Here is a 45,132-nt window from a genome sequence, read left to right as displayed (position 1 = left end):
CGCCTGATTGGGTTGTAAAACATCTCGATATAATCAAACACATCGCTGCGGGCTTCGTCTCTTGTCGCGTAAATCCTGCGCTTGATCCGCTCCCGTTTGAGCAACTGGAAGAAACTCTCGGCGACAGCATTGTCGTGACAGTTGCCACGTCGGCTCATGCTGCAACTCAGGTTGTGGGCCTTCAGAAAGTCCTGCCATTCAGCACCGGTAAACTGGCTGCCCTATCCGAATGCACCAGTACCGGCTGCTTGGGCTTGCGCCGCCAGACGGCCATCAATAACGCATCAACCGCCAAGTCTGCCGTCATGCGTGACTTCATCGCCCAGCCGACGATCTGGCGAGAGAACAGGTCGAGCACCACCGCCAAGTACAGCCACCCTTCTTGAGTACGGATGTAGGTAATGTCAGTCACCCAGGAGAGGTTGGGGGCTGGCACCTTAAACTGACGTGCCAGCGTGTTTGGGGCAGCCTGCGGGCTCTTGCCTCCATAATGCCCCTTGCGGCGTTGATAGCCCGTTTGCGAACGCAGCCCTTCCCGCCTCATTAATTTGGCCACACGGTGCTTGCCGCAGGCTTCCCCTGCGTCACGAAGGTCGCGATGGATCTTGCGATAACCGTAGACAGCACCACTTTCCAGCCAGGATTGCTTGACCAATCCGGTCAGTCGTTCGTCCTCCTGCTGTCGTGGCGATGTAGGCTGTTTCAGCCACGCGTAGAAGCCACTTCGGTGAACCCCCAGGGTCTGGCACAGGGTAACGACACTGTACCGGTCGAGTCGGGAGGTTATGAACGCGTACCTTTCCTTGACTCGCTGGCAAAGTACGCGGCGGCCTCCTTTAGGATATTGCGCTCCTCGGTGACTTGGCGCAGTTCGGTTTTCAGACGGCGGATTTCGGCTTGCAAGGCAGACTCTTCTATCTGCTGGTCAGCAGGCTTACCGTACTGCTTGAGCCATGCATACAGGCTGTGGCTGGATACCCCGATGGCACGAGCAACGTCAGCCACCGGCCGCCCACGCTCGGTGATTTGTTTAACGGCTTCGATTTTGAATGTTTCTGGATAACGCTGACGGGTCATAACACCTCCAATAGTTGCCTCATTTTAAGGCTGTGAGGTGTCTAGGGAACTGGGGGCGATTCACATAGTTCAGGCGATGCCCAAGTACTCTTTCCCATCTCGTAGCATTCTATCGTCCATGCTCTCGCGTTTATTGGCTAAACCAAGAACCCTGAGCAACCTGAACTTTGACTATAAATGAACCAAATCTCAGACATATGTTATCTCCATGAACCTACCTCAGGGACTGCTTCGGCAGTCCCTTTTTCATTGGAGATCTTTATGGCTCATTTGATTGATTCCATGGCCTACACTGGCCAAACACCCTGGCATGGCCTCGGCAATGTCTTACCCCCACAGCAATCCCTGGACATCTGGCTGCAAGCTGCCGGGATGGACTGGACCATCGAGCAAAGCGATGTGCTGTATCAGGGCTCGCCTGACAATCCCATCCTGCACACCTACCCCGACAGCAAAGTGCTCTACCGCTCCGATACCTTGGCACCACTGTCGGTGGTCTCACAGCGCTACAACGTGGTACAGCCCCATGAGGTGCTGCACTTCTATCAAGATTTGGTGGAAGTAGGTGGTTTTGAGCTGGAGACCGCAGGCTCACTCAAAGGTGGGCGCAAACTCTGGGCTTTGGCCAAGACAGGCCAGGACCTGATGCTCAAAGGCGGTGATCTGGTGAAGTCCTATCTGCTGCTGGCGACCAGCTGTGATGGCACGCTCTGCACCACGGCTCAGTTCACCTCGGTGCGGGTAGTCTGCAACAACACCCTGCAAGTAGCTGTAGGTAACCAGTCCGCCGCCATCAAGGTACCGCACTCAACCCAGTTTGACGCAAATGCCGTGAAACAGGCGCTAGGGCTGGGGGTAAGTCAGTGGGATCATTTCGGCCTGCATGCTAAAGCGCTCAGCCAACGTCCAGTGGCACCTCAAGAGGCACTGCGCTTTTTCAGTGATCTGCTGGCACAGCCTTTAGATGAAGAGAGCATTGTACTCACCCGGCCTGTGCAGCGTTTGCATGAGCTCTACCAAGGGGCGGGAATGGGAGCAGAGTTGGCCAGTTCACACAACACCGCATGGGGATTGGTCAATGCGGTGACCGAGTATGTCGACCACCATCGCCGTACCCGCAGCCAGGATCATCGGCTGGATTCCGCCTGGTTTGGCCAAGGCGCCCTGCTCAAATCCCGTGCCCTGGCACAAGCCATCACCTTGCTGCAGTAGGAGAGCGCAACATGTCCGCATTGAACTATGGCGACCACCTTATCTCTCCACGCATCGGGTATGAGCACCACGGGATCTACGTGGGTAACAATATGGTGATCCACTACCAAGGCCCCTTTTCGGGACACGATGCCTGCCAGATTGTCCGCTCCAGGCTCAGCCAGTTTTCCCATGGAAATGACGTCCGGGTCAAGCAGCACCCCTATCGTCACTTCAGCAGGGAAGAGGCGGTTAATCGTGCCCGCCGTCGTCTGGGAGAGCGCAGCTACAATCTGCTGTTCAACAACTGCGAGCACTTTGTGCAGTGGTGTATTGAAGACCGGCATCACTCACCACAGGTCACCCGTGCCGCCCAAACGGTAATCGCCTCCCAGGTGGTGAAAACCTCGGTCGGCAAGCTGGCCTCCACGGCTGGAGCCGGGCTGACTGGCGCCTATGTCAGTAGCACTGCAGCGACGTCCACGGCGGCCTCACTGGTTGCGCTAGGGAGCGCGCCTGCCTGGGCACCAGTAGCCGTGGGTGTGGTCGCGGCTTACGGTGTTCACAAGCTGTGGGATTGGCTAACGGACTAACCGGCCAATCAGCGTCGTCATCATCTCCATCACCAGTTGCCGGTCATCATTACTCAGCGCTGCCAACTGCTGGCTGAGGATGATGGCCTGCTCTTGAGGGCGGGGGCTGGTTTCACGCAGCAAGTCCACCAGCTCACAGTCAAATATGTGAGCCAGTTCAGCCAATCGCACAATGGTGGGGACCACGACCCCACGCTCCATCCGCGATACCGCTTCTATCCCTATCTCTAACCGTTCAGCCACCGCCTCCTGGGTCAATCCACGCAGTTGGCGTTGGTGAGCAATCGCTTTACCCACCAGCTTGGCTAACACCTTTTGATTGATCTTTGTCATACGTCCTCCAAACCAACGGAAAGGTTGATAGCTAGAGCCATTGACATGAAGGACTCAAAAAGATGAGGATCGCCTTTTATGGTCGCATTCGGTTGGGTGTGGACGTTTTAAGTTGGATTAATCGAAACAAATAACAAGGAAATAAATATGAAAAAGTCACTGTTACTGCTTGCCATGCTGGCAGCCACTCAGCAGGCATATGCCCTCAGTGAGCCAGATAAGTATGGTGTATGGCGTGTTAATGATTACCCCATTCAAGGAGCCCAAAATTACAACATTTCGTTACAGGATGCTGTCACATTACCGGGAGGAGGAGACCGGCGGTTTGACCTCCAATTTACTATCGCCTGCAAACCAGGCACACCTGTCGTTGTGACATCAGATATCGATAACTCATCCACACCTGGGCTAATCATTGATGGCAAACGCTATGAAGACATTCAGAACCTTGGAGATAGCTTCAACACATTTTGGAATTCACTGCGTCAAGCCAAAACACTGAAGATGATCACTGGCAATGAGGAATTACCTTTACCAATCACAGGATTGGCAAAGGTGCTGCCGCCTATCGATAGCGCCAGTAATGTGTGCGTGACTAAAGAGAAGCCTGAGCCGGAGCAACCCACACCGACAAAAAATGAGTGGGGGAAATATGGTAACCCTTCCGAAGGCTATCACTATTTTGTCTACAACAGGGGAGACAGTTTCAGCATCGCGTGCCAACCGAACAAGCCAGCGGCGATCACCGCAAATGTTGGTGGCTACAGCAATCTCGGCAGTGCTCCTTACCTCAGCGACTTTGTATTCACTGTCGATGGCAAAGTGTTCATTGCGCACCAAGCCTTGAAGGAGAAAAAAGCTCTCGACACGCTTTGGAATGAGCTAAGAAAGGCAAAAGAACTTGATGTGTATCCAAATGGGAAGGGGGGACGTAAGTATTCATTTCCAACTGACCAGATCGCTGATGTCTTACCGGCCCCTGGCTCTGCAGGGTTCATCTGTCTGTCGGAAGCAGAACACAATGCCGCCGTACTTGATGATGACCTCGCCAACATCGAACCGTTGAAGGATGGGGATGTGCACCTGCGTAAACGCATCAATCCCTACTATCGCAAAACAACCTGGAACAAATACCTGCTCGATATCACCAGCCGCAGTAACCGGATGGTGATCACCGACCTCAAGATCAACCGGGGCAGTTGCACTATCGATCCGAAAGCCAAGCTGCCATTTCGAATGGGCTTTGGCGGCAAAGTGACGCTCTCTCTGCTGCCGGAAGACTGCAACCCCTTGGAGGTCACGGTGACCACACTCGGTGGCGAGCAGACGCTGTCGTTTGACCAATAACCCAACCCAGGGAGGCAACAGCCTCCCTGTTATTTTTAAAAGGTAACCACAATGAACCGACTTATCGCGCTGCTGGTGGCACTTGCCACCAGTGGTGTCGGGGCGGCAGAGGGAAATGGCTGGTCTCGCAGTTGGGGGCCGGGTACGCAGGCCAATTACACCGTCACCCTCGCAGGCACCACACTGCTCACCATCATCTGCCGTGATGATGCGCAGCTCACCATGTTGGCGACGGTGAACGGTCGTGATTATGGCAGCGACAGCAAACGTCAGTTTGCCTTGCTAGTGGACGGGCAACGCTACGACGCCCCTTACCGGCAAGGAGACTTCCCCACGCTCTGGGAAGCGCTTCGCAACGCAACGTCGGTGGCGCTATTGCTGCCGTCAAATCCGCCCATCGATTTGCCCACCAGCCACCTTGCAGAGGTACTGCCCGCCATCGGCACCCCGGATAACATCTGTATTGCGCCTGGGTCATTACAGGACTTCGGCACACCGTGACGATGGCTTACACCAACCATTGCAACCACACCCAGAGGGAGGCTGATGCCTCCCTCGTTTTATTGGATATGACAAGGAACGCTTATGACTATTCCCTTTTTCCGGGACGGCTTTGCCCTGCCCGTTGCACAAGCGCTGCTCGCGTTACTCAATCAGGAGGTCGCCCATATCGGCCTCAACCTCGAGCGCCTGACCCAACTCACCTTCAACTTTCGCAGCCCCACCTACAGCCCCGAGCAAGGAGGTGCTCACCCCGTTGAGATACGCCTGATACGTGGTCTAGATGGCTGGCTGTTCGATTACGTCACCGACTTCAGCTACCAGGGACTAGGTCAGGATGCAGAGCTCTGCAAGGAGCTCGATTTCAACTTCCTAGATGACGAACACTATTTGCAAGGATGGGGGCCTATCCAGCGCTCAGAGGCCCATGAGTTATTCACCCTGTGGCAGACCAACTTTGTTGCCTACTGCCGGATGGCGTACTTCACCGTTGAGGTCAGCGGGGATTAGGAGGTGTGCGATGACTAACGAACTGCCGCTCTCCCAGACCTCGCGCCAGTGGCTGGGGCTGGTCGCAGGCAAGGCCAAGATACAACCGAGCCACAGTGGCCAGCGCTGGTTACTACACCTCACTCCTGATAGCTCCCATGCCCGCACCGTTACGCTGCATCTGTGCTGGTCTGGCGTGCAGTGGCAACTGCTCTCCCTCACCAATGCCGAGGACTGGCGCACCATGAGCCAGCCCGTGGATGAAATCTGTGTGGACCCCACGCGTCGTTGTTTCTGGCGCAGCCAAGCAGGACCGGTTTCTCTCAGCGAGCAATCCCGTGTGTTGGCAAGTTTCCTGGCTGACCTGCAGCGTACCTGCACTCATCACGGTTATCGCGTGGAAAGTGACCCCTTACCCCAAGAGGAGGCTCACGATGCCCAAACATCCGATAGCCGTTGAGCTTGAAGCGATTAATCGAGAGGGAGAAACGCAGGTGGTACGTGACAGTGGCCTATCCGTGCAGGGCTACAGTGTCTACCTGCGAGCAGTGGAAGCCAGCGGTCTTGCCTTGGCCACCTGGGTGGCAGACTACGACACAATCGGCCCTGCCTATGAACTGGGAGAACGGCTGAGTTTGGCACTCGCTATCCCGTTCAACGTACTGGTCCCCGGACCACTGATACCGGTGCAGAGAGAAGCCATTGCTGTAGCAGGAAACTCAGCAGACCACTCCACGGCAAACTGAACACCACCACGGTTTCACCCCGACATGCTCCATGTGTGCCGGGGTTTTGTTTATTTGGAGACCCCATGCGTTACCACAAACTCAAAGCCGGGGAATGCCCCGGCACGTATGTCGTCACCGAACCGGTGACAGAGCAAGACCTGCTGCGTATCGCCAACCAGATTGCCCGTAAACGCCTGGCCAAAGGCACCGCCATTACCAGCACCACCGAGGCCGCAGAGCGACTGCAAACCCTGCTGCAAGACCGGGAGCATGAAGTGTTTGGCGCACTGTTCCTTGACTCCCAGCATCGCGTGCTGGCTTTTGAGGAGCTGTTTCGCGGCACCCTCGACAGCGCCAGCATCTACCCACGGGAGGTGGTCAAAAGGGCCTTACTGCTTTGCAGTGCCTCGATTATCGCGGTGCACAATCACCCCAGTGGTGACCCAGAACCCAGTCACTCTGACCGGGTCTTTACCCAAGCCCTCAAAGAGGCCTTGGCCCTGGTCGATGTGCGATTGCTCGACCATCTGGTGGTCGGTGCTGAGGGCGTGGTGTCATTGGCCGAAAGAGGCCAACTATGAACCAGACCCCAGGCAAAACCCACCTCACTGCCCTCGATATCCTCTTCGAGCTGCGCTGCTGGCTTGAAGATAACATTCAGATGCAAGCCGAGCCCGCTATCGTCGCTCATCTGCCCAATGGCTACCTGCTCACCCAAGCTGACTGTATCGAGGCTATCGATACGTTGCTGCATCAGCTGCGGCACTAATCAGGTCCAGAAGAGACAAGTACGATGCGATTACCTAATCCTTATTCTCTGGAGGAAACCCTCGAGAAGCTGCGCCATCGTCTGGCTGCCGCCTACAACGAAGATGCGCTGACGTTGCAGGAGAAGGCCGTCACCAAGGCCCGTGACGACGAGGGATATGCCAAGCAGATTGAAGAGACCTTGCAGCAGGGCTCCACCGTAGAGATACGCGAGTGCCTCAGCTGCTTTGGCGACTACTTCGAGCGCTCCCGAGACGCACCGCCCTATTACCCTCATCACGATGCCGTCAACGACATTGATTGTGCGCTCTACACCATCCTGTTTGATGTGGCTCTCCCCGACACACGCCAGGATCACCAATAACGAACCGTCGGTCGCCAAATAACAATAAGGCGGATCACGTTTCCACCCGATCACCCGGATCATCCGCACCAACACCATGATCCGGATATCCCGATATCACACAGCAAGGCCACCTCACTACAGGTGGCCTTTTGCATTTCAAGGAGTCATCCCCATGTCTGCTTTCATGATCGATCGCAAGGATTACCTAGCCTTTGCCGTTCAGTTACACCGCTTTTGCAATGCCCCGATGCCACCGCACTACACCCTTGAGTTACTACGCACCCGCTGGTGGTCCCCGCCAGCGGATGTCACCAGCACCTGGGCATGGCGGGTTGACAGATTGGTACGGCTGATGATGCTCGCCAACAGGCGGGCAGTCTGGCATCGCTATCAGCTGGGGCGCCAGCAAGAGCACAAGGGACCACGCCAGCATGGCTCGACCAAGCGGAACCCGTTTAAACCTGCCTATCGTTATCACCAGGCACCACTTACCGATGCCGAGCTGGTGGCGCTGTACAAATTCACCTGCTGCGCCCTGTACCAATCGAGCGAATGGAGTGGGAGTCCTGAGCAGGCACCTCGGTTAGTGAAGGTAATACAGCAGTTGCAACAGGCTCTCGCGCAAGACGTGCTGACCCGGCTTTCACTGTGGGACCAAGCCCCTTGGGGAGAGATGTGATGAATATATCCATCCCCCTGACCATGACGACTTCACCACCGGACGGTACAGCCCAGATAGCTCAACGTATCGCCGATGACATGGCACACCTGCATCACCGTCTAGGGGATGGGGTGAGCGATGAACTGGGCATCAGTATCAGCTATCTGGTCGAACAGTTTGCGCTGCTGGCAGCGGCTTACCGAGCACCTGCAGAAAGGGAGAAACAACAATGATTGAGTTCAACGACAGCTTTAGCCAAGCCGCCGTAGCGGAGGCCATGTGTGCCCATCTAGCACTTGCCAAGCTCATCAGTCAGCAGTTGATGCTGCCGGGCTTTGCCTATGCCCACGATGTGGAGGGGCGACGTATTGGCGGGCCACTGGTTGCCCCCAACCCGGTACTGCACAAGACCATGCTCTTTGTCAGCCCAAGGGATATGCGTGAACACCTGCCACGTGAGATTAACTTCGCCCGCTTTCGCTGCTCCTGTAATGCAGCGGGTCAACCGGTCGGCGAGTGGCAACGGGTGATTGTCGGAGCCTACGTCAACCACGGCAGTAACGACACGCCGGATTGGAGTAGTCACACCTGAGCCACGACCACCAGCACACACAAGACCTCTAACAGCCCCTAACACCGAGGGGCTGTTTGCATTTGAAGGAAACCCCATCATGCATGACTTACGTGATTACAAGACTCTATCCACCCGGCAGATAACCGCCGCTATTGGTCAGCTCAACCACAACACCGCGCCGAAGATAATGACCCACCTGGGATTGCGGGCTAGACAGCAGTACCCGCTCGGTAATGGCCGCAGCAGAGCCAAGGCCCTCAAGCTGCTGCGCCGGGTCAAGAAAACCCACAAGGCGGGCTGTATCCCGTTTGAGCTCACTGTGACGGGTTGCCGCATCGACCGGGGGAGCCATCAGGCTGACCGTTACTACTACGACCGGACGCTGCTGGCCCAGGGCTGGCAGCAATACGACACCGAGGAAGACGCCTGGTACTTCGGTATCTGGATTCACACCGAAAATCTGGAGACCTTTACCTACGCCGAGGGGGATACCAGTCATGTAATTGCACCGAACGTCGAGGCGTTTCGTGCTGAATTAGCGCGGCTCTACCAGTACCACCCGCAAGCCCCGGCGTTTATCAGTATCGACCCGGAAGCGGGCGTTGTAACCCGCCACTTTGAAGCCAAGCCGGAGGTGTGAAATGGCGAAAAACATCACCATCAGAGTGCCTGGTAAACATCCGCAAACTGGCGAGCTCACCACCTTCGAGCTCAAGGGCCAGCGCATGGATATCAACATCGGCGGGCAGGCCGTGCCCTTCCTCATTCACGGGAGGGGTATAGGGACGTCGCTCACCCATATCCCGAGCGGCTATCGCATCGCGCTGCTCGGTGGCTGGCTGACCGCTCGTTACGCAATCCCTGAGAATAAGCCCAGCAGAACGGCCTGCGCCCGGATGGCCATCGACCGACTGGTAGCCCAGTACGGCTCGCGACACCTGCTGGACCGACTCAACTGCAAGCCGGTTATCAATGAGACGGCTGACTGCGCTCGTTGACGCCCCACAGTCTCGCTCATCCACAAACAACATAAAGGGCCAGCCCTCACAGGCTGGCCCTTTGCATTATTGGAGTCACCGAACATGACCCGTCTTATCACCGGACTCGAGGTGCATCGCTATGCCCCCGAGCTCAACAAGCTACACCTGCGCAACCGCCAGACGTTACCCGCTCCCGGCATCACCACCATCAAAGAGGCCAAAGCGCGCCTTTTTGGTCGCTGGCAGCCGGGGCATCAGGTGACTATCACCGTGAGCCATCCCGACTACGTCAATCTCTCCCGGCTCTACCGAGGACGACTGACAAACCTGACCGAACTCCCTGAGTATCTGACCAGATTGCGACAGCGCCACAACGTGCCAGGCTCTCGTATCGACATTCAAATGAGGTATCGCTAATCATGACCACGACCCTCCCCACATGCTCTGCCACACACCATCCAGAACTCCAGACTCTCACACCGCTCCCCAGCATTTGCTGGGGTCTGCCGCGTGATATCTCCCCACGCTTTGGCGCTCGTCTGATACAGAGCCGCTACCAACTCGATTTTCTACCCGATCGAGCCAGTCTGATAGGTGACTGGAGTGTGGTGCTGATAGCCAAACTCGACCGGGCTTTCCCGGAGATCATCAAAGCTCTGGAAGCCAAGCTGCTGACCGGCGAACTAGATGCCCAACGCCAGCACTGCATCACTATCCAGCACGGCGGCTTTACCTGCGAAGCCGATACCCTTGGCAGCTACGGCTATGTATACTTGGCCATTTACCCAACGACGATCATGGACGCCAATCCTGACCGCAAGGCGTGACCACCGATCCGCTTGTGGTAACATTTCTCAACCTACTCGTCCGTGATAAGTGGGTCGGTCGTGGGGAAGGCCAATTCATGGCCTTCCCTTTGTTTTGGTGACTCTGTTTGTTTTGGTGACTCTGTTTTTTTGAGGTTGCTCCCAGTGACCTCGATACCAACTGGCTCCAGCAGTGGTGCTGTGGCAAGATACCCACCCATTTTGTCTCGCTCCGGTTACCCAATGAAAGAACCTCTGCCCAGCTACGAAGCCATGATGCCTGCTGTGCTCAAGGTATTGGCCGATGGTGCTGCCCGCTCTTTGCGCGAGGTATTCGAACGGGTTTGCCAGCACTATGCTTTTACCCCTGAGCAGTTGGCTGATACCTTGCCAAGTGGCCGCCAAACCACGCTGCGTAGCCGGGTCGGCTGGGCCAAGACCTATCTGGTCAAGGCTGGGCTCATCGAGCAACCCAAGCGGGGCGTCTGCCTTATTACCGAACGGGGTAAGGCAGCTTTGGCATCGGGCCAGACCATCGACAACCACTATCTGGCTCAGTTCAGGGAGTTCGTGACCTTTACTCTGGCGTCCAGTGAAAGCACAGGTAAGCTGCCACAAGGCACAACCGATGCCGCGGACGAGCCACATAACGTGCAAGCCAGTACACCACAAGAGCAAATTGAGCAAGCGCTGGCCGCCATCAATCAATCCCTTGCCGATGACCTGCTTGCCGAGATCCTTGGCCTTTCCCCTCGCTTCTTCGAACAGCTGGTCGTCGATCTGATGGTGGCCATGGGCTATGGCGGCAACCAGCAAGATGCTGCCCGCACCACTCGCTACAGCAGCGATGGCGGGATTGACGGCATCATCAAGGAAGACCGATTGGGGCTCGACTCCATCTACCTGCAAGCCAAGCGCTACACCGACAAAACCGTCGGGCGTCCCGAGCTCCAATCCTTCGCAGGAGCCCTGGATCTGCACAAGGCCCGCAAGGGAGTCTTTATAACCACCTCCTGCTTTAGCCGTGAGGCGCATGAATATGTGGGGTGGATTGAGAAACGTATCGTGCTGATTGACGGCGCGCATCTGGCCGCCCTGATGATTGAATATGGGGTTGGCGTCACCATTCGCCAGACCCTTACCATTAAAACCCTGGATTCAGATTACTTTTTGGAAGACTAAATCGTGGCTAAAACACCCGCCAAGAAAGCCGGCAAAGGCTTTGAAGAAACCCTCTGGGATACCGCCAACCAACTGCGTGGCAACGTGGAATCCTCTGAATACAAGCACGTGGTGCTGAGCCTGGTGTTCCTCAAATTTATCAGCGACAAGTTCGAGGCCAAGCGCAAGCAGCTGATCGCCAGCGGTCAGGAAGCCTTTGTCGAGATGGATGTCTTCTATCAGCAAGACAACGTCTTCTTCCTGCCCGAAGTGGCCCGCTGGAGCTATGTGAAGGCCCGCGCCAAGCAAGATGACCTGGCGGTACTGATCGACACGGCGCTGGCCACCATCGAGAAGCGCAACCCGGCACTGGCCGGCGCTCTGCCCGATAACTACTTCTCCCGTCTCGGGCTCGAGGCCACCCTCCTTTCGTCGCTGATCGATACCATCGAAAATATCGACACCCTGGCCAATGAGTGCCACCTCACCGAAGAGGATCTGGTAGGCCGGGTCTATGAGTACTTCCTCGGCCGCTTTGCCGCTACCGAGGGCAAGGGCGGCGGTGAGTTTTATACCCCAAAATCCGTTGTCACCCTGCTGGCCGAGATGCTCGAGCCCTATCAGGGCAAGATCTACGACCCCTGCTGCGGCTCAGGCGGCATGTTTGTGCAGTCCCTCAAGTTTGTCGAAAGCCATCAGGGCAAGAGCAAGGATATCGCCATCTACGGGCAGGAGCTCACCTCCACCACCTACAAGCTGGCCAAGATGAACCTGGCCATTAGGGGCCTGATCGGCAATCTGGGCGAGCGTGCCGCCGATACCTTCTTTCACGACCAGCACCCGGACCTCAAGGCCGACTACATCATGGCCAACCCGCCGTTCAACCTGAAAGGGTGGCGTGGCGAGTCGGAGCTCACCGACGATCCGCGCTTTGATGGCTTTAAAACCCCGCCCACTAGCAATGCCAACTATGGCTGGATCCTCCATATGCTTGCCAAGCTGTCGGAAGACGGCACCGCCGGCTTTGTGCTGGCTAACGGCTCCATGAGCTCCAACACCAGCGGCGAAGGAGAGATCCGCCAAAAGCTGATTGAAGATGACCGCATCGAATGCATGATCGCCCTGCCAGGACAGCTCTTCTTCACCACCCAGATCCCCGTCTGCCTCTGGTTTATGAGCAAGAACAAGGGGGCCAGCATCAAGCACGGCTATCGGGATCGCCGAGGTGAAACCCTGTTTATCGATGCCCGCGAGCTTGGCACCATGGTGAGCCGTACCAACAAGGAGCTGACCGCCGCCGATATTGCCCGTATCAGCGATACCTTCCACGCCTGGCGCAGCAGCGACGACGAATTGGCTCGTCGGGTCAAAGAGTGGGCGATCAGCATCGAACGCTATGAAGATCAGGCTGGCTTTTGCAAGGTGGCGACCTTGGCCGATATTGCCGCCAACGACTATGTGCTGACCCCTGGCCGCTATGTGGGCGCTGCCGAGGTGGAAGACGATGGCATCGCCTTTGAGACCAAGATGCAGGAGCTCACCCAAACCCTCTATCGCCAGCTGGATGAGGCGGCAGCTCTGGATCAGGCAATCCGTGCCAATATGGAGGCGCTAGGTTATGGCGAGTAAGTGGCCTTTAAAAAGCCTGAAGGAGTTAGGCGTCACGCTGATCGACTGCGTACATAAAACACCCACAGCTGTAGAGAAGGGCATTCCATATATTGGAATTCCACAGATGAAGAACGGCATCATCGACTTTTCAGCAAATCCCAGACTGATTTCCGAAGAGGATTATCAGCTTTGGACCGCCAAAGCTAAACCCACTCATGGGGATATTGTTCTTTCAAGACGATGCAATCCTGGCGAGACCGCTTATGTGCCTATGGGAAGTAAGTTCGCTTTAGGGCAGAACTTGGTTCTGTTACGTCCAGACCCAAAAAAGATCCACCCTGGATATTTACGATGGGTTGTAAACAGTCCCATCTGGTGGGATGAAGTTAGCAAGTACAAAAATCCTGGTGCAGTATTCGATAGTTTAAAATGCGCAGATATACCTAACTTTGAAGTACCAGAACCAACGCGTTCAGCTCAAATTTTAATCGACAAATGTCTTTTAGACATAAGCGACAAAATTGAACTAAACCATCAAATGAACCAAACCTTGGAACAGATGGCGCAGGCGCTGTTTAAGTCGTGGTTTGTGGACTTCGATCCCGTAGTGGATAACGCGCTGGATGCGGGTTTCTTTGAGCAGGGATTGGACCTCCCCGACGAGCTGCTGCGTCGCGCCGAGGCGCGCAAAGCCGTGCGTGCGCAAGCGGGCTTTAAACCCTTGCCTGCGGCTACTCGCCAGCTCTTCCCCACCGCCTTTGAACAGTGTGCTGATCTCACCCTTGGCCTCGGCGGCTGGGTGCCGCGAGGTTGGCATATATCCACGATCGGTGATGAGCTTACTGTTAAAGGTGGCTCAACCCCCAGCACTGCCCATCCCGACTTCTGGGAGGGTGGCGATATTCACTGGACATCACCTAAAGATCTATCTGGTAATCTTAATAAGATTTTGCTCACAACCGAACGCAAAATAACCTCCATCGGATTGGAGAAAATTTCATCAGGTTTGCTACCACCAGAAACTGTACTAATGTCATCTCGCGCCCCAGTTGGATATTTAGCTATAACAAAAATACCTACAGCTATAAACCAAGGATATATAGCTATAACCAAGACTAAGCGTCTATCGCAAGAGTTTACGCTATATTGGCTAGATTCAAATATAGATGTGATAAAAAGTATGTCTGGTGGTACAACATTTGCTGAAATTAGCAAAAAGACATTTCGAGCTATACCTATAGTTATTCCTGGAATGCAACTGGTTGATTTTGCATCAAGTATTATTCGCTCACAACTAGACAAAATAAGTGCAAATGCTGAGGAGTGTAGGCAGCTAGAAAAACTTAGAGATTATTTACTTCCTAGGCTAATTAGTGGCGAGCTTGAGGTTGATTTATGAATGATAACTCATTTCGCCTAAGATTGAGCACTGAGGCGATAGCCGAGACTAAAGAGGCTGTCAAACTAATAGAACAGAAAGAACGCTTGGAAGCGGCAATCAAGGATAGGGACGCAGCCCTATCTATTGATCTATCCAAAGCATTTCTTGAATCCATATTCAAAACTATTATTGCTGATAAATCTAAAAAACCTGAACTGCCCCATCAATTTGATAAGCTTTATCACAAAGCAAAAGATAATTTAGTGTTTAGTGATAATGAATACATCAACAAAAGACTAAATAATCTGGCGGATACAATTGCCACAGTAACTGGTCAACTAAGGAATAATTTTGGCGTTGCTTCCCATGGTAAGGATGGTTATCAGAAAAATGAACTTAAAATAAGTGAGGTGGAGTTTGTCGTGTCATCTGTCGATGGCTTGGCTGCATTTCTTTATAAGAGACACCGCGAGACTCTTGAGCCAGACAACCATCATAGAGTCCAATATGACGACTACCCGGACTTCAATGATTGGTATGATGGTCAATACGATGGTTACTCAATAAAGATTTCCGAACTAATTAGGTTTGAATATACAGCTAGCCAACTTCTTTTTATGCACGATCCAGAGGCGTATAGAGAAGTATTGCTTCAATATAAAGCGATTGAAGATGAGGGAGATGACGATGATGACTAACCTCTCATATTTCAATGAAGCAAAATTGGAGCAGGCCATTATTTCTCTGCTGGGGCAGCATCTCACCCCTGATGGGCAGCCCTGCTACCCCCACTTCCTTGGCAGCAGTTTGCCACGCAAGGACAAGAGCGAGGTGCTGCTCACGGGGGATCTGCGCGCCTATCTGGCTGCGCGCTATCGGGATGAGGGGATCACGGCGGGGGAGATCGCCGACATTGTGCGCAAGCTCGAGACTCTGCCCGCCAGTGACCTGTACCAGAGCAACAAGACCTTCTGCCATTGGCTCGGCAACGGCTTTTTGTTAAAGCGCGAAGACCGCACCCAAAAAGATCTCTATATCGAGCTGTTCGACAGTCGCACCTTGCCGGCTCAGCTGGCTGCGCTGTTTGCCAATGCAGACCAGCATGCCTGCAATAGCACCGCACGGATGGCCGGTGAAGCAGAGCTGCACGATCTGAGTGACTGCAACCGCTTGCGGCTGGTCAATCAATTGGAGATAGAAGGGCAAACCAAAGATGGCGGCCTGCAACTGCGCATCCCGGATGCCATCTTGTACCTCAACGGCCTGCCAGTGGTGGTGTTCGAGTTTAAATCGGCGGTGCGAGAAGAGGCGGCCACCCTCCATGATGCCTGGCGCCAGCTTTGCGTGCGCTACAAACGCGATATCCCCAAACTCTTTGTCTACAACGCGCTTTGCATCATCAGCGACGGGGTGAACAACAAGCTCGGCAACCTGTTCGCCCCTTACGAGTTTTACTACGCCTGGCGCAAGGTGAGCGGTTGTGAGTCCACCGAAAAGGAGAACGAAGCCCAGGGGATCAAGGGGCTCTACACCCTGGTGCAGGGGCTGTTTCACCCGCTACGGCTGCTCGATGTGCTGAAGAACTTCGTCTTCTTCCCCGACAACGCCAAACATGAGGTGAAGATCTGCTGCCGCTATCCCCAGTACTACGCAGCGCGCAAGCTCTACTACAACATCAAAAAAGAGCGCAGACAGCTGGTGAGCCGCCCGGATAGCACCGGGGTGATGGTGGTCGAAAACCAAGGGGGCAGCGGTAAGGGCGGCACCTACTTTGGTGCCACCGGCTGTGGCAAGAGCTACACCATGCAGTTTTTGGCGCGCCTGCTGATGAAGAGCGTCGATTTCGAGAGCCCGACCATAGTGCTGATCACCGACCGGACCGATCTCGACGAGCAGCTCGCCAAGCAGTTTTGCAGCGCCACCGCCTTTATCGGCGATGCGGTGATTGAGCCGGTCGCCAGCCGCCAGGATCTGCGCGACAAATTGGCAGGCCGCGCCAGTGGCGGGGTATTTCTCACCACCATTCACAAGTTCACCGAAGATATCCAACAGCTCTCGGAGCGCAGCAACATCATCTGTATCTCGGATGAGGCGCACCGCAGCCAGGTCAATCTGGATCAGAAGCTGGTGATGGATCTTGATCGCGGCACCATCAAGAAGACCTACGGATTTGCCAAGTACCTGCACGATTCCCTGCCCAACGCCACCTATGTCGGCTTTACCGGCACGCCGATCGACGCCACGCTGGATGTATTTGGCCCGGCCATCGACAGCTACACCATGAGCGAGGCGGTCAACGACGAGATCACGGTGCGCATCGTCTACGAGGGGCGCGCCGCCAGGGTGGTGCTCGATAACGGCAAGCTGGACGAGATAGAGAAGTACTACCAGGAGTGCGAGGCGCAAGGGGCGAGCGAATACCAGATTGAAGAGAGCAAGAAAGCCAGCGCCAATATGAACGCAATCCTGGGCGATCCGGACAGGCTAGCCGAGCTTGCTAAAGACTTTGTCGCCCACTACGACGAGCGGGTGAGTGAGGGCGCAAGCGTCAAGGGCAAGGCGATGTTTGTCTGTGCCAGCCGCGAGATTGCCTATGACTTCTATTGCTGCATCAAGGCGCTTCGCCCCGAGTGGTTTGAGGCCAAGCAGGCCATCGACGGGGTGGATCTTAGCGACAAGGATAAAAAGGAGCTGATGGCGCTGCCGATGGTCAATCTGGTGATGACCCGCGGCAAGGATGACGAGCAGGAGATGTATGATCTGCTGGGCAACAAGGAGTACCGCAAGGAGCTCGACAAGCAGTTCAAGAATCCCAAATCCAACTTCAAGATTGCCATCGTGGTGGACATGTGGCTGACCGGCTTCGATGTGCCCGAGCTCGACACCATTTACATCGACAAGCCGCTGCAAAAGCACAACCTGATCCAGACCATCTCGCGGGTGAACCGCAAGTTTGAGGGCAAGGAGAAGGGACTGGTGGTCGATTACATCGGCATCAAGAGTCGGATGAACATGGCGCTGGCCATGTACTCCAAGAGCGATGAGGTCAACTTCGAAGACATCCGCCAGTCACTCACCGAGGTACGCAACCACCTGGATCTGCTGCGCACCCTGTTCCACAAATTCGACAGCCGTGATTACTTCTCTGGCGAGCCGACCAAGCAGCTGGAGTGCCTGCGCCGGGGTGCCGAGTTTGCCCTGCAGACCAAGAAGATGGAGCTGCGTTTTATGGGGCTGGTCAAGCGCCTCAAGGCCGCTTATGACGTCTGTGTGGGCAACGAAGAACTGACCAATGATGAGCGCGAATGGGTTCACTTCTATCTGGCGGTGCGCTCCATCGTCTACAAGCTCACCAAGGGGGATGCCCCCGATACGGCTCAGATGAACCAGCGGGTGCGCGAGATGATCGCCGAGGCGCTCAAGGCTGACGGGGTGGAAGAGATATTTGCCTTGGGCGATGAGAAGGCCGAAACCATCGACATCTTCGACGATGAATATCTGGCGCGGGTCAACAAGATCAAACTGCCCAACACCCGGATGCAACTGCTGCAGAAGATGCTGGAAAAAGCCATCAGCGACTTTCAGAAGGTGAACCAGCTGCAGGGGATCAACTTCTCCAAGCGTTTTCGGGCCCTGGTGGAGCAGTACAACGAGCGAAAAGAGAACGATGTACTCAATGGCGAGGAGTTCGACGCTTTTACCGAGCAGATGGCCGACATGATCCTCGATATCAAGGGGGAGATGATGTCGTTTGCCAACCTAGGCATCGATATGGAGGAGAAGGCGTTTCTCGATATCCTCGAGCATATGTGCGTGAAGTACCAGTTCACCTACGACCAGGAGAGGATGCTGGAGCTAGCCAAGGCGATGAAGGTGACGGTGGATGACTCCACCCAGTACCCGGACTGGAGCAATCGCGACGATATCAAGGCCAAGCTGAAGGTTGACCTGATCCTGCTGCTACACCGCTACGGTTTTCCGCCTGTGGCCAACGATGAGGTCTACAAGAGCGTCCTGGAGCAGGCGGAGAATTTCAAGCAATTCTCACCCACAATCAATACCATATCTGGTCGTGGTGCTCGCCTTAGAGGTAAAGGAAACGGACGCAGTTATATCGATATTGGAGAGAAGAGGCTCTACCTTGCTCAACGTATAGAGCAAGCTGAAGATATGCATCATCTTGGGGTTCTCAACATAAAGCTCGATATCCCCTACAGTGAAAATTTTGCCGCAATGAGCTTGATGAACGATGTTCAAGACTTGATGCATTCCGGCATTAAATCACCAGAAACGCTGGATACTGTGATGACGTGTTTAGCATATCTTGACTCCATACTGAAACCCGAGAAAGACCTTGCCACAGAGAATGGCCTGGATCTTATTTTCGCGCTCGAAAAAGCCAAAGCTGGTAGTACCGAGTTGTGGTTACAGGTCTGTCTGATGGCGGGAAGTTTCAGCTCCATAGCTATGCCCATATTGAAGTTTATTGAAAAATATCCAGCATATTCTGATGGTTTTGACAGATTAAAGGCCGATTTGACCAAGCGCTGGAAGAGCCCAAAAGAGAATCCAAACGCTACCACCGAATCAGTGATCATTCTGGATGTTTCATTTCGTCAAGCGCTCAATGAAAAAGAAAGAAGAAGATTACAGTAATGCTTCAAGTGGATGAACTCGATGAAATATAACGAGGAAACCTGTACATACAGAACCTTATGAAAACTCAAGCCTGTATGTCCCATTCATTGCCGGTGACCACTTAGGTGGTCACCAAATTTATCAAATCACCAATCCCTTTTCTCTCCTATCGAGAAGCCAAAAACAAGTTGGATGGACATTGATAGAATGTCTATCACTTGCTAAATGTGGTACCCTACGTGGTACCCAAAGCCAAAAAGCACAAAGTGTTAGCTTCATGGTGAAGCTAACACTTTGTTTTATATGGTGCCGATAAGGGGAATCGAACTCCTGACCTTCGCATTACGAATGCGCTGCTCTACCAACTGAGCTATACCGGCTTGTTGCTCTCCACATTCATGAAAAATGACCGGCAAGTCAATTGAGCCAGCTCGATTTTATGAGTTGGCTCATGGTGTTAGAGCCCGATTTACAGATCGACAAACTCGGGGATATGGGCCCGGCCGCGGCTTTCGAGGAAATCGAGCAGAGCACGGGGGGAGCGCACCAGGATCCGCTCTTGCGGGAAGCCCGCTTCGGTCACCAGACGGTGGCAGTGGTCAAAATCGCCAAGAGTAAATGCCACGTGGGAATCGGAGCCGAAAGTGAGATAGGCCCCCAGATCTCGCGCTGCTTCAACGATGGCGCGGCAGTTGCCTTCACTACCCGGGCGCGAGTGAATGAAAGAGGAGTTGTTGATCTCCAGCGCTACCCGATAGTCAGCGGCCGCCTTGACCACTGCCTGAATGTCGATGGGAAATGAGGGGTTGCCCGGGTGGCTGATCATATCGACCCGGCCGCTCTTGATGGCGTTGATCATCGCCTGGGTATGGGTTGCCTGATCGCAGGGAGGGAATACCTGCTCATGAAAACCCGCCATGATCATGTCGAGGCGCGACTCATAGCGCTCGGGAAAATCGATCTCCCCCTCCAGGTTTTTGATGTTGGCCTCGATACCCCGCAGGATCCCTACCCCATCCACCACTCTTGGCAGTATTGGCAAGTTGGCAAAGTGCCAGACATGAGGAGCATCGGCCATCTCGGGGCCGTGATCCGTGGTGGCAAACAGCTTGATCCCCTTTGCCCTGGCTATCGGCAGATAGTCGTGGATGGTGCTGTAGGCATGGGTGCTGGCAATGGTGTGAGTGTGGGTATCGACCGGGTACTTCATCTTATCTCCCCTCATATTTTGAAGGGGCAGCATAACAAAGAGCGGCTGCTTGGGCCACGCCAGTGCTTGCCACACTTTGTCACAAAATACCGCGAAGCTGACATAGTCTGAAGGACCCTGGCTGGCATACTTCCCCCGTCGATACATGCCTGAACTCGCATCGACAGTTTGCTGTCAGGATGACGCGAACTCACTTTCCCCACCGTCGCGCCCTGCGGCGGTTTTTTTTGCCTGCAAACCGGTAACAAACGCGCAAAAAAAGGCCCAACTAGCATGGAGCAGGTTGGGCGAGACTTAATGTTTAATTGCAGTGGCATAGATATAGAGTCCTGCTTTTTGACTAAGTTCCGCCCACTTTGCTTTTTTCATCGAAAAACATTCCGCTAACACTAATTCACATTCTCTTGACACTTCACGTTATGAAACGTACTTTTTAAACATTCGTTTAAGTGAGGTGTCCAGTGAGTAAAATCGATACCAAAAACCGTATTCTCGACGCCGCTGAAGTGCTGTTTGCCGAGCGGGGATTCGCCGATACCTCTTTGCGTCTGATCACCAGCGAGGCCGACGTCAATCTGGCGTCGGTGAACTATCACTTCGGCTCCAAGAAGGAGCTGATCCAGGCAGTACTCGACCGTTACCTGAGCCTGTTTATGCCGGATCTCGATGCCCGCCTGCGGGTACTGATGGAGCAGGATCAGCTGACCCTGCTGCAACTGTTTGAAAGTTTTGTCGAGCCGCTGATGAAACTCTCGGCGGTGCGGGCCAATGGCCCGGCCATCTTCATGCAGCTGCTGGGGCGCGGCTATATCGACAGCCAGGGCCACCTGCGCCGCTTTATCACCGCCCACTATGGCCCCATTTTGCAGCGGATCACCCAGGCCATCTCCAAGGCCAATCCGGCCCTGTCGCCAGCGGATCTCTTCTGGCGCCTGCACTTCACTCTGGGCACCGTCGTATTCACCATGGCCTCCGCCGATGCCCTGCGCGACATCGCCCTGGCCGACTTTGGCCAGCAGCTCGATGTGGAAGGGCTGGTGCGCAACGTTATTCCTTATCTGGCGTCCGGAGTCGGGGCGCCCGTGGAGTCGACCAGGCTCTCCCTGGCCGTGTAACAACCAACAATAAATCAACGGAAACAGTGAAATAGAAGGAACTTCGGTATGATCACATTGCTTGTCCTGCTGGTGCTGGCGATAGCCGTTGTGCTCGGCGTACCCTCCATCCGTAAAAAGGTGGTAACCCGTCCGGTGTTCGGCATCTTCAAAAAGATATTGCCGCCCTTGTCAGCTACCGAGCGGGAGGCCATGGAAGCCGGCTCCGTCTGGTGGGATGGCGAGTTGTTTCGCGGCAACCCCGACTGGAAAAAACTGCACGGCTACGGCAAGGCCGATCTGACCGCAGAGGAGCAGGCCTTTATCGACAATCAGGTCGAAACCCTGCTCGCCATGGTTGATGACTTCAAGATCGTCAACGAAACCAAAGACCTGCCAGAGCCGGTGTGGGACTATCTGAAGAAGGAAGGCTTCTTCTCCCTGATCATCCCGAAATCCTACGGCGGCCGCGAGTTCTCGGCGATTGCCAACTCCACCATCGTCACCCGCATCGCCACCAAGAGTCTGAGTGTCGCGGTCACCGTCATGGTGCCGAACTCCCTTGGCCCGGGCGAGCTGCTGATGCACTATGGCACCCAGGCCCAGAAAGATTTCTGGCTGCCGGGGCTGGCCAATGGCAAAGAGGTGCCCTGCTTCGCCCTGACCGGGCCGGAAGCGGGCTCCGATGCAGGTGCCATTCCTGACAAGGGAATCGTCTGCAAAGGGATGCACAAGGGTGAAGAGGTGCTGGGTATTCGCCTCAACTGGAACAAGCGCTACATCACCCTGGCGCCCCGTGCCACCGTGCTGGGGCTGGCGTTCAAACTCTATGACCCGGAAAAACTGCTGGGTGACAAGGAGGAGCTCGGCATCACCTGCGCACTCATCCCCACCAGCCACCCCGGCGTGCGCGTCGGCGATCGCCACTACCCTATGGGTCTGGCGTTCATGAACGGCCCGACCTTCGGCAAGGATGTGTTCATTCCGCTCGACTGGATCATCGGCGGCCCGGATTACGCCGGTCGCGGCTGGCGTATGCTGGTAGAGTGTCTCTCCGCCGGTCGCGGTATCTCGCTGCCTGCGCTGGGCACCGCTTGCGGTCACATGGCGAGCCGCACCGTGGGCGCCTACTCCTACGTGCGCAAGCAGTTCGGCATGTCCATCGGCAAGTTTGAAGGGGTGCAGGAAGCGCTGGCCCGCATCGGCGGCCTCACCTATCAGCTGGAAGGGGCCCGTCGCATGACCGCAGGTTCGCTGGATTTGGGTCAGGCACCGGCCATCGTCACCGCGATTTCCAAGTACCACATGACCGAAATGGCGCGCCAGATCATGGATGACTCCATGGATATCCACGCCGGTCGTGCCATCCAGCTGGGCCCGAAAAACTACACCGGCTACGCCTACATGGGTATTCCGGTCGCCATCACGGTGGAAGGGGCCAACATCCTGACCCGCAACCTGATGATCTTCGGGCAAGGGGCTACCCGCTGCCACCCGTACGTGTTTGCCGAGCTGGAAGCGGCAGCCGATACCGACGTGGAACGCGGTCTCGAGAAGTTTGACGCCCTGCTGATGAAGCACATCGCCTTCGGCGCCGGCAACTTCTTCGGTTCCCTGTTCCAGGGGCTGACCCTGGGTCAGTTCAACAGCGCGCCGGTAGCCGGTGAAACCGCTCGCTACTACAAACAGCTCTCCCGCATGAGTAAAGGGCTGGCCCTGTGCGCCGACGTCTCCATGCTGATGCTGGGTGGCGATCTCAAGCGCAAGGAGATGATCTCCGCCCGTCTGGGTGACGTGCTGAGCCACCTCTATCTGGCCTCCGCCACCCTCAAGCACTACGAGGATCAGGGCCGCATGGTCTCCGATCTGCCGTTCGTGCAGTACGCGGTGGAGCGCAACCTCTACCTGATTGGCAAGGCGTTCGAGGGCTTCTTCCAGAACTTCCCGAACAAGGTGGTGGGTGCCGTACTCAAGCGGGTGGTGTTCCCGTTCGGCGTGGGTTACAAGATGCCGGCCGACGATCGCTGCCACGCCATCTGTCTGGCCATGATGAAACCGGGCGAGTTCCGCGACCGTCTGACCGCCCTCTGCTATGTGGGCAAGGACGAGGCGGATCCGGTCGGTCTGATGGAGCGTGCCTTCCAGGCCATGGTCGCTGTGCAGCCCTACGAGAAGAAGCTGGTGCAGGCCCAGAAAGAGGGCAAACTGCCCCGCAAACTGGCGCTGCCGGAGCTGGTTGCCGCCGCGCTGGCCGGTTCTATCCTGAGCAAGGACGAAGCGGACAAACTGCTGGCCGCCGATGCCCTGCGCTACGAAGCGATCCAGGTAGACAACTTCGCCCCGGGCGAGCTGGAAGGCTTCTCCCAGCAAGCAAACAAGCAGCCAAACAAGGTCGAGCACGCTGCCTGATCCCTTGGCAAACCTCTACCAAACCGGCCCTCGTGGCCGGTTTTTTTGTTTGTTAACCATGCATTTACAAGCCGGGAGAATTCCAGTTAAATGCTTGAGTCCCTGTTGCAGGGGCTTTGGAAGCAAGGCCAGCGGAATGGCCGATAACAACAACTCAGGAAGAGTGAATGAACCTCGCCAAAACGGCGATCGAACGCCCCATCTGGGTGGCGGTCTCGATCGTGCTTATTTTCCTGCTGGGCCTGCTCAGCATCCGGGGACTGCCGATCCAGCTGTTCCCCGACATCGACCGTCCACACCTCAACATCTCGGTGAGCTGGCGTTCAGCCTCGCCCCAAGAGATGGAGTCGGAGATCACCGACCCCATCGAGCAGGAAATGCAGGGGGTGCAGGGGCTCAAGAGCCTTGTCAGCAACAGCTATCCCGGCTTTACCGAAATCGACATGGAGTTTGCCCTCGGCACCGACATGCAGCGGGCCCAACTCGACGTGATTTCGCGACTGAACCGGGTCTCGGGATTGCCGGACAAGATCGGCGGCCCCTACGTCAACAACTACAGCAGCAACGATACCCTCACCTTCTTCTTCATCCAGCAGCTGCCCGGCGCCAAAGGGGTGATCGATGATCATCAGGCGTTGATCGAGGCGCGGGTCAAACCCGAGCTGGAGCGCATTGAAGGGGTCTCGACGGTCGCAGTCGAGGGGATCAACGAGCGCCAGATCCAGATCCGCTTCGACCCCTACCGAGCCGCCGAGCTGGGAGTTGAGATCCCGGTGCTGGCCAGCCGCGCCACCACCGGCTGGGACGTGTCGGCCGGTACCCTCGACATCGGTCGCTGGGAGTACAAGCTGCGCTTCGCCGGTCGCTATGATGTCGAGACGCTGGGGGACAAGGTGGTGGACTGGCGCGATGGCCTGCCCATCTATCTGCGGGATGTAGCAGAAGTAAGGGTGGCCAGGGAAGAGAACCCGGTGCTGCGGATCCAGAACGGCAATACCGCCATCGCCGCCCAGATCTTCAAGGAGAGCGGTGCCAATGCCCTGGCCTCCCTTGAGGCGATCAAGGCCCGGGTGAACGAGCTCAACCGCGAGGTGCTGGAGCCGGTCGGGCTGCACATGGAGCAGTCGTTCGATGCCTCCCTCTACATCAATCGCGCCGTCAGCATGGTCACTGCCAACCTGGGGCTCGGGGTGCTGCTCTCCTGTGCCATCCTCTGGCTCTTCCTGCGCCAGCTCAAGGCGACCCTGATGATTGCCCTCGCCATTCCCATCAGCATCATGCTCACCTTCTGCCTGCTCAAGGTGATGGATCGCACCCTCAACATCATCTCGCTGGCGGGCATCGCCTTTGCCGTCGGCATGGTGCTCGACGCCGCCATCGTGGTGCTGGAGAGTATCTACCGGCGCCACGAGCGGGGGGATTTGAGCAAGGCGGAGGCGGCGCTTAAAGGCACCCGTCAGGTGTGGACGGCGCTGGTCGCCTCCACCCTCACCACTGTCGCCATCTTCCTGCCGGTGCTGCTGCTCAACGATGTGGAGGGTCAGCTGTTTGCCGATCTGGCGCTCACCATCGCCTGCGCCGTGACAGTCTCCATGCTGGTCGCCGTCACCGTGCTGCCTGCGGTGGCGGCGCGCTGGATGGGACATGAAACGCTGACCGATCCCTATGAGTCGCTGTGGCAGCGCACCACTCGTCATGTGATCCGCTGGACCTCGACCTCACGCCAGCGCTGGACGGTCATCACCCTGATGATGAGCCTGCCGGCCCTGGCCACCTGGGCGCTGCTGCCCAAGATGGACTATCTGCCGGACGTGAAACGGGACGCGGTGGATGTCTGGATGAACTTCACCCCCGGGGTCAACCTCAAGGCCCAGCGCGAAGAGGTGATCGATACCCTGATCGCCCGCCTCGCCCCCTACATGAAGGGGGAGAAAGAGCCTGCTCTCAAGAACTACTACATCTTGCGCTACCCGGGGGGCGCCCAGATTGGCGTGCGCCCCAAGGACGAGACCCGCATCAAGGAGCTGGAGAGCCTGTTGATGAAACAGCTGCTGGTAGGCATTCCCGACACCCGGGTGTTCGGCGGTCAGGGATCGCTGTTTGGCGGCTTTGACAGCGAGAACGGCGTCTCCCTGCTGCTGCAGGGGGGCAACCTGCCCGAGCTCTATCAGGCGGCCCGAGCCAGCATGGGGATCCTCAGCAAGGACCTGCCGGGAGCACAAATCCGGCCCGAGCCGAGTCTCGACTTCACCGCCCCCGAGCTCAAACTGGTGCCGCAAGATCGGCGCCTCGCCGAAGTGGGTTGGGATCGCACGCCTCTGCCCACCATCATCCAGACCTTTGGCGACGGCTTGCGGGTTGGCGAGTATTTCGACGGCGAGGATCGGCTCGACATCATGCTGATGGGGCAGAGCTCCGCCAATCCGGACGAACTGAAGGCAGTGCCGCTGGCCACCCCCTCCGGACGCATCGTCCCCCTTGGCGAGCTGCTGCGGGTGGAGCACGACATGGGCCCGGCCAGCATCTTCCGGGCCGATGGGCGGCGCAGCATCATCCTGCAGATAGCGCCCCCGGCGGGCATGACCATGGAGCAGGTGATCGACACCCTGAAAAACCGCAGTTTTGCCGCCATCCGCCCCCTGCTGCCCGCTGGTGGCGAGCTGCGCATTGCCGGCAACGCCGACAGCCTGCAACAGGCGCTCGACAATCTGGGGACCATCTTCCTGTTTGCCGTGGTGATCCTGCTGGTGCTGCTGTGGGGGGTGTTTGCCTCCATCAAGGATGCCCTGCTGGTGCTGCTCACCCTGCCCCTTGCCTCGGTTGGCGGCGTGCTGGCGCTGCAACTGAGCGGGCTGCTGGTGCCGCTGCCGATGGACCTGCTCACCATCATCGGCTTTGTCATCCTGCTGGGACTGGTGGTCAACAACGCCATCCTGCTGGTGCATCAGACCCGCACCGCCGAGCGGGACGGTATGAGCCGTCAACTGGCGGTAGCTGATGCCTTGCAAAGCCGGATGCGCCCCATCGCCATGACCAGCCTCACCAGCATCTTCGGCATGCTGCCGCTGATGCTGAGCCCGAGCGAAGGGAGCGAAATTTACCGTGGGCTCGCCACCGTCATTGTCGGCGGCATGAGTTGCAGCACCCTGTTTACCCTGATCCTGTTGCCTGCCTTCCTGCGTCTCGGGGAGCAGGTGGCGATCCCACAACCCCTGCGCCAGCGGGCCTGAGCAAGGAGCTCATCGATGACACATATGATTACCCGAATGTTGGCTGGCGCTGCGCTGATTGCAGGCAGTGCGCTACCGGTATTGGCCGATCAGGGCAAGATGGTGACCCTGGCGGATGTGACCCAAGGGGATGCGGCCGCCAATATCTGGGTCAGCGGCACGGTGGCGAGTCGCCAGCAGGCGGCGCTCAGTGCCGAAGTGAGCGGCCGGGTGGAATGGATCGCCGAATTTGGCAGCCGGGTCAAAAAAGGGGACGAGCTGCTGCGCCTCGACAGCGCGGCGCTGCGCCTCTCGCTGGAGCAGGCCCGCGCCGAGCAGGCGAAATGGCAGAGCAACTTGCGCTTCGCTCGCGCCGAATCCCAGCGGATCACCCGACTACACCAGCAAAAGAGCGCCTCCCAAAGCCAGTACGACAAGGCCAGCTACGATGTGGAGCAGGCCGCGCTGGCCGAGCGGCTGGCCGCCATACAGGTGAACCAGATTGAGGAACAGCTGCGCCGCAGCCACATCTATGCCCCGTTCGACGGCGTGGTGAACAACCACTTCATCCAGCCCGGCGAGCATGTGGACGCGGGCGAACAGGCGCTGGAGCTGGTCAACCCGGATCAGCCGGATATCCGCCTGCAGGCCCCCATACTCTGGGCCCAGCAGCTGGCACCGCAAACCCGGCTGCGGGTGGAGGGGGAGCAGCTGAGTGGTCACGGCGTCTATTACCAGCGGGCCGCCAGCGCCGATCCCAAGTCGCGCCTCATCGAGCTGCGCCTCAAACCGGAAGCGGGCACCTTCATCATCGGCTCGCCAGTACGGGTTGCCCTGCCACTGGGGGATCAGCAGAGCATGCTGCTGCCCCGGGACGCCCTGGTGCTCGGCACCGATGGCAGCGTGGTCTATCAGGTGGCGAGAAGCGGCAAGGCGCTCAAGGTGAATCGGGTGCCGGTCACCGTGCTGTTTGGCGACAGCCAGCAGGTGGCGGTGAGCGGCGCCCTCAAGCAGGGGGATCGGGTGGTGGTGCGTGGCGCAGGCAGCCTGCAGGATGGCGACACCATAGCGCTGTTCAAGGGGTAGCCACGCCCGGGTCAAGCTGGCCAATCTTTGCCCGCTTGACCCGGGACATACAGCCAAACGGGCCACAGTTTGCTATCTTGGCGGCCATCACTCGCGTTTAGAGCAATCAACACCCATGAGCATTATTTTGGGCATCGATCCGGGTTCGCGGATCACCGGATACGGGGTTATCCGGGTCGTGGGCGGCAAGGCCGAATACTTGGGCTCTGGCTGCATCCGCACCGATTGCGGCGAGCTGCCGGAGCGCCTCAAGCAGGTTTATGACGGGGTATGCGAGATCATCACCCAGTTCAAGCCCACCGAGTTTGCCATCGAGCGGGTCTTTATGGCCCGCAACGCCGACTCGGCCCTGAAACTGGGGCAGGCCCGGGGCAGCGCCATCGTCGCCGCGGTCAATGCCTACCTGCCGGTGAGCGAATACTCCGCCACCCAGATCAAGCAGGCAGTGGTGGGCACCGGCGGCGCTGCCAAGGAGCAGGTGCAGCATATGGTGACCCATCTGCTGAAACTCTCCGCCACCCCGCAGGCGGATGCAGCAGATGCCCTCGGCGTCGCGCTCTGCCACCTGCACACCCGCCAGAGCCTGATCAAGATGGCCGGCCGCGCCAGCAGCTCGGTACGTGGCCGCTATCGCTGAGCCCTTGTGTTGACCGCGGCTCATCTCGGTATCGCTAAATAAAAAACCGCCCCGGCTATCCGGGGCGGTTTTGTTTTGGGCAGGTAACAACCAGCGGGACTTGTCAGATGAATGTTCTCTAACGTTACCGGCCATATATTCAGCCGCCTTATTCAACCGCAGCATTCACCCCGGCGAGTCGGACCTGCTGTTCACCACGCTTTTCCAGCGCCGAGCTCATGGCGAGGGAGAGCGCCTCCAGCTGGCCATCGAGGCTGGCATCGATGATCCCCACCTCGGTCTCGAGGATGCAGCCCCCCTGATCGAGGCGGGCATCGGCGGAGATCTCGAGATAACCGATTTCGGGGAAATCCTTGTGCACCCGGGCGATCTGGTCGCGCACCGCCTGCACTTGCTCGGGATGAACCCGTATCGTCACCTGCTTCTGGTTGCTCACCAGCGAGAGCGCCTCTCGTACCACCTTGAGGGTGAGCGCTACCTGATCGTAATCGTGCAGGATCTTGCGCACCGCCTGCAGCACCACCTCGCTCATCTGCTGCTCCACGGTGCGATAGTACCCCTGACACTGCAACTGGGTCTGGTGGATCAGCACCGCCTGTTCGCGCCGGGCCTCGTCAATCCCGGCTTGCCAGCCAAGGCTCTTCTGCTCTTCATAGACGGCGCGGGCCTCGGCCACGATATCGGCCGCCTGGGCCCGGGCGGCCTCTACCAGCTCCTGTGCACTCAGGTAGGAGAGGTAATCCTGGCTACGCAAAATACGCTGGCTTGGCGCCAGTTGCAGATGGTTAGTCTTTATTTCAACAAATGGCAGCATTGGGGGGTTACCTGTTTGGCAATCTTGAGACAAAGCGCCCGGGCCAGTGGCAGCTGGTCAGCCGCCAAAGGCCATGATGGCCCGGGTGGCGCAGGGGGAAGTCGCAGGGTGAGACGGCGAGCCCAGTCGGGGTAGCCTTCCCCGGCCGCCGCCAGCCAGAACTGCAAACCAGCCTCTTCCAGCACCCCCTCATCGAGCTGAGCGGGCAGAGGCTGCTGCCAGCCAGCGGGCCAGGGGCCGATCAACAAGTCGAGCTGGGAGAGTACGGCTCTGTGCCCCTCCTCCCCCAGCAAGGCGATGATCTGGCGCAGCGTCGGTGCCAGCAGGCAGCGACGGATCGCCTCACCGTGCAGCACGGCCCCCAGACGGCGCAACAACAGCACCAACTCACTTTGGGGAAAGAGCGCCAATCCCCCCAGAGGCGCGGGCATCTCATAGCCAATCCCCAGCGCCAGCGCCTCGAGCAGGGCGCCGTTACTGGCTGGCAACTTTCGCCACTCCGGCAAAAATATGGGCACCTGCGCCCAGGATGAGGGCAGGTGCGCCTCATGCAGATAACTGGCCGGGCAAAAGCGCAGCTGATAGGGGGTCAAACCGACCGTCATCCGCGACTCCGGCTCCGGTGCCACATGTATTGCGCCAGGTTGCTGGTCACCACCAGCGCCAGCAACAGGGCAATCAAGCCGCCCAGCCGCCATTTTGAACCTTCGCTCACTTCAATGGAGAAGAGCGAGGTATTGCGCGGCATCAGCGGGCTCTGGCGCACATCCGCCGAGGGCACCAGCACCACGCTGATCCGGTCGTAGGCGAGCCCCTCGATACTATTGTTGACCAGCTGTTTGATCTGCGGAATGTAAGTATCGAGCTGGATATCCGCCGCATGTTTGATAAAGACCGAGGCCGATGCGGGAGAGGGTTTCTTGCTGATCCCCTCATTGCCCTCCGGCAGCACCACATGGACGCGAGCCACCAGCACGCCGTCTATTTCCGACAGAGTATTGGAGATCTCCTGCGCCTTGGCATAGGTGAGGCGAGCCCGCTCCTCGGTGGGCGAGGAGATGAGGCCATCCTTGGGAAACACATCCTGCAGGGTGGAGAAGCTTTCTTTTGGATAGCCCTTGCGTTTGAGGGTCTCGATGGCCTGCGCCACGTCGGACTCCTCCACCAGCAGCTTGATGCGGCCATCCTTGTCCGGCTGCTTGTCCGAGGCGATCCCCTCGGTTTGCAGCAACGCCAGCATCTCGTTACCCTCTTTCTGAGTGACCCCGGTATAGAGCTCCACTTTGCAGCCACTGAGCAGCAACGAGGCGCCAAGCACCCCCATCAGCATCGATCTCTTCACACTACCTCACTGGGTCTTCAACAGGGTTTCTACGTTCTGGCTCATCTTGCCCACTGTCTTGGCAATCAGCTCCTCCTGCATGGTGATCCGCATCAGCGACCACTGCATCTGCATCAGGCTGTTGGGATCATCCCCCGGGGTGGCCAGCTCGGCTTGCAGGCTCTGTTTGGCCTCGACAAACTGCTGCTTCAACTCCCCCAGCTCCCCGAGCAGGGAGCTCCCCATCCCCTGGGATGTGCTCCCCATCGCCTGTTCAAAACTGGCGACATGGGGCGAGGAGAGATCCACCGCTTTCAACTCATCCAGGCTGGTTACCACCGCCTGGGCAGACTGTGCAATTTCCATCACGCCTCCAGATCAAGTTTGTGCGAATTGCGCATCAGATTGTCCACCATGCCGTTGAGCGGGATCAGGGTCATCAGCTCGCGCCGGGCCAGTGCATCGAGAAATTGATGCCCCACGGGCACAGCGCCCTGCCCGTCCCTGAGCTCGCTCAACAAGTTCAGCAACACCTTCTCCCGCCGCGACGCCAAGGGATCAAACTCCCGCATGGTGGCTCGCAGCTCCGGCAGATCGATGGCATCCACCACCGGCGACTGACGCTCGCCAAAACGCGCGATCAGCTTGTCGGTGACCGGGGCAAACAGTTGCTTGCCAATCTCCGGCGCCGGTTTGTCGCCCTGTTGGTAGATCTGCCAGAGCAGTTCACGCTTGGCGGCTGGCGCCACACCGGCCAGCAAACCCTCAAGGGGTGCCCCCTGTTGCCAGCGTTCGAACAGATCCGGCTCGGGGGCTTTGGCCAGCAGTCGTTCAAACTGGCGTTGGGCCATGGATTCGGGCGGGGGGGGCTGACGCAGCGGCTGCTCTCCCCCCAGCTGATCGCTGCCTTCAATTTTCATGAGGTCATCTGCTCGCGCAGGCCTGCGGCAAACTGTTGCAAGGCTGGCTGACCGCTCTGTTCCAGTCGCAGCAATCGTGCAACCAGCGCCTCCTGCTGACCAAGCCGCCACTCGCACAGTGCCAGCCAGGGTTCGATATCCGGCGTGCAGTGCTCGCCACCAAGCTGCAAAGCGGCCTGGTAATCCCCCCGGTTCATCAGGGAGGAGAGGCGAATGAGCGTTACACACTCGGTCATCTCCGGCGCACCCGCCAGCCAGTCGGCGATGGTGGCCGCCTCCTGGTGACAATGGTGGCCGGTACCAGCCAGCGCAAGTTCGGCCAGTTGTCGCTTGAGTTCAGGGTTCATCATCAAATCTTCTGCAAAATACCCTGCATCAGGTCTTTCATGGCCCGAGTCACGGTGGAGTTGATGTTGTAGATCACCGACCATTTGTTGATCTTGTGCTGCAACTCGGCCAACAGCGCCGGGTTGTCAGGGTTTTTTTCCATCGCCGCAATGGCCTTGTTGACATCCTCGTTGGCGATATTGGCCTGCCCGGCAAGGTTATTTGCCACCTGATCGAGGGTGTTGGTAGCGGTACTCTCTCCATACTTAAAGATCTCAGCCATGGTTGTGCTCCTTTATCTTGCCAATGATCGTGAGCCCCGCCTCGATGGCGTCGGCCTGTTGTTGCCACTCCCGATACTGTTGCGGGGTTCCCCCGCGCAGCAGTTGCCGTTTCACGTCTCCCTGCGCCTGAACAAGCTGCTCATGCAGCTCGCGGGCAAAGGCGGGATCAGCGCCGGACAGTCGCGCTTCCAAACTGGTCATCATGCCGCTCGGCTCCTTTTAATTTGACGATGTATTGCTGCTTGCCCTTGCTCACCACCACCGCATCGGGGCGAATGGCCAGCACACGCACCCCGCTGGAGGTTGCGCCCCCGACCGGATAGCGCTGGTTGTCCGCCAGTACCACATAAGGCACCCGGCCAAACGAGACGCTGCGCACATCGAACTCCAGCTCATCCTGACGCGGCGTTCTGGTCTGATTGATCAGCTCCAGCGTCGGGTGTGTACCGAACTCCCGGCGAAACTGCTGGTTGACCTGCTGAAACTGGCCAAGTTGACGCTCATCCAGCTGGCCGGAGAGTTCGAGTCGCCCACCCGCCTCGCGCACCCGCAATGTCCCAGCCAGCCCCTGCTCCTGCAGCAAGGCATCGAGGCGCTTGCGATAAGCCCCGGCAATCTGTACCTGATTCTCAACCCCCAGCAGGCCGGGTACCTCCTGCTTGAGCAGAGATTCAATAGTGCTCCATTTGCTATCCTGCCCCTGAATTTCACCGCTGAGCTTGAGCCAGCCGGGCTCCTTGCCATTGCGGATCTGCAGCTGTTCATAACCCAGCTTCTGCAAGATAAAGCCGGCACCCTGCCGCAGATCTTCCATGGTGCGCAGCTCCAGCCGGTAGTTGAAACCCTTGCTGTCGAGGTACTGCTGCAAGGCAAGACGCGCGCTGTTCTCATCGACATAACCCGAGAGTTGCCACAGCTCGGGGTCACTGCTGTTCAGCACCACCTGACGGTAGTTTGGTGCGGCCAGAAAGCGCTTCAATGCCTGCTCACTGCGGGCGGATTCGTTCTCGTCGGCGCCATGCCACCAGCCCGTGCCGAGCAGCAAGACCACGGCGACCACCAGACTCAGGCAGAGGACCCCCATCCAGACATCGGCGCCCGCTGCCCGCCGCCGCGGCGCACGAGAAGGAGCAACCACCGCCGCCAATGCCTCAAGCTGTTCGGGTAGCGAACGACTGTTGTCACAGAAGCTCCAGAGCAGCGGGCCTGCCTCCAGGCGCGTCCCCGCCCTGAGCGTCTCTCCCGCGGTCAGGGCGACACCGTCCTGAGTCGGGGTAATACCGTCCGCCCAGGCTTGCAGGGTGATCCCTTCACCAGTCACCAGCAGTACCAGATGCTCGGGGGCCATCCCCTCATCCACCAGCACCAGATCAGCCTTGAGGGGATCGGAACCGATGACCAGACGCCCCTCCGGCAGAGGAGCTTCTACCCCGCGGTTGAGCCCGCGATATACGCGGCACTTCCAGCTCATCGGGGAGCGCCCTCATGGCCCGCCTGCACACACCAGCTGGCGGCCGGTGTACATTTTTGATCCTTGTTCATTTCGACCAGACGCCACCCCAGCTCATTGCCCATCCGGCACTGAGTGAGGGACGAGCTCTTGCCCCCCTGACGCAGCAGTTGCTGCACATCACGGGCTGCAGCCAGCGGCTGGCATTGCGCGCCCCCCAGCACCTTGCCAAGGGAGAGACTCTGATTGGAGATCTCATCAGCCCCGAGCACCCCGGCTCGCAGATCCTGACCATTGCCCAGCGCCAGATAGTGGGCAATACCGTCATCAATCAGACGAGGCTCGATGATAAAGAGCCGCACCGAACGACGAGTCTGGGTGTCCTTGCTACGGAACAGCGCCCCCAGATAAGGGATGTCACCAAGGAAGGGCACCTTGCTCAGGTTCTCGCTCATCTCGTCGCGGTAGATACCGCCTATCAGCAGGCTCTGGCCGTGGCCGACCCGGGCGATGGTATCGACCACGGTGCGACTGATGGTGGGAATGCCATCGGCCCCAGCACTGTTGGGTTTCTGGTTGCCATCCTCGATGTGGAGGCTCAGGCTGATCTCGGGTCTGTCACCCATCTGGATCACCCGGGGGGTCATCCGCAACATGGTGCCGTAAGTGATCCCCTGCAGCTCGGCCACCCGCTCGCCGCTGATCTTCACGTAATAGGTTTCGTTGTGGTCGATCACCGCCTGGGTGTTTTCCTGGGTCAGCAAGGTCGGGCGGGAGACCACCTGGGCATTGCCTTCATTTTCCAGCAAGTTGACCCGGGCCAGCAGATAGTCGAGTCCCTTGGAGTCCACCAAACTGCCGAGCGCGGCGCCCCCTTCAATTCCTTTGCGATCGCCGGTGGTCTTGATAATCACCTGCTGGTTGGAACCGGTGCGGATCCCCACTCGCCAATCCACCCCCAGCTGGGAGAGATCCTCGGCATTGATGTCAATAATGGAGAGCGCCACCTCAATGCGGGCCGCCGGTTTGTCGAGCGCGGCGATCAGCTTGCCGTACATCGCCATCCGCTCCGGGGCATCTCGCACGATCACTGCATTGAGGGAAGGATCGGCTTGCACGATGGCCTGACCGGAGGTGGCCGTCGCTGCCTTGCTACCCTCGCCGTTGACCATCTGCACGCCAGCATCGCTCAGCAGCTTGGCCAGAATGGTCGCCACACCGGGCGCCGCCACATCGGTATCGCGGTACTGGATGGAGCGATCGGTCGCCGAGGCATACTTGAGGGGGAAGATCTCGATGGCCAGCGGCCCGGTCTTCTCGCTGCGCAGCTGGGACTGTTGCTCCAATGCCAGCGCGGTCTGCTCGATCAGCTCAAGGTAACGGGGCGGGCCGGAGACATAGACCAGCCGGTTATCCGCATCGGGGCGCCAACCAAAGCGGGGCTCCCAGATCCCGGCTCGTTGCAGCGCCTGCTTGAGTTCTGCTGCGCCAGTCTGCTCCAGATTGATGAGACGGGACTGCACTTCGCTGTTCTTGAAGACGTAGAGCACATTACCGTCGTAGTACCAGACCAGGTTGTAGAGGGAGGAGAGCTGCTGCAAAAAGGCGAGCGGCTCGTCATGCTCAAACTGACCGTTGACCTGATCGTTGACCTTGTCGCTGACCACCACCGAGACCTCGTAGTTGGCACCGAAGTTGACCAGCACGTCACGCAGACTCTCCCCTTCAGCCACATAGCTGTAAGGCATGGGCACCCAGTCCAGCTCCTGTGCCATGGCGGGACGCTGCCACGCCATCACGGCGAGGCAGACCCACAACAGGGGACGCAGCAGGGGTTGCACACTCAAGGGTGCCATATCATCTGTCTCCATTGGGGGGCCAAGGCGGCCTCGGTCAATTGGGGTTCCAAGCGCTCCAGCAGGGCGATGTGCTGGCTCAGGCGCTCCGCCAGCAGCGCCTCATCGAGCCACTCCAGCGCGAGCCGCGCCTCCAGCTGCAAATTGCCAAGATCATCCAGCACCAGGGCATGGGGGGCATGACGGCCCCAGGCCACCACCTGTTGCAACAGACGCTTTAGCAGCGCCGGATCATGGGCCTCAGCGTCATTCCTCTGGCTGCTTGCAAGCGGGGTGCTCAGCAACAACTCACCGTTTCTGGGGGTCAGAAAGAGGGGATAACCATCGATCCGCAGATGGTACTTTCCCTGTGCGTCGGCAATAAAAGGCCCTTGGCCAAGGTTTGCGGCCAATCGATTCAGTAGCGTTTGCATAGTTCCTCGGGCTATCTAGGGCGCAGGAGGCTGCCAGTAGAAGTGATCCTGACCCAGGGCAATGCCCCGGCCGGCCAACCACTCATGCAGGGTTAGGGCTGCCTCGTCCTGATGGGGCAGTGCCTGCAGGGCATGCCAGAATGTGCCGAGCTCAAGCGGTACCGGCATCAGGTGAACCGGGTCCCCCTCCTTGCTCGTTTGCGCATACCAGGCAGGCCAGGCCAGCTGGAGACGAGCCTCACAATCAGTTTGCAGCCGAGTGAGCTCCTGCTCGCGCTGGTTCAACTGCTCAAGCTGATCGGCGATCCGGCTCTCCAGATCCGCCGGTACATCGACCACGGTCTGCCAGAACACGGCCTGGGCATTGAGCTGGCGGCGCATCACCTGCAACTGCTCCAGTTCGTTAAGCCAGGCGCCGTAAAGTGGTTCAAGACGCTGAACCCACCAGCGGTGCAAGGGATAGAGCACCCAGTGCCACAGCAAGGGACGATCCGCCAGATTGATGCGGTCCCCCAGCTGCTGCATCCAGTCACAACGCTCGCTGCCTGCCAGACGCAAGATCTGTTGCAGCTCCTCACGCGAGACGGCCAGCGCGGCATCGAGACGGCGCTGAAACCAGATGGAGCCCAACAGGCTCTCCAGTCGGGTTCTGGGCAACAGTCGTTGCAACAGGGCCATCTGCTGCGAGGTGATCACGCCGGCATCCTGATAACGGAGCACGGACAGCTGGCCGACCAGACGATCCCGACTCAGGGTATCTGGCTGGACAACGGTAACCCGACGACCTGCAAACAGGCCCTGGTTAGGTGAATGGTGATCTTGCTGACTCATGCTATGCCTTGCTCATCTTGCTGCGGGCAATAATGGAATGATGTTTCGATATGCTGGCTATTCTATCCATTGCCTCGCTCCGCGGCTTATAAAAAACGTCAGATTATTTTAGTCCGGCGTTAATCTGTGCCGTGTCGGGCACGGCTTGGCGTACAGCCAAAACGACGACGATAACTCTGGGTAAAATAGGATTGGCTGGAGAAACCGGCCTCCATCGCAATATCGACGATGCTCATTTCACTATTGAGTAATAACTGATGAGCGAAAAGGATCCGCCTTTCACTGATCCAGGCGCGTGGAGAAACACCATATATCGAGCCAAACAGCTCCTTGAAAGTGGTCAATCCCATACCGAACTCTTTGGCGAATTCGCTGAGCTTCCACTCCATCAGATAGTGCTTTTCCATAAACTGTTGCAACCGCTCGACCTGGCGATTGCTCAGCTGACGCAAAATAGACATCAGTTGCGGCCCCTGTTCGCCAAACGCGAGCAGAAACAACAACTCTTCGGTGCGTAATTGGGCAAGTGCGGGGGGATGTTCATGTTCGGTCAACCCGCGCAGCCCCTGAATACATTGGGTCAGCAAGGGGGATGAGTGAAACGGCAACAGCGTGGGGGCCATCCCCTCCAGCCGGGGGACTTCACTCAATAGTGAACCAAAACGTTGCAAGAAGCCTTGCAAAAAGGAGTTTGACAGAGGTAGCCAAAGCAGGCGGCAGGGGCCGTCACCGGTACAGACCGCGTAGTTGCCACGGCGCACGAACAGAAGTTCGTTGGGGGATAATTCATAGGTATCGGTACAGTCCTGCCACTTCATCGATCCTTCCAGGAGAATATAAATTCCCTCTTGCGGATGTTCGATAACGTTAAAAGCAGACATGCACCACTGGAGCAGGGCCATATCGCCCTTCTCTGTGGTAGTAATGCCCTTCATGTTTTATTTTCCTGAATCTGCGTGTAGTACCAGTAACACCTCCGGAAGCGGGTCGCTCTCGGGTGCTTTATTATTGCTGTTATTTTTATTTATTATTTTGTAATCAAGTCATTCGCTGGTGAATTCAAAAATTAATCACCATTGAAATGAGGGGGGATCCTACAACAGTCACAAGCAGAAAAACCAGCCTAAAATTAGAGCTAACACACTATTTATCCAGTGCAACGACTCATACTTAATGGTGTGCTTACAGCAAAAGATACTTCGTTACAAAAAGAAACCTTCAATCTTAACTGACAAATTAATAAATGATTGATTTGAGACTTTTTATTTAAACACAATCATTACTGACATTGTGGATAACAAGCTTTTGGCTGCAATTGAATAACCATTTTTTTGTCATTAAAAATCTTAAAAACTTTCTGCTGACTCATAGCCTGTACCGCAGTGCCATCCATAAATTGCAAGCGGGCACGCAGATAGATCTCCCCTTCCGCCAGTTGCAGAGGGGTCAAACGCAGATCAAACAGCAATGGCAGCATGGTCACCTCATAACGGGTGGCTGCCACTTGCAACGGACGCCCCCCGATCACGCTGAGCACAGCCACCTCCACCGTCGCTGGACGTGGCAAGGCTTGCGGGAAATGCACCTCGCCCTTGATTTGCTGTTGCGATGGCTTCAGCTCCGGGGTGGTGACACAACCGGCCAGCATGGCCGACAACATCAGTGCCAGCAGACCTCTCATAACACCCGGATCCGCCGCTCACTCAGCGGTGTGTGCTCACCCTGTTGCAGTCGCTGCAGCGTCAGCTCCTGGACCTGATTGAGGGTAATGGAGCGTCGCAGCAGTGCCGACAGGGGAACCTGGCTCGCACTGGCTGACCGGGCACTCACGGTTCTGCCTGCAAATGCCCCCACCTTGCCCGCCTCTGCCCCATGCAGGGCCAGCGCGCCTTGTGATTCCTGAATCTTCATGGTTATACCCGCACTCCCATCACCTGATCACTGCTGCCTGCCTCCCGCGTACCGGGTTGCAGCAACTCCTGCCAGAACTCGGCATGCTCCAGCATGCTGGAGAGACTCTCTTCAAGGTACGCCAGGGTCAACCGGCTTGCCGCCATCTGGCGATAGAGTTGCACCGTCAGACTCTCTTCATCGAAACCGAAGTGAAGATTGAACTGATACCAGTGACGATTGAAGCTGGCCAATTGACGGAAAATCCCCTCGCCCACCTGATGCAGCTCGGCCACGTCGGCCTGCAACACCAGCTGATCCCGCTCCGGCACCAGGATCAGGCTGAGTTGCAACTGCTCGTCAAAGCAGAGCGCCGCAACCCCCTCCTGATTCAGAGCCAGGGATGGCAAACCATATTTGGTGGCAAATTCAGCGAGCAGTCGATTGATGATGACAGTTACATCCATGATTTCCTCCAGCAGAGAGAATGGCATGTTAGCCTGCCACCGCCATGCGGGCTGTCACTCAAGGGCGGCACTTTTAAGAAAAATGGCCGGAAAACAAAAAGGCGCCCCAGTGGGCGCCTTCATTGCCATGGCGTTTATGCAACGCCGAATGCCGCTTTCCAGGCCTGATTCTGGCTCTGGGAATACTGCTGCATCAGTTGCAGCAGATCTTTCATAAAGTTGGCATTGAAGGACATATTGTCCTCGGCCTTCTGCTTCTCGCTCTGACTGATGGTCGCCTCGACCTCGTCTTCTTTCGCATTGGCCTGGCTATCACCCTGCGCCACCTGCACCGCTGAGTTGCTCATTTGCCCCACAGACTGGGTTACGGTGTTGAACACCTGACCCCGTTCGGAAGTACGAGCAAATTTCTTGTCCAACAATCGGCTCGCATTACTGTCTGCAACTTGATCCTGTTTCCAGACTTTACCCACATCAGCACGGTCAACCTGTTGGCCCTGCTTGCTCAAGCTATCAACCTTGGCGTCAATCAAGGCCTCGCGACCGGCAATCTTGCCATCAAGGGATTGTTGCTGCTTGATAGTCTTGGCGCCCTTGCCCAGGCTGATCCCGCCCATAATGGCAGAGAACCCCGCCATCACGCCGGAGACCACCGCCATGGCGATCATCAGCTTGGCGCCGTGGCGCATCTCGTCAACCTGTGCCTGCTGGTTGCTGATGACCAGCTTGTTCTCGATATCCCGAACCTGTAACCCCTCCTCACGGGCCTGACGGGCCAGTTTGAACAGCAAGGACATCATATCCATCGCACTGTCCAGCTGCGCAACCATCTGGGTCACCCCTTTGGTATCGAAGGGGACGGAGGGGCGTGGCAGAGTAGGAACGCTCTTGTTCTCTGCCCCTTGCGAACGGGTCGAAGCGGCGGCCTCATGGGCAGTGGTCGCACTGCGAACCTGCTGCGCCTCACCGGCCTGCACCTCGGTCAGCGGGGCGGTACGGGTCACGCCATTTGCATAATCACTGTTAATCATGGTCGGTACTCCTTAGATAGCGGCAGGTCTGCGGGCCAGGTTGTTCATCATGTCGCCCTTGGCATTGATCATCTGGAAGATCATCTCCATGGTCTGCTGGAACGCCTCGATCATCTGGGCTATCGCCTCCTTGAGCTTGTCGATGACCCCTTGCAGTTCGGTCATCTCGCTCTTGCTCAAGGCAAGATCAGCCTGGGCATCGAGCGACTCGGACTCTTTCGCCGACTGGACCGTTTTGGCCACGCCACTGCTCACATCAATGAGGATATCGGCACCCTGGGTGGCCAGTTTGGCCACTTTCGCCACCTTATCACTCACCTTCACCGCCTCAACGGTTGCTCTGGCACCAAATTTGGCGGCCATTTCACCCGCCTTGGCAACGATTTTGGCGGTAACATCCGCAACCTTGCCGCCAATCTTGGCGCCCAGTTTGGCAATCGCACCGCCAATGGTCGCGCCGAAACTGACTGCGGCCGAAATAACAGCCAACGCAATCTCTATCCCCATCAGGGCTGGCCCCAGCTTCTCCATCACCTCCTTGGAGATAAGGCCATCAGCGGCAGCCTGCTGCACAGCCATGTTGACCACGCCAACGACGCCAGCTGCGATCATCAGGGCACCGGCGGCAGCACCAATCCCGGTTGCCACCATGATGGCACCGATCACCAGCGAGGCGATGGCACTGATCCAGCCAAAAATCTTGCCAAAGATACCGGCCTTCTTGGCCTCCTGGGCACTCTCTTCTGCCTCTTTGATCTTCGCCTGGTTCTCGCCGATCTTCTTCTCGTTCAGCGTGCGAGCTTGCCGGATATCATCAAGCTTCAGCTTGGTCTGGGTCTTCTCCAGATCGCTGGTGAGCTTGCCCAGCTCAATCTCGAACGCTTCGGGCGAGGTAAAGGCTGCAGTCACCAACCCGGTGGTGTGCGGCAGAATCAAGCGGGTGTTCTCTTTCACCGAAGCCACCAACTTGCCGATTTCACCAAGTTGCTGCGCACTGACCTGGCTATTGCTTACCGCCAGTGGTGGGTTCAGCGAGACCCCTGACTTGCGGGCCTGACCGGTGACTTGCACCGTTGCGGCATCGAGCCGTGTTTCACTGCGAGGTTGGGTTACGGGCGCCAGGCCCGCAACATCACCTGTGTTTCCCAGCGGGGAAACCTGTCTTTCATTGCTGATCGGGTTCATCTTGCAGATCCCTTCTGATTGCGATGGCTTCCAACATGACCTTGGCGCTTGCCGCCAGGTCTGCCTGCCGGGGATCTGTGTCCGCCAGCAGTCGGGCCGAGTGGAAGCCACTCTCGGCCCCGTTCAAATCACCTTGTTGCAGCCGGCACTCGGCAGCATGAAACGGGAAACGGGGATCTTTCAGGTCGAGCATGGCGCCAAAGCTGTAGCTTTGAACCGCCGTTTCAAACTCCCCCATCGCCTGACGGCAGGCACCCAGCCCGAGGAAATAGCGCGGCTCATAGTGATCCAGCATGCAGAGGGCCTGGAAGATCTTGTGAGCATCCTCCCACTTGCCGGCCTGATACTGGCCAAAGGCCAGGGCATAGAGCTGCTCCAGGGTGTCGCCCGAGATATCCTGCAGCATGGCCAGGGTGCCACCGTCAGCCATAAAGGCTTCCAGCTCTGCTTCATATTCCGGGGTCAGGGTGGTATCGGTCTGCATGATCTCTCCTCAAATTGCGCCAAGAATGTCGCGCATGATGCTGTCGTATTTCTGGATAAAGCGGTTGAGTGCCTCGATGGCGGCGTTGTAGCGCGAGCTGACGTCGTTGAGGCGGGTGGTCTTTTCACTGACCTGATCGTTGAGCGGGCGAGAACGGTCGCTCACACTGGTGGAGAAGTTGCCAAGCTTGTTGTTGTCCTTGTCATAGCTGTAGCTGGCTTCGATATTTTTCATCGCACCGCTCTTCTTCTGCTCACTTTCGAGGAACGTTTTAACTGTGAGGACCTGCGTGGCTACGATCTTCTCAAAATTGGCTTTTTTACGCTCATAATCGGCCTTGGCCTCCCCCAGCGTTTTGGGGTCGAGGCTGGCAGACGTTACTTTTTCCAGCTCATTTTTAGCGTTGGTGAAATCTTGCTGTGCTTTTTGCACCGCCCCATCGGTAAACATTTTTGACAACAGTTTGAACTCTGACCCATCCATAAATTCGGCCAGAGACTGATAGCCATAGAGCTTGTAATCCAGCAGATTGAAATTGGTGTTGAAGGTCTGGCTGGATGCCGCAGAGAGCACCTTGTTGATCTCGGACTGGATCACCCCGTAGATCTTCAGCTCACCGGTCATCTCTGCAAGCTCGTCCCGCAGCCCTTTACGCTGGTTGTCCTGAAACGCCATCACCCCGGTAAAGGTCGTGATGAGATCGTCATCGATGCGATCCATGGTCAGCGCACTGAGGGAGAGCAGCATAAATTCAGGGACGGTCCAGTGGGTGACTGGCGGGGTTTGTTTTGCTCCCCGCTCGATCATTCCCTTGATGGCGGCAATGGCCGCATCTTGCCCCCCCTGGAACTGGCCCATCGCCCAACCCCCGTTGATCGAGGCGGGATCCGTCAGATAGGCAGCCAGCAACTTCTCCAGCGGCTCCTTGCTCAGCGCAGTCGATGAGTCAGCACTGATGGTGATCTTGCCCTTGAGCAGCTCGACCAGTTCGGTCAACTTGGGGTTTTTATGGCCCGGCAATGCGTCCAGCGCTTGCCCATCAAGCCAGCCGACGAACGCACCAGGGTTGGTGTTGTAGTCAGGGATAGTGCTCATCACGACTCCTTAAATCATCAGTCCGCGCATCATGGTGGGACGGCGACTCTTGCGGCCCTCTCCCGGCTGTGCCGGCAGTAACGCCTGTCTGCGCTGGATCTCAGCCAGCAACTCATGCTCGGCCACGGCCACTTGCTCGGTCGGCGCATCGAATAGCAGCTGACAGGTCTGATCCGAGAGTGCGAGGCCAGCCAGCATCTCTTGCAACAGAGCGTTGCGGTGATCGCTGTCGGCAATGGCCTGCTCTGCCTGCGAGATGGTCTCGCTATGGTCGGCAAAACGCGGTTGTTTCATCTTGGCTCCTATTCTATGAGGCCCTTTTGGACATGCCTGTCACGCAAGGCCGTGCTTTTGTCGTTTTCGCATATCTCGCAGGGAACAGACCTGCTCGGCAGCCAGCATGAACCAGCCGGGCTCGGGTTCACTGGCTCCCGTCCAGCGCAGGTAAAAGCGCCCGAGCCGGTCACTACTCAGGCTACTGCCACGAAAGACATCGACGTTGCCGTAGAGGTAATGGCCCGGCCCGAGTACAGCCAGAGTGGCTTCGGCCAGCAAATAAAGGGCGGCAAAGGGGTTGGCCAGTCCGGCCCGCTCCCCCTCTCGGCGCACCAGCAGGATCCAGACCCGTCGGGTCGCAGGATCAAAGCGCCAGGCGAGATAAATTTGGCGATAGCAGAAAGCGTGGCCGAGCTGGATGGGGGTTGCCCCCAGATAGTGAGGTACCACCGCCACTCCCCTGGCTTGCAGCCAGGGGATCAGGGGGTCAGAGGTTAACGGGTCCCCCCTCACAGGCAGACCCTCCCGAGGGGCTGGATATTGATCTGCTGGGTCAGCTCCTGATAGGAGAGCACCGGCAGGGCATGGTAATCCCCCTCGATGAGCTTGCGCACATAGCGGCGGATATCCATGGAGACGATGAGCACCGGTTTGTTCTGCATCTGGGCCAGATCACCGACGGTATGGCGCACCTGATCGAGAAAGCTCTGGGTAATAGTGGGATCGAGCGCCAAGTAACTGCCCGCGCTGGTCTGGCGAATGCCGCCGCGGATCTGCTCCTCCACCTGCTGATCGAGCAGATAGGCAGGCAAGATGTTGTTACCGTTGGCGTACTTGTAGCAGATGTAGCGCTTGAGGCTGCTGCGGATGTACTCGGTGAGCTGCACCACATCCTTCTCTTTCTGGCCCCACTCCACCATCGCCTCGAGGATGGCGCGCATGTTGCGGATGGAGATATCCTCCCCCACCAGCCGCTGCAAAATTTCGGTCATCCGCTGCAGCGGGATGATGCGTTGCGCCTCCTTCACCAGCTCGCCATAACTCCCCTCCATCTGCTCCAGCAGGTAGCGGGTCTCCTGAATGCCGATAAAGTCCTCGGCATATTCCCGCAGCACATGGGATAGATGCCAGGTCACCACCTGATCGGTGGTGAGGCTGGCCAGCCGTGACTTCTCCAGCCGCTCCTGATGTTCATTAGCGACCCACAAGGTCGGTTGTCCCGGCAGCAACGGCGCCCCCTCTTCGTAGGGGATCCCCAGCAGATCGAGCTGGGAGGCGCTCTCCTGCACCAGCTGGTGGCCCGGTCGCAGCAGACCGCGGGCGACCGGCACTTCCTGCAGCTGGATCAGGTATTCGCCAGGCCCCATCCCATCGTTGAAACGCAGGTGAATACCCGGGAAGGGCACCCCGAGATCGAGATAGAGGGCGCGGCGCACCCGCACCAGTTCGTCGTTGAGGGCAATCGCCTCCAGCTCGGCCTGCAAAGCAGCATCCACATCGATCAGGAGCGGCACCGTCATGGCGAACTCCTCCTTCTCCCCCAGCTTGCCCCGCGGCTTGCTGCCCGGTTTTGGCTTGCTGCGGGCGGCGGGGGCTCCCGCCCCCTGTGCTAGGACGGCAGGAAGATCCTGACTGTTGCTGCTCTGCGCCTTGCGCTG

General features: G+C 57.6%; 51 protein-coding genes, 1 tRNA gene and 2 pseudogenes. 27 read left to right on the top strand and 27 right to left on the bottom strand.

The window, feature by feature from the left end:
• Positions 1-1,077, bottom strand: a pseudogene (locus tag AB5Z09_RS17355) (IS3 family transposase); the annotation flags it as partial.
• Between the two features lie 261 nt (positions 1,078-1,338).
• On the opposite strand from AB5Z09_RS17355, the gene AB5Z09_RS17350 reads away from it, so the two are divergent.
• Both AB5Z09_RS17350 and AB5Z09_RS17345 read left to right on the top strand, forming a co-directional pair.
• Complete coding sequence (locus AB5Z09_RS17350) at positions 1,339-2,289, top strand: DUF932 domain-containing protein (RefSeq protein WP_368195823.1); 951 nt, start codon at positions 1,339-1,341, stop codon at positions 2,287-2,289.
• A gap of 11 nt (positions 2,290-2,300) precedes the next feature.
• Positions 2,301-2,861: a lecithin retinol acyltransferase family protein gene (locus AB5Z09_RS17345; protein ID WP_368195822.1), complete on the top strand. Its 561-nt coding sequence runs from the start codon at positions 2,301-2,303 to the stop codon at positions 2,859-2,861.
• Here the strand turns inward: AB5Z09_RS17345 and AB5Z09_RS17340 are convergent.
• Entirely contained in the window at positions 2,850-3,194 is a 345-nt protein-coding gene (locus AB5Z09_RS17340) for a helix-turn-helix domain-containing protein (protein ID WP_075115759.1), read from the bottom strand. The genes AB5Z09_RS17345 and AB5Z09_RS17340 overlap by 12 nt on opposite strands.
• A 147-nt stretch (positions 3,195-3,341) precedes the next feature.
• On the opposite strand from AB5Z09_RS17340, the gene AB5Z09_RS17335 reads away from it, so the two are divergent.
• From AB5Z09_RS17335 to AB5Z09_RS17240, 20 genes are all read left to right on the top strand, one after another.
• Positions 3,342-4,541: a hypothetical protein gene (locus AB5Z09_RS17335; protein WP_139749883.1), complete on the top strand. Its 1,200-nt coding sequence runs from the start codon at positions 3,342-3,344 to the stop codon at positions 4,539-4,541.
• A 51-nt stretch (positions 4,542-4,592) separates the two neighbouring features.
• A complete protein-coding gene (locus tag AB5Z09_RS17330; protein WP_252212003.1) occupies positions 4,593-5,042 on the top strand; it encodes a hypothetical protein in 450 nt (149 codons plus the stop codon).
• An 84-nt stretch (positions 5,043-5,126) separates the two neighbouring features.
• On the top strand, positions 5,127-5,552 hold the full coding sequence (locus AB5Z09_RS17325; RefSeq protein ID WP_139749881.1) for a DUF2787 domain-containing protein: 426 nt from the start codon (positions 5,127-5,129) through the stop codon (positions 5,550-5,552).
• 10 nt (positions 5,553-5,562) lie between these two features.
• Entirely contained in the window at positions 5,563-5,991 is a 429-nt protein-coding gene (locus tag AB5Z09_RS17320) for a hypothetical protein (protein ID WP_368195821.1), read from the top strand.
• Positions 5,966-6,277: a hypothetical protein gene (locus tag AB5Z09_RS17315; RefSeq protein WP_368195820.1), complete on the top strand. Its 312-nt coding sequence runs from the start codon at positions 5,966-5,968 to the stop codon at positions 6,275-6,277. Before AB5Z09_RS17320 ends, AB5Z09_RS17315 begins: the two co-directional genes overlap by 26 nt.
• Before the next feature lie 65 nt (positions 6,278-6,342).
• Complete coding sequence (gene radC, locus AB5Z09_RS17310; RefSeq protein ID WP_198089390.1) at positions 6,343-6,840, top strand: DNA repair protein RadC; 498 nt, start codon at positions 6,343-6,345, stop codon at positions 6,838-6,840.
• Positions 6,837-7,028: a hypothetical protein gene (locus AB5Z09_RS17305; RefSeq protein ID WP_064337736.1), complete on the top strand. Its 192-nt coding sequence runs from the start codon at positions 6,837-6,839 to the stop codon at positions 7,026-7,028. The genes radC and AB5Z09_RS17305 overlap by 4 nt, the downstream gene beginning before the upstream one ends.
• A gap of 24 nt (positions 7,029-7,052) precedes the next feature.
• Positions 7,053-7,391, top strand: a complete 339-nt coding sequence (locus AB5Z09_RS17300) for a hypothetical protein (RefSeq protein ID WP_368195819.1) — start codon at positions 7,053-7,055, stop codon at positions 7,389-7,391.
• Between the two features lie 154 nt (positions 7,392-7,545).
• Positions 7,546-8,052, top strand: a complete 507-nt coding sequence (locus AB5Z09_RS17295; RefSeq protein WP_368195818.1) for a hypothetical protein — start codon at positions 7,546-7,548, stop codon at positions 8,050-8,052.
• Entirely contained in the window at positions 8,052-8,267 is a 216-nt protein-coding gene (locus tag AB5Z09_RS17290) for a hypothetical protein (protein WP_368195817.1), read from the top strand. The genes AB5Z09_RS17295 and AB5Z09_RS17290 overlap by 1 nt, the downstream gene beginning before the upstream one ends.
• Entirely contained in the window at positions 8,264-8,626 is a 363-nt protein-coding gene (locus AB5Z09_RS17285; RefSeq protein ID WP_368195816.1) for a hypothetical protein, read from the top strand. Before AB5Z09_RS17290 ends, AB5Z09_RS17285 begins: the two co-directional genes overlap by 4 nt.
• Before the next feature lie 79 nt (positions 8,627-8,705).
• Positions 8,706-9,248 (top strand): hypothetical protein, encoded by a 543-nt coding sequence (locus AB5Z09_RS17280; RefSeq protein ID WP_368195815.1) that lies wholly within the window; start codon positions 8,706-8,708, stop codon positions 9,246-9,248.
• A 1-nt stretch (position 9,249) separates the two neighbouring features.
• Entirely contained in the window at positions 9,250-9,606 is a 357-nt protein-coding gene (locus tag AB5Z09_RS17275; protein WP_368195814.1) for a hypothetical protein, read from the top strand.
• A gap of 84 nt (positions 9,607-9,690) precedes the next feature.
• Positions 9,691-10,005: a hypothetical protein gene (locus AB5Z09_RS17270; protein WP_139749871.1), complete on the top strand. Its 315-nt coding sequence runs from the start codon at positions 9,691-9,693 to the stop codon at positions 10,003-10,005.
• Positions 10,006-10,007: 2 nt separating this feature from the next.
• Positions 10,008-10,415 (top strand): type IV toxin-antitoxin system YeeU family antitoxin, encoded by a 408-nt coding sequence (locus AB5Z09_RS17265; protein WP_368195813.1) that lies wholly within the window; start codon positions 10,008-10,010, stop codon positions 10,413-10,415.
• A 222-nt stretch (positions 10,416-10,637) separates the two neighbouring features.
• On the top strand, positions 10,638-11,576 hold the full coding sequence (locus tag AB5Z09_RS17260) for a restriction endonuclease (protein WP_368195812.1): 939 nt from the start codon (positions 10,638-10,640) through the stop codon (positions 11,574-11,576).
• 3 nt (positions 11,577-11,579) lie between these two features.
• Entirely contained in the window at positions 11,580-13,184 is a 1,605-nt protein-coding gene (locus tag AB5Z09_RS17255; protein ID WP_368195811.1) for a type I restriction-modification system subunit M, read from the top strand.
• The gene (locus AB5Z09_RS17250; RefSeq protein WP_368195810.1) at positions 13,174-14,565 is read left to right on the top strand and encodes a restriction endonuclease subunit S; all 1,392 of its coding nucleotides are present in this window, start codon (positions 13,174-13,176) and stop codon (positions 14,563-14,565) included. Before AB5Z09_RS17255 ends, AB5Z09_RS17250 begins: the two co-directional genes overlap by 11 nt.
• The gene (locus AB5Z09_RS17245) at positions 14,562-15,245 is read left to right on the top strand and encodes an abortive infection family protein (RefSeq protein ID WP_368195809.1); all 684 of its coding nucleotides are present in this window, start codon (positions 14,562-14,564) and stop codon (positions 15,243-15,245) included. Before AB5Z09_RS17250 ends, AB5Z09_RS17245 begins: the two co-directional genes overlap by 4 nt.
• Entirely contained in the window at positions 15,235-19,203 is a 3,969-nt protein-coding gene (locus AB5Z09_RS17240) for a type I restriction endonuclease subunit R (RefSeq protein WP_368195808.1), read from the top strand. Before AB5Z09_RS17245 ends, AB5Z09_RS17240 begins: the two co-directional genes overlap by 11 nt.
• 286 nt (positions 19,204-19,489) lie before the next feature.
• On the opposite strand, the gene AB5Z09_RS17235 is transcribed toward AB5Z09_RS17240, so the two are convergent.
• Together AB5Z09_RS17235 and AB5Z09_RS17230 are read right to left on the bottom strand one after the other, a co-directional pair.
• Positions 19,490-19,565: transfer RNA gene (locus AB5Z09_RS17235), tRNA-Thr, on the bottom strand.
• 89 nt (positions 19,566-19,654) lie between these two features.
• The gene (locus tag AB5Z09_RS17230; protein ID WP_144716123.1) at positions 19,655-20,395 is read right to left on the bottom strand and encodes a phosphatase; all 741 of its coding nucleotides are present in this window, start codon (positions 20,393-20,395) and stop codon (positions 19,655-19,657) included.
• A 461-nt stretch (positions 20,396-20,856) separates the two neighbouring features.
• Here AB5Z09_RS17230 and AB5Z09_RS17225 point away from each other — a divergent pair, with 461 nt between their 5' ends.
• From AB5Z09_RS17225 to ruvC, 5 genes are all read left to right on the top strand, one after another.
• On the top strand, positions 20,857-21,510 hold the full coding sequence (locus tag AB5Z09_RS17225; protein ID WP_041208826.1) for a TetR/AcrR family transcriptional regulator: 654 nt from the start codon (positions 20,857-20,859) through the stop codon (positions 21,508-21,510).
• Between the two features lie 48 nt (positions 21,511-21,558).
• A complete protein-coding gene (locus tag AB5Z09_RS17220; RefSeq protein WP_368195807.1) occupies positions 21,559-23,898 on the top strand; it encodes an acyl-CoA dehydrogenase in 2,340 nt (779 codons plus the stop codon).
• A gap of 167 nt (positions 23,899-24,065) precedes the next feature.
• Entirely contained in the window at positions 24,066-27,128 is a 3,063-nt protein-coding gene (locus AB5Z09_RS17215; RefSeq protein WP_368195806.1) for an efflux RND transporter permease subunit, read from the top strand.
• 15 nt (positions 27,129-27,143) lie between these two features.
• Positions 27,144-28,193, top strand: a complete 1,050-nt coding sequence (locus tag AB5Z09_RS17210) for an efflux RND transporter periplasmic adaptor subunit (protein WP_058058932.1) — start codon at positions 27,144-27,146, stop codon at positions 28,191-28,193.
• Positions 28,194-28,308: 115 nt separating this feature from the next.
• Positions 28,309-28,830: a crossover junction endodeoxyribonuclease RuvC gene (gene ruvC / locus AB5Z09_RS17205; protein ID WP_005334512.1), complete on the top strand. Its 522-nt coding sequence runs from the start codon at positions 28,309-28,311 to the stop codon at positions 28,828-28,830.
• A gap of 148 nt (positions 28,831-28,978) precedes the next feature.
• Here the strand turns inward: ruvC and ascL are convergent, their stop codons facing one another.
• From ascL to ascV, 23 genes and pseudogenes are all read right to left on the bottom strand, one after another.
• Positions 28,979-29,644, bottom strand: a complete 666-nt coding sequence (ascL, locus tag AB5Z09_RS17200; RefSeq protein ID WP_368195805.1) for a SctL family type III secretion system stator protein AscL — start codon at positions 29,642-29,644, stop codon at positions 28,979-28,981.
• On the bottom strand, positions 29,623-30,249 hold the full coding sequence (locus AB5Z09_RS17195; protein WP_368195804.1) for a SctK family type III secretion system sorting platform protein: 627 nt from the start codon (positions 30,247-30,249) through the stop codon (positions 29,623-29,625). Before AB5Z09_RS17195 ends, ascL begins: the two co-directional genes overlap by 22 nt.
• On the bottom strand, positions 30,246-30,986 hold the full coding sequence (gene ascJ / locus AB5Z09_RS17190) for a SctJ family type III secretion inner membrane ring lipoprotein AscJ (RefSeq protein ID WP_179831119.1): 741 nt from the start codon (positions 30,984-30,986) through the stop codon (positions 30,246-30,248). The genes AB5Z09_RS17195 and ascJ overlap by 4 nt, the downstream gene beginning before the upstream one ends.
• A gap of 6 nt (positions 30,987-30,992) precedes the next feature.
• Positions 30,993-31,331: a SctI family type III secretion system inner rod subunit AscI gene (gene ascI, locus AB5Z09_RS17185; protein ID WP_005320806.1), complete on the bottom strand. Its 339-nt coding sequence runs from the start codon at positions 31,329-31,331 to the stop codon at positions 30,993-30,995.
• Complete coding sequence (ascH, locus tag AB5Z09_RS17180; protein ID WP_043821063.1) at positions 31,331-31,885, bottom strand: YopR family T3SS polymerization control protein AscH; 555 nt, start codon at positions 31,883-31,885, stop codon at positions 31,331-31,333. Before ascH ends, ascI begins: the two co-directional genes overlap by 1 nt.
• Positions 31,882-32,235, bottom strand: a complete 354-nt coding sequence (locus AB5Z09_RS17175) for a YscG family type III secretion system chaperone (protein WP_043821060.1) — start codon at positions 32,233-32,235, stop codon at positions 31,882-31,884. Before AB5Z09_RS17175 ends, ascH begins: the two co-directional genes overlap by 4 nt.
• On the bottom strand, positions 32,235-32,495 hold the full coding sequence (sctF, locus tag AB5Z09_RS17170; RefSeq protein ID WP_005334534.1) for a type III secretion system needle filament subunit SctF: 261 nt from the start codon (positions 32,493-32,495) through the stop codon (positions 32,235-32,237). The genes AB5Z09_RS17175 and sctF overlap by 1 nt, the downstream gene beginning before the upstream one ends.
• On the bottom strand, positions 32,488-32,700 hold the full coding sequence (locus AB5Z09_RS17165; protein WP_042054080.1) for an EscE/YscE/SsaE family type III secretion system needle protein co-chaperone: 213 nt from the start codon (positions 32,698-32,700) through the stop codon (positions 32,488-32,490). The genes sctF and AB5Z09_RS17165 overlap by 8 nt, the downstream gene beginning before the upstream one ends.
• Complete coding sequence (ascD, locus tag AB5Z09_RS17160) at positions 32,663-33,967, bottom strand: SctD family type III secretion system inner membrane ring subunit AscD (RefSeq protein ID WP_236322007.1); 1,305 nt, start codon at positions 33,965-33,967, stop codon at positions 32,663-32,665. Before ascD ends, AB5Z09_RS17165 begins: the two co-directional genes overlap by 38 nt.
• Positions 33,964-35,817, bottom strand: a complete 1,854-nt coding sequence (ascC, locus tag AB5Z09_RS17155; protein WP_368195803.1) for a SctC family type III secretion system outer membrane ring subunit AscC — start codon at positions 35,815-35,817, stop codon at positions 33,964-33,966. Before ascC ends, ascD begins: the two co-directional genes overlap by 4 nt.
• The gene (gene ascB, locus AB5Z09_RS17150; RefSeq protein ID WP_017411838.1) at positions 35,790-36,215 is read right to left on the bottom strand and encodes a YscB family type III secretion system chaperone AscB; all 426 of its coding nucleotides are present in this window, start codon (positions 36,213-36,215) and stop codon (positions 35,790-35,792) included. Before ascB ends, ascC begins: the two co-directional genes overlap by 28 nt.
• A 15-nt stretch (positions 36,216-36,230) precedes the next feature.
• Positions 36,231-37,046 (bottom strand): type III secretion system negative regulator ExsD, encoded by an 816-nt coding sequence (gene exsD, locus AB5Z09_RS17145; RefSeq protein WP_040065237.1) that lies wholly within the window; start codon positions 37,044-37,046, stop codon positions 36,231-36,233.
• A gap of 119 nt (positions 37,047-37,165) precedes the next feature.
• Complete coding sequence (locus tag AB5Z09_RS17140; protein ID WP_019446814.1) at positions 37,166-37,981, bottom strand: AraC family transcriptional regulator; 816 nt, start codon at positions 37,979-37,981, stop codon at positions 37,166-37,168.
• A 344-nt stretch (positions 37,982-38,325) separates the two neighbouring features.
• Positions 38,326-38,727 carry a YscW family type III secretion system pilotin gene (locus AB5Z09_RS17135; RefSeq protein ID WP_236322010.1) on the bottom strand — a complete coding sequence of 134 codons (402 nt, stop codon included), beginning with the start codon at positions 38,725-38,727 and terminating at the stop codon, positions 38,326-38,328.
• The gene (locus tag AB5Z09_RS17130) at positions 38,724-38,957 is read right to left on the bottom strand and encodes a T3SS regulon translocated regulator ExsE family protein (RefSeq protein WP_236322011.1); all 234 of its coding nucleotides are present in this window, start codon (positions 38,955-38,957) and stop codon (positions 38,724-38,726) included. The genes AB5Z09_RS17135 and AB5Z09_RS17130 overlap by 4 nt, the downstream gene beginning before the upstream one ends.
• 2 nt (positions 38,958-38,959) lie before the next feature.
• On the bottom strand, positions 38,960-39,403 hold the full coding sequence (locus AB5Z09_RS17125) for a type III secretion system chaperone (RefSeq protein ID WP_368195802.1): 444 nt from the start codon (positions 39,401-39,403) through the stop codon (positions 38,960-38,962).
• A gap of 134 nt (positions 39,404-39,537) precedes the next feature.
• Positions 39,538-40,434, bottom strand: a complete 897-nt coding sequence (aopD, locus tag AB5Z09_RS17120) for a type III secretion system translocon subunit AopD (RefSeq protein ID WP_236322012.1) — start codon at positions 40,432-40,434, stop codon at positions 39,538-39,540.
• A 12-nt stretch (positions 40,435-40,446) separates the two neighbouring features.
• On the bottom strand, positions 40,447-41,619 hold the full coding sequence (gene aopB / locus AB5Z09_RS17115; RefSeq protein ID WP_005334552.1) for a type III secretion system translocon subunit AopB: 1,173 nt from the start codon (positions 41,617-41,619) through the stop codon (positions 40,447-40,449).
• Complete coding sequence (acrH, locus tag AB5Z09_RS17110; RefSeq protein ID WP_042054069.1) at positions 41,600-42,103, bottom strand: SycD/LcrH family type III secretion system chaperone AcrH; 504 nt, start codon at positions 42,101-42,103, stop codon at positions 41,600-41,602. Before acrH ends, aopB begins: the two co-directional genes overlap by 20 nt.
• Before the next feature lie 9 nt (positions 42,104-42,112).
• Positions 42,113-43,198, bottom strand: coding sequence for a virulence-associated V antigen (locus AB5Z09_RS17105; RefSeq protein WP_368195801.1), 1,086 nt, complete (start codon positions 43,196-43,198; stop codon positions 42,113-42,115).
• A 9-nt stretch (positions 43,199-43,207) separates the two neighbouring features.
• Positions 43,208-43,492, bottom strand: a complete 285-nt coding sequence (gene acrG / locus AB5Z09_RS17100; RefSeq protein WP_368195800.1) for an LcrG family type III secretion system chaperone AcrG — start codon at positions 43,490-43,492, stop codon at positions 43,208-43,210.
• A 39-nt stretch (positions 43,493-43,531) separates the two neighbouring features.
• A complete protein-coding gene (locus AB5Z09_RS17095) occupies positions 43,532-43,987 on the bottom strand; it encodes an LcrR family type III secretion system chaperone (protein ID WP_368195799.1) in 456 nt (151 codons plus the stop codon).
• Positions 43,984-45,132, bottom strand: a pseudogene (ascV, locus tag AB5Z09_RS17090) (SctV family type III secretion system export apparatus subunit AscV); the annotation flags it as partial. The gene AB5Z09_RS17095 and the pseudogene ascV, both read right to left, overlap by 4 nt.

The organism is Aeromonas sp. R2-2 (assembly GCF_040908355.1).
Lineage (GTDB): Bacteria > Pseudomonadota > Gammaproteobacteria > Enterobacterales > Aeromonadaceae > Aeromonas > Aeromonas veronii.
This window is presented reverse-complemented; position numbering and strand designations above follow the sequence as displayed.

What these genes read in the sequence shown, in the direction of transcription:
- AB5Z09_RS17350 (WP_368195823.1), top strand. Translation starts at nt 1,339, where the DNA reads ATGGCTCATTTGATTGATTCCATGGCCTACACTGGCCAAACACCCTGG.
- AB5Z09_RS17345 (WP_368195822.1), top strand. Translation starts at nt 2,301, where the DNA reads ATGTCCGCATTGAACTATGGCGACCACCTTATCTCTCCACGCATCGGG.
- AB5Z09_RS17340 (WP_075115759.1), bottom strand. Translation starts at nt 3,194, where the DNA reads ATGACAAAGATCAATCAAAAGGTGTTAGCCAAGCTGGTGGGTAAAGCG.
- AB5Z09_RS17335 (WP_139749883.1), top strand. Translation starts at nt 3,342, where the DNA reads ATGAAAAAGTCACTGTTACTGCTTGCCATGCTGGCAGCCACTCAGCAG.
- AB5Z09_RS17330 (WP_252212003.1), top strand. Translation starts at nt 4,593, where the DNA reads ATGAACCGACTTATCGCGCTGCTGGTGGCACTTGCCACCAGTGGTGTC.
- AB5Z09_RS17325 (WP_139749881.1), top strand. Translation starts at nt 5,127, where the DNA reads ATGACTATTCCCTTTTTCCGGGACGGCTTTGCCCTGCCCGTTGCACAA.
- AB5Z09_RS17320 (WP_368195821.1), top strand. Translation starts at nt 5,563, where the DNA reads ATGACTAACGAACTGCCGCTCTCCCAGACCTCGCGCCAGTGGCTGGGG.
- AB5Z09_RS17315 (WP_368195820.1), top strand. Translation starts at nt 5,966, where the DNA reads ATGCCCAAACATCCGATAGCCGTTGAGCTTGAAGCGATTAATCGAGAG.
- radC (WP_198089390.1), top strand. Translation starts at nt 6,343, where the DNA reads ATGCGTTACCACAAACTCAAAGCCGGGGAATGCCCCGGCACGTATGTC.
- AB5Z09_RS17305 (WP_064337736.1), top strand. Translation starts at nt 6,837, where the DNA reads ATGAACCAGACCCCAGGCAAAACCCACCTCACTGCCCTCGATATCCTC.
- AB5Z09_RS17300 (WP_368195819.1), top strand. Translation starts at nt 7,053, where the DNA reads ATGCGATTACCTAATCCTTATTCTCTGGAGGAAACCCTCGAGAAGCTG.
- AB5Z09_RS17295 (WP_368195818.1), top strand. Translation starts at nt 7,546, where the DNA reads ATGTCTGCTTTCATGATCGATCGCAAGGATTACCTAGCCTTTGCCGTT.
- AB5Z09_RS17290 (WP_368195817.1), top strand. Translation starts at nt 8,052, where the DNA reads ATGAATATATCCATCCCCCTGACCATGACGACTTCACCACCGGACGGT.
- AB5Z09_RS17285 (WP_368195816.1), top strand. Translation starts at nt 8,264, where the DNA reads ATGATTGAGTTCAACGACAGCTTTAGCCAAGCCGCCGTAGCGGAGGCC.
- AB5Z09_RS17280 (WP_368195815.1), top strand. Translation starts at nt 8,706, where the DNA reads ATGCATGACTTACGTGATTACAAGACTCTATCCACCCGGCAGATAACC.
- AB5Z09_RS17275 (WP_368195814.1), top strand. Translation starts at nt 9,250, where the DNA reads ATGGCGAAAAACATCACCATCAGAGTGCCTGGTAAACATCCGCAAACT.
- AB5Z09_RS17270 (WP_139749871.1), top strand. Translation starts at nt 9,691, where the DNA reads ATGACCCGTCTTATCACCGGACTCGAGGTGCATCGCTATGCCCCCGAG.
- AB5Z09_RS17265 (WP_368195813.1), top strand. Translation starts at nt 10,008, where the DNA reads ATGACCACGACCCTCCCCACATGCTCTGCCACACACCATCCAGAACTC.
- AB5Z09_RS17260 (WP_368195812.1), top strand. Translation starts at nt 10,638, where the DNA reads ATGAAAGAACCTCTGCCCAGCTACGAAGCCATGATGCCTGCTGTGCTC.
- AB5Z09_RS17250 (WP_368195810.1), top strand. Translation starts at nt 13,174, where the DNA reads ATGGCGAGTAAGTGGCCTTTAAAAAGCCTGAAGGAGTTAGGCGTCACG.
- AB5Z09_RS17245 (WP_368195809.1), top strand. Translation starts at nt 14,562, where the DNA reads ATGAATGATAACTCATTTCGCCTAAGATTGAGCACTGAGGCGATAGCC.
- AB5Z09_RS17240 (WP_368195808.1), top strand. Translation starts at nt 15,235, where the DNA reads ATGATGACTAACCTCTCATATTTCAATGAAGCAAAATTGGAGCAGGCC.
- AB5Z09_RS17230 (WP_144716123.1), bottom strand. Translation starts at nt 20,395, where the DNA reads ATGAAGTACCCGGTCGATACCCACACTCACACCATTGCCAGCACCCAT.
- AB5Z09_RS17220 (WP_368195807.1), top strand. Translation starts at nt 21,559, where the DNA reads ATGATCACATTGCTTGTCCTGCTGGTGCTGGCGATAGCCGTTGTGCTC.
- AB5Z09_RS17215 (WP_368195806.1), top strand. Translation starts at nt 24,066, where the DNA reads ATGAACCTCGCCAAAACGGCGATCGAACGCCCCATCTGGGTGGCGGTC.
- AB5Z09_RS17210 (WP_058058932.1), top strand. Translation starts at nt 27,144, where the DNA reads ATGACACATATGATTACCCGAATGTTGGCTGGCGCTGCGCTGATTGCA.
- ruvC (WP_005334512.1), top strand. Translation starts at nt 28,309, where the DNA reads ATGAGCATTATTTTGGGCATCGATCCGGGTTCGCGGATCACCGGATAC.
- ascL (WP_368195805.1), bottom strand. Translation starts at nt 29,644, where the DNA reads ATGCTGCCATTTGTTGAAATAAAGACTAACCATCTGCAACTGGCGCCA.
- AB5Z09_RS17195 (WP_368195804.1), bottom strand. Translation starts at nt 30,249, where the DNA reads ATGACGGTCGGTTTGACCCCCTATCAGCTGCGCTTTTGCCCGGCCAGT.
- ascI (WP_005320806.1), bottom strand. Translation starts at nt 31,331, where the DNA reads ATGGAAATTGCACAGTCTGCCCAGGCGGTGGTAACCAGCCTGGATGAG.
- ascH (WP_043821063.1), bottom strand. Translation starts at nt 31,885, where the DNA reads ATGAAAATTGAAGGCAGCGATCAGCTGGGGGGAGAGCAGCCGCTGCGT.
- AB5Z09_RS17175 (WP_043821060.1), bottom strand. Translation starts at nt 32,235, where the DNA reads ATGATGAACCCTGAACTCAAGCGACAACTGGCCGAACTTGCGCTGGCT.
- sctF (WP_005334534.1), bottom strand. Translation starts at nt 32,495, where the DNA reads ATGGCTGAGATCTTTAAGTATGGAGAGAGTACCGCTACCAACACCCTC.
- AB5Z09_RS17165 (WP_042054080.1), bottom strand. Translation starts at nt 32,700, where the DNA reads ATGATGACCAGTTTGGAAGCGCGACTGTCCGGCGCTGATCCCGCCTTT.
- ascD (WP_236322007.1), bottom strand. Translation starts at nt 33,967, where the DNA reads ATGAGCTGGAAGTGCCGCGTATATCGCGGGCTCAACCGCGGGGTAGAA.
- ascC (WP_368195803.1), bottom strand. Translation starts at nt 35,817, where the DNA reads ATGGAGACAGATGATATGGCACCCTTGAGTGTGCAACCCCTGCTGCGT.
- ascB (WP_017411838.1), bottom strand. Translation starts at nt 36,215, where the DNA reads ATGCAAACGCTACTGAATCGATTGGCCGCAAACCTTGGCCAAGGGCCT.
- exsD (WP_040065237.1), bottom strand. Translation starts at nt 37,046, where the DNA reads ATGAGTCAGCAAGATCACCATTCACCTAACCAGGGCCTGTTTGCAGGT.
- AB5Z09_RS17140 (WP_019446814.1), bottom strand. Translation starts at nt 37,981, where the DNA reads ATGAAGGGCATTACTACCACAGAGAAGGGCGATATGGCCCTGCTCCAG.
- AB5Z09_RS17135 (WP_236322010.1), bottom strand. Translation starts at nt 38,727, where the DNA reads ATGAGAGGTCTGCTGGCACTGATGTTGTCGGCCATGCTGGCCGGTTGT.
- AB5Z09_RS17130 (WP_236322011.1), bottom strand. Translation starts at nt 38,957, where the DNA reads ATGAAGATTCAGGAATCACAAGGCGCGCTGGCCCTGCATGGGGCAGAG.
- AB5Z09_RS17125 (WP_368195802.1), bottom strand. Translation starts at nt 39,403, where the DNA reads ATGGATGTAACTGTCATCATCAATCGACTGCTCGCTGAATTTGCCACC.
- aopD (WP_236322012.1), bottom strand. Translation starts at nt 40,434, where the DNA reads ATGATTAACAGTGATTATGCAAATGGCGTGACCCGTACCGCCCCGCTG.
- aopB (WP_005334552.1), bottom strand. Translation starts at nt 41,619, where the DNA reads ATGAACCCGATCAGCAATGAAAGACAGGTTTCCCCGCTGGGAAACACA.
- acrH (WP_042054069.1), bottom strand. Translation starts at nt 42,103, where the DNA reads ATGCAGACCGATACCACCCTGACCCCGGAATATGAAGCAGAGCTGGAA.
- AB5Z09_RS17105 (WP_368195801.1), bottom strand. Translation starts at nt 43,198, where the DNA reads ATGAGCACTATCCCTGACTACAACACCAACCCTGGTGCGTTCGTCGGC.
- acrG (WP_368195800.1), bottom strand. Translation starts at nt 43,492, where the DNA reads ATGAAACAACCGCGTTTTGCCGACCATAGCGAGACCATCTCGCAGGCA.